The sequence below is a fragment of the Aminobacter aminovorans genome (genome assembly GCF_900445235.1).
Lineage (GTDB): Bacteria > Pseudomonadota > Alphaproteobacteria > Rhizobiales > Rhizobiaceae > Aminobacter > Aminobacter aminovorans.
The window spans coordinates 173015-230493 of record NZ_UFSM01000003.1 but is presented as its reverse complement, the minus strand read 5'-3'; the positions used below and the strand labels follow the sequence as shown (position 1 = coordinate 230493).

The window sequence follows — 57479 nt, the reverse complement described above, 5'->3', positions numbered from 1 at the left end:
CGAATGCTCGCATGTGGCCGAATGCAGTACCAGTTGTCGAGGCCGTGGACGCAGTTTTGCAGTGCTTGATAGTCGTCTGCCGCCATTATAAAGATTTGCCGGTAAAGGGGGGCTCATGCCAGTCATTACAGTTGCGGCGGTAATCCCACTATTTAACGGTGCGGCATTCATCCGTGAAGCACTGGAAAGCGTTTTCGCTCAGTCTGAGCCGCCAGACGAGATCATTGTCGTGGATGACGGCTCCACAGACAATGGTGCCGCTGTCGTTGAGGAACTAGCCAAAACTCGTCCAGTGGTCCTGCTTCGCAAAGCAAATGGAGGGCAATCGTCCGCTCGTAACCTTGCAATTCAGAACTGCCAGAGCAGCCACATCGCACTTCTGGACCAGGACGATGCGTGGTATCCCGAGCACCTTGCTATCCTCAAGCGGCCGCTTGAGAGGGCATCCCCTACGGATCGGCTTGCGCTGGTGTATGGGAATCTTGACCACGTCGATGTGACTGGGCAAATGGTTGCCCACGGTTGCCTGGATATCTTTTCAACCAAACATCCCAGAACGACACTGGAACAGTGCATTGGGCAGGACATGTTTATCCTACCCGGTGCTTCACTTATCGATCGAAAGGTTATCCTTGAAGCGGGCTGTTTTGACGAGCAATTGTCGGGATATGAGGACGACGACCTCTTTCTTAGGATTTTCCGTGGAGGCTACCGAAGCACTTACATTGATCAACCAGTGACAAGGTGGCGTATTCACAGCTCCTCTACGTCGTACAGCATGAAAATGGCCGTCTCTCGAATGATTTATTATCGCAAGCTAAAAGGGATGTTTCCAAACGAACCTCGCCTGCATACGCACTGGCTCAGGGATCTTATTGCGCCTAGATTCTTTCGCTCAACCATACAAGACTTCATTGGCGGCTCCCGCCTAGGGGATGTGCCGCGCATGGAGCGCACTTGGGCTGACATCCAAGAGATCGCATCGGAGCTTCCTCGTCGCCCTCGAAAGCGAATTCGCCGAGTCGCTCCGCTCATCAACCTGACTTATCGTGGACGCTTCACAAATATCGCTCGGCACTTGCTGAGATATGCAGCATCCTGTCGCAAGTGAGGAGGTAGGACCTTTTCCTCCGGTTACCGCGCGGTTACGCTTTATGCAATTCGCTGCGGTTTTTCAAAGTTAGCCGCAGTTCACTAGGCTGCTGATTGAAGTCTTTGTTGCCGTCCGGACTGCATTCTTTCGCGTATTTGCACGCACCAGGACAGACTCTCGCGAATTGCTTAGACGGTGAAATTTTTTGCTCGCCAACCAGCAATCGCCACGCCGGCCAAGGCGTCGAGATTGTCGGCGTTGGGGCAGAAATCCTGATAGGATGCCTCGAAATCTTGTGCTTCCAGCCGGTCGCTGCAGATGCGTCGTGCCGGGCACATCATGCAGGTCCGGCGCATGTCGCGGTTCCATTCCGGGTAGCGGTTCTCGAAAATCTCTGCGTCGATGCCCTTGGACTTGATGGCCTCGGGCAGCAGGATCTTTGAGGCGAAGGCAAGACGCATGGCCCGCCTGAAATCCGACCGCGATAGCCCGCACTCTGCCAGCATGCGTTCGCCGTCATTGCCGAGTTGGCTGATCTCCAACACCGCGGCACGCCGCTGGCGCCAATCTTTAAAGCGGAGCACGACTGATCGCCAGAGCTCGTAAGACTGCGGTATCGTGTTCATTGCTGCTATCTCTCACATGTCACGAGACACCCTCACGCTTTGCAACTGTTGCAGGCGGGGCGGCAGTGTTCCTTGCGCTGGATCAAGCTGGCGGCAAAAAAAGAAGGCGGGTTGCCCTGCGTGCAACCCGCCCCAACAGAGGCCTGTTTGAAGCTGCCGGTCAGGCGGCAGATTGGGAGATCACGCCGCGGCGGATCTGGTCTTCCTCGATGGATTCGAACAGGGCGCGGAAGTTGCCTTCGCCGAAGCCCTCGTCGCCCTTGCGCTGGATGAACTCGAAGAAGATCGGCCCGATCACGGTCTTGGAGAAGATCTGCAGCAGGATCTTGGTCATGCCGCCGTCGATCACGCCTTCGCCGTCGATCAGGATGCCGTGCTTCTTCATCTTGTCGAGCGGCTCGTCATGGCCATGCACGCGGCTGCGCGACATTTCGTAATAGGTGTCGGGCGGGCCGGGCATGAACTTCAGGCCCTTGTCGGCGATCCTGTCGGTGGAGGCATAGATGTCGTCGCTGCCGACGGCGATGTGCTGGATGCCTTCGCCCTTGTACTTCCTGAGATATTCCTCGATCTGGCTGGTGTCGTCCTTGGACTCGTTCAGCGGGATGCGGATCTTGCCGCAGGGCGAGGTGATGGCGCGGCTGACCAGGCCGGTGATGCGGCCGTCGATGTTGAAGAAGTGGATCTGCTTGAAGCCGAAAAGCTCGCGGTAGAAGTCCCACCACTTGTCCATGTTGCCGCGATAGACATTGTGGGTCAGGTGGTCGAGGAAATAGAAGCCGACACCTGCGGGTTTCGGATCGGCCTCGCCGAGCCAGTCGAATTCCGCCGCGTAGGCTGAGCCCTTGGCGCCGTATTTGTCGACAAAATAGAGCAGCGAGCCGCCGATGCCGACGATGGCAGGCACGTCGAGCGCCTTGTCAGTGCCGGTGTAGGGCGTGGCACCCTTCGACACGGCGTGGTCGAAAGCTTGCTTGGCATCGACAACGCGCCACGCCATCGAAGCCGCGCACGGGCCGTGCTCGTCGACGAAGCGCATGGCGTGGCTGCCGGGCTCGGCGTTGATGATGTAATTGATGTCGCCCTGGCGCCAGACGGTGATCTTCTTCGTCTTGTGGCGCGCGACCGGCTCATAACCCATGCGGGTGAAAAGCTCTTCCAGCTTCTCGGGTTCGGGATGGGCGAATTCGACGAATTCGAAACCGTCGGTACCTGCGGGGTTGTCGGCGCTGATCTTGGCCGGCGGCGCATCGTGCGGGAACGGACCCATCGAAATTCCTCCTCAAAACTCGGTAGTGCATATTGTGCTCCCCATTCGATGCAATGTGCTTGCATTCTGGCCTCGTATGGGTCGTTTTATGCGTAAGGCGTGCATGGATGAGGAGTTTGATGCAATGAATGAGACGCTTGACCAGTTCGACCTCAAGATCCTGCGTGCGCTGCAGATCGACGGCAGGCTGACCAACAACGAGCTGTCGGAAAAGATCGCGCTTTCGGCTTCGCAGTGCTCGCGAAGACGCGCCCGGCTGGAGGCGGAGGGTTTCATCCGGGGTTACCAGGCGATGCTCGACCGCGAGCTGCTGGGTCTCGAGCTCTTAGTGGTGATCTCGGTGACACTGGCCACCCACAACCGCGACAACGCCCAGCGTTTTGCCCGACTGGTCAACGATTTGCCTGAGGTGCTCGAGGCTTATTCGCTGACAGGCGAGATGGACTACCACATCAAGGTTGTTGTGCGCGGCCTGTCGGACCTGTCACGTTTCGTCAACGAGGTGCTGTTGCCGCATGATTCCGTGCAGCATGTGAAGACCGCGATCGTTCTGACGACGCTGAAGCAGTTCGGACCGCTGCCGATCGGGTAGTCAGCCGCGCTTGCGTGGTCGGTTCAGCAGTGCCTGCTCGACATCCGCCAATCCGGCCTCGATGCGCCCGATGGCACCGGGACCGGAGCGCCCTGTCGAGTGTTTGCTGGTAGGTACGGGCGAGGTCGGCAATCTCGCGATAGGCCTTCTGTCCGGCTGCGGTCAGTTCGAGGTGCTCGACGCGGCGGTCGGCCTCGTTTTCGCGGCGTTTCAGCCAGCGTCGTTCCTCGAGGGCTGCCACGGCACGGCTGACCTTGGTCTTGTGCATGTTGGAATGCGTGCCAATTTCGGTCGCGGTCATGCGACCGACGCTGCCCAAGGCGGCGAGCGCGCGCCACTCCGGCCGCGTCATCTGGAAACGCTGCTTGTACTCCCTGGAAAAGCTCAGGCTGATCAGCTCCGCGGCCCGGTTCAGCCGGTAGGGCAGGAAGCTCTCCAGGTCGAATGCTTCGGGCATATCAGGCCTTTGATAGTTACAAAATCAATGGTTACACTTGCAACCATCTCGACGTTCTCACGTCCGCCAGGGAGGTTCAAGACATGCTGGACAAGGCCATCGCACAGACGACGACCGCCACGGCTGCCGGCTACATGCCGGGCTTCGGCAATGACTTCGAGACCGAGGCGTTGCCAGGTGCGCTGCCGCAGGGCCAGAACAGCCCGCAGAAGTGCAATTACGGGCTCTATGCAGAGCAGCTGTCAGGCTCGCCGTTCACCGCCCCCCGCGGGACCAACGAACGGTCCTGGCTCTATCGTATCCGACCCAGTGTCCGGCACACCAAGCGCTTTTCGGCAGCGAGCTATCCGCATTGGAAGACAGCGCCTTGCCTTAACGATCATTCGCTGGCGCTCGGCCAATTGCGCTGGGGGCCGCTGCCGCAGCCCAAGGAGAAGCTCACCTTCATCCAGGGCATCCGCACCATGACGACGGCGGGCGATGCGATGACCCAGGTCGGCATGGCGGCGCATGTCTATGCCTTCAACGACGACATGGTCGACGACTATTTCTTCAACGCCGATGGCGAGCTCCTGATCGTGCCGGAAGTCGGATCGATCCGCATCTTCACCGAAATGGGCATCATCGACGTCGAGCCTTCGGAGATCTGCCTGGTCCCGCGCGGCATGATGTTCAAGGTGTCGCGCATCGGCGACGGCGAGCTGCGGCGCGGCTACATTTGCGAAAACTACGGCGCCAAGTTCACGCTGCCAGATCGTGGCCCGATCGGTGCCAATTGCCTTGCCAATCCGCGCGACTTCAAGACGCCAATGGCAGCCTATGAAGACAAGGAAACGCCATGCCGCGTGCTGATCAAGTGGTGCGGCAAGTTCCACGTCACCGAGATCGGCCATTCGCCGCTCGACGTCGTCGCCTGGCATGGCAACTACGCCCCGTTCAAATACGACCTCAGGACCTTCTCGCCGGTCGGCGCGATCCTGTTCGACCATCCCGACCCGTCGATCTTCACCGTGCTGACCGCGCCGACCGAAGAAGCGGGCACGGCCAATGTCGACTTCGTCATCTTCCCGCCGCGCTGGCTGGTGGCCGAGCACAGCTTCCGTCCGCCCTGGTACCACCGCAACATCATGAGCGAGTTCATGGGCCTGATCTACGGCCAGTATGACGCCAAGGAAGAGGGGTTCGTACCGGGCGGCATGAGCCTGCACAACATGATGCTGCCGCACGGGCCCGACGCCATGGGCTTCGAGAAGGCGTCGAACGGCGAGCTCAAGCCGGTCAAGCTCGACCACACGATGGCCTTCATGTTCGAGACGCGGTACCCCCAGCAGCTGACGAAATTCGCTGCCGAGCTGGAAACGCTGCAGGACAACTACATCGATTGCTGGGACGGGCTCGAGCGCAAGTTTGACGGTACGCCCGGTATCAAGTGAAGCATCAAGTGAGGACGTCATGAAACTTGCCACGCTGAAGGACTCCACCCGCGACGGTCGCCTGGTCGTGGTCTCCAGGGATTTGACCCGCTGCTCGGAGGTCGGTCACATCGCCCGCACGCTGCAGGCCGCGCTTGACGACTGGGCCCATGTCGGCCCGCGCCTCGCCACTGTTGCCGAGGGCATCGAAACGGGTTCACAGCCGACCATGCGCTTTCACGAGCACGATGCGACGTCGCCTTTGCCGCGCGCCTATCAATGGGCCGACGGTTCGGCCTATGTGAACCACGTCGAGCTGGTCAGGAAGGCGCGTGGCGCCGAGATGCCCGACAGCTTCTGGACCGACCCCTTGATGTATCAGGGCGGCTCGGACACCTTCCTAGGGCCGCGCGATCCGATCGTCATGGCCGACGAAGCCTGGGGCATCGACCTCGAGGGCGAGGTGGCGGTCATCGTCGACGACGTGCCGATGGGCGCTTCGGCTGAAGAGGCGCGCGATGCCATCCGGCTTGTCATGCTGGTCAACGACGTGTCGCTGCGCGGCCTGATCCCGGCCGAACTCGCCAAGGGCTTTGGCTTCTTCCAGTCCAAGCCGTCGACGGCGTTCTCGCCGGTCGCTGTTTCGCCCGATGAACTCGGCGACGCCTGGCGCGACGGCAAACTGCACCTGCCGCTGCTCGCCAGCATCAACGGCAAGCCGTTCGGCCGCGCCGATGCCGGGACAGACATGACCTTCGATTTCGGCCAGCTGGTGGCGCATGCCGCCAAGACCCGGCCTCTGGTTGCGGGAACCATCATCGGTTCGGGCACGGTGTCGAACAAGCTCGACGGCGGACCGGGCAAGCCGATCGGCGACGGTGGCGCGGGCTATTCCTGCATCGCGGAAATCCGCACTATCGAGACCATAGAGCAGGGCGTCGCCCAGACCCCGTTCCTGAAGTTCGGCGACCAGGTCCGCATCGAGATGCATGACAAGACAGGCCACTCGATCTTCGGCGCTATCGAGCAGACCGTGACGAAATACGAAAAGGCCTGAGCCCGATGAGCGAGACCGTCCTGTTCGACTACTGGCGCTCGTCTGCGAGCTACCGTGTTCGCATCGCGCTCAGCATGCTCGGCGAAGCCTATCGGCCGGTATCGGTCGACTTGCTGGGCAAAGCGCAGAAGGCGCCGGAGCATCTGGCGCGCAATCCGCAAGGGCTGGTGCCGGTGCTCGACATCGATGGCCACGTCTTCACCCAGTCGCTGGCGATCATCGAGTATCTCGACGAAACCCGCCACGCGGGGTTTCTGCCGTCCGATCCGCTAGGTCGCCAGCGGGTACGCCAGCTGTCCTATGCCATCGCCATGGAGATCCATGCCGTCTGCAACACCGGCGTGATCGCGGAGCTGATGCGGCTGATCCCTGACGGCGAGGCGGCGCGCGACGCCTGGATGCAGAAGTTCATCGGCGACGGCATGGCCGCTTTCGAACGGCTGCTCGACCACCCGGCTACGGGCGCCTTCTGCCATGGCGACAGCCCAACCATGGCCGACATCTGCCTGGTGCCGCAGGTCTACAATGCCCGGCGCTGGAACGTCGATATTTCGGGCCTGAAGCGGCTGCTGGAGATTTCCGCCCGCTGCGAAGGCCTCGGGGCCTTCGCCAAAGCGCATCCGGATCGCGCCAAAGGCTGAACGTCAGCGCATCCGCCAAGCCTGGGTGCGTTTGATCAGCACGCGTGACAGGAGCAGGTGGATCAGACGCGCTATGGCGTTGGTGTAGAAGATCATCATCGCCATCGCAGCCGCTGGCGCCACGTCGCCGGCGTCGTCCATGTTCAGCACCGCCACTGATGCCAGCGTCGTGTCCTTGGAATAGAGGAACACCACCGCCGATACCGTCGTCATGGCGTTGACGAAAATGTAGATCGAGATGTCGAGGATGGCCGGCAGGCAGACCGGCACGGTGACGCGGGCAAACAGCTTGTAGAATGGCTGCTTGAGCGAGGCCGCCACCGGCTCGAACTCCTGGTCGATCTGCTTCAGCGCCGTCAGCGCCGTCAGGTGCCCCACCGTGTAGAAGTGGGTGATGGTGCAGACAACCAGGATGGTCATAGTGCCGTAGATGGCGTGCAGCGGGTTTGCCGGGTCGTTGAAGAAGAAGATGTAGGCAAGGCCCAGAACCATGCCCGGCACTGCCATGGGTAGCATGGCGAGGAACTGGAATGCCGTGCGGCCGGTGCGGAAGCCGTCGGTCTTCTCGACCATATAGGCGCCGACGAAGATGATGACCGTGCCGATGACAGCCGTCAGTGCCGCCAGCCGGATCGAATTGTAGTAGGAACCCCAGCCGCCGCCGTCCATGCGGTCGAAGGCGAAATGCTTGAGGCCAAGGCTGAGATCGTAGGGCCAGAGCTTGACCAGTGCTGCGAACTGGCTGGTCGCCATGATGCCGAGGATGAAGACGGCGATCAGCGAACACCAGGCGAGGCAAAGCGTGTCGAAGCCGCGGTTTGGCTTGGGCTGGTAGGGCACCGAGCGTGCCGACAGCAGCGCCACCTGCTTCTTCGTCACCATGCGGTCGACGATGAATGCGGCGATGGCCGGCACGAGCAGGATCACCGAGACGACCGCGCCCATTTCGAAGTTCTGCTGGCCGATGACCTGCTTGTAGATGTCGACGGCAAGTACGTTGTACTGGCCGCCGATCACCTTGGGCAGGCCGAAATCGGTGATGACGAGCGTGAAGACGACGAAGGCCGCCGAGATCAGGCCGTAGCGCGCGCCGGGAATGGTGACGGTCCAGAAGGTCCGCCAGCGGCTCGCCCGGAGCGACTCGGCCGCTTCGTAGTGGCGCTGGTCGGAGATGGCGAGTGCGGTCGAAATGATGATCATCGCATGGGGGAAGGCGAAGAAGATCGAGCCGACGACGATGCCGAGCGGACCGTAGATCGAGGCCCCCATCAGCAGGTCCTTGAGCAGGCCCTGGTTGCCGAACAGGTAGATCAGGGCGATGCCGGGCAGCAGCGACGGCACCAGGATCGGCACCATGGCAACGAGCTTGAACACATCCTTGAAACGCATGCAGCTGCGGTTCAGCGCATAGGCGAAACCGAAAGCGAGCCCGACGGTAATGATCGTGCTGACGAGCGCGATGAAGACTGAGTTCTCGATCGAGCGGAACAGCGTCGGCGTCGAGAAGTAGGCGGTGTAGTTTTCGAGGCCGAGCGCCCGTGACGGCCGCAACATCACGCGGCGGAAGTCATTGGAGGTGAACTCTTGCCACTCGGTGCCGGACTGTGGGTTGAGGCCGACGAGATAGGTGGCGTCTGATGTTGTGCCGCGGATCTTGTATTTGACTGGGCTGCGAAAGCTGAAGTCGGGGAAGAAGCTCGTCGCCTGCAGTCGCCCGTCCGAGTTGGTAGCGAGTTTTGCTGGCGGCACCGCATCGAGCCTCTCGTTTAGCGCAGCTGCGGTGACGGGTTCGCCCCAGTTGCCGTCCTTGTCGCTGAGCTGGAACTCGAAGTTGGCGAGGTTGAAGCTGTAGGTCGAGAACGACTTGGACAGCATGATCGCCAAGGGTGCGGCCAGCGCAACCAGCAGGTAGAGCGCGATCACCAACATCAGGCCGCGCTTGATCAGCTCGTCGCGGTCGAGCCTGAGGCGGAGGCTGCGGCCGACGGGAAGGGCAGAGTCGATTGCCATTGCCATGTCAGGCGCCCCTGGGATAGATCAGCAGCCGCTCGGCTGGCAGTTCGACGGTCAGCGCCACGCCTTGCACCAGCGACAGGCGGCGCGCGGCATTGGTCGAAAAATCGGCAATCAATGTTTCGTTGCCGAGCGCGTGGCCGTGCAGCCGGGTGCGCCAGAAAGAACCCAGAAATTCCATCTCGCTGATGGTGACGTCGATGGCGTTGGCGGCCCCGTTGGCGAGCGAGCCGCTGGCGTGGGGGATGACGTCTTCCGGCCGGATCGCGGCGATGACCGGCGTACCGTCGTCGAAATCATGGGCAGCGCAGCTGAAGCTCGCCGCGCCGATGCCGACGGCGTTGTTCGACGCCCTGGCCTCGAACTTGTTGGCCTCGCCGATGAAGTCGGCGACGAAGAGAGTCGCCGGGTGGCGGTAAATCTCGGTCGGCGTGCCGATCTGTTCGATGACGCCGTGGTTCATCACCACGATGCGGTCGGCCATCGACAGCGCCTCCTCCTGGTCGTGGGTGACCATGATGGTGGTGACGCCGAGCTTGCGTTGAAGCTCCTTGATCTCGTGGCGCAGATGGGTGCGCACCTTGGCGTCGAGTGCCGACAGCGGCTCGTCAAGCAGCAGCAGGCCGGGCGAAATGGCAATGGCGCGGGCAAGAGCAATGCGTTGCTGCTGGCCGCCGGAAAGCTGGGCCGGGTACTTGTTGCCCTGCTCGGGCAGGCCTACGAGCTTGAGCAGTTCGGTGACGCGGGCTTCGATCTCGGCGCGCGGGCGCTTGGTGTTTTCGAGGCCGAAGGCGATGTTCCTGGCGATCGTCAGGTTGGGGAACAGCGCGTAGGACTGGAAGACGATGCCGTAGTCGCGCTGCGACGGTGGCAGGGTCGAGACGTCGCGCCCGCCCTGCCGGATCGAGCCGCGGGTCTGCAGGTCGAGGCCGGCAATCGCCCGTAGGAGTGTGGTCTTGCCGCAGCCCGAGGGGCCTAGGAAGCAGACGAACTCACCCTCGCTGATGTCGAGCGATATGTCCTTCAACGCATGGAAATCGCCGAAGGCTTTCCAGACGTTTGCGATCTTGAGATAGGCTGGCTTCACGTTCTGGCTGACGGCGGTCATGGCGCTCACTTCAGTCGGAATTCGCGGCTGCCCGGCGAGGGTTTCGTGTCTCATCGTAACCATCCGGCTTGGGGGCAAGGGTGCGGGCGCAGCACGAGGCGACGCCCGCATGTCGAGGCTGGCTGAAGGTCAGCTCTTCGGCTCGGACTTCGAGTCGTAGCGCTTGGTCCATTCCTCGAGGATGGTGTTGCGGTTGTTGGCCGCCCATTCGAAGTCGTTCTTGATCATCCTGGCTTCGATGTCGGCAGGCAGGTGCTGCACCGGCTTGGCGACGCCGGGCATGGCGACGACCGCATAGCCGACATTGTACATCTCGTTGGCCTTCTTCGAGACCGACCAGTCGAGCAGGGTCTTGGCAGCTTCTTCCTTGGACGTGCCGGCAACGATTGCCGAGGCTTCCATGTCCCAGCCGATACCTTCCTCGGGGATGATGATGTCGATGGGCGCACCTTCAGCCTTCGACTTGGCGGCGCGGAACTCGAAGGAGATGCCGATCACGGTTTCACCTGCAGCCGCCATCTTGCACGGCTTTGAGCCGGAATGTGTGTAGGCGGCAACGTTCTGGTGCAGGCCGTCCATATAGGTCCAGCCGTCCTTCTCGCCGAACAGCTGCAGCCAGCTCGATACATCGAGATAGCCGGTGCCTGATGACGCGGGGTTCGGCATCACCACATGGCCCTTGTATTCGGCCTTGGTGAGGTCCTTCCAGCTCTTCGGCGCGGTCAGGCCAAGCTTCTGGCCTTCGACGGTGTTGAAGCAGATCGAAGCCGCCCAAGCATCCATGCCGACCCAGCTTGGTGGGCTGTCGCTGTCGACGAAATTGGGCTTCAGCTGGTCGGCGCCCTTGGGCGCATAGGCTTCCAGCATGCCCTCGGACTTGAGTACCAGAAGCGAAGTGGCGGCGAGGCCCCAGACAACGTCGGCCTGCGGGTTGTCCTTCTCGGCGAGCAGCTTGGCGGTGATGACGCCGGTCGAGTCGCGGATGAAGTTCAGCTTGATGTCGGGATGGTCCTGGTTGAACGTCTCGGCATAACGCTTGAGGTCTTCCGCCTCGATGGCGGTGTAGACCGTAAGCTCGGTCTCCGCCCAGGCCGCCGATGACATCAGCATCGCCGCAAAGGCGGCAAGCGCGAAGGTTTTCTTCTGGTTCATTGAATTGGCTCCCATTTGAATCGCTTAGGCACGTTCTGATTGGGAGAGGTCTTGTCGGGTCGCGTTTTCAGCTGTGCCCGTTTTGCGCCTCGTCCATGGTCGATAGTGGGAACGGGCGTTCAATAAGTAAAATCTATTCTTTTTATGATCTGGTAGGCTGAGCTTATGCGATGCACAGGGTTGCGACAGGCATGTGACAAGGCTGCCGCGTGCGTGTGCATCGCTGCCATTTTTTGTGCCGAGAAGCGAAATTTGCCGAACTGTCAGCCCGAGAAGGCGAGCGCAACAACGCCGCCGGCAACGATGGCGGCCGAAACGATGCGGGCCTGCCAGGGTCGCTCGCCGAAAATGAACAGGCCGATCAGGGCCGCGATGATGACGCTCGATTCACGCACGGCCGAAACCGCGCCCAAGGGCGCGATGGTCTTGGCGTAGATGACGAGGCCATAGGCGGAGACCGCGCCCAGGCCGCCGACGAGACCTAGCATGATGGTCTTGCGGTCGATGGTGTGGGTCGTTCCGCGTCGCCGGAACAGCACGAATAGCGTGACCGGAAATTCCAGCAGGAACAGCCAGCCCATATAGCCGAACGGGCTGTCGGACAGGCGCACGCCGATACCGTCGATGACCGAATAGGACGCGATCAGCACGCCGTTGATGGCGGCGGCACCGACCGCCCGCGGATCGGCATGGGCCGCACCCCGCTGGAAGGCAAGGAAGGCGATGCCGAAGGTGATCGCGCCAAGCCCGACCCAGCCGAGCGGCGGCAGTGTTTCGCCGATCATCACATAAGCGCCGAAGGCGACAAGCGCCGGCGCCAGGCCCCGGGCAATAGGGTAGACCTGGCTCAAGTCGCCCAGGCGATAGGACTGGAACAGGAAGACGTAGTAGCCGTAGTGGATGACCGTCGACAGGAAGATGTAGATCCAGCTCGCTTGCGACGGCGGCGTGGCGAAGCACACCAGCACGAGCCCGAGCGCGGCATGCGTGGCGGACACCGCTGCCAGGACGACGGCGCGGTCCGTCGCCGCCTTGACGACCGCGTTCCAGCTCGCATGCAGCAAGGCTGCCACCAGCACGATGGTAAGGGCGAAACCGGACATCGGTCAGGCTTTCGAGGTGGGCAGGCGAAAAAGGGGAGAGGGCAGCGATCCAGTCAATCTCGCCCCGGCAGTTGGCAATGGCATTTCCCCTCCAAGCAAATGAGGGGGCACCAGGCCCCCTCATCGACACTCATCTGATTTGCCGGCTCAAGACAAGGCTCAGGCCCAGGGCAAAGAGAAGGTCTTGACGTTGGTGAAGCTTTTCATCGCTTCGATGACGCCTTCCTTGTAGCCGTTGCCCGAGTCCTTGATCCCGCCAAATGGCGACATCTCGATGCGGTATCCCGGGACTTCCCAGATATTCACCGTGCCGACCTGCAGGCCGGCGATGTATTTCTGCATGCGCCGGAAGTCGTTGGTGCAGACGCCTGGGCAGAGGCCGAAGGTGGTGCAGCGATCGGCTCGTCCCCCGAGTTCTTGGTCGCGCCGGCGACAGCCGAATCGGCCGCCCTGGCGACATCGTCAGCGGACAGTTCGTTGAGGCAGATCGGTGGGTAGTTGCCGCCGAGTTCCTGCACCTGGCACTTGTAGCCGGCAGTGCGGGTCGGCTGGCGGCATCGATCGGTTCATCAACAGTCCCCCCAAAGCGGCGGGCCAACCGTGCCCTACCGCAATTTGCGATCCTTGGCTTGCGCTGCCAGCAGCACGAACGACACCGCCAATATCGAAGCCAGGAAGATCGAGCCCGACAGGGCATAGATCGTCGGCGAGGCGCCTGAGTTCATCTTGCCAAACATTGCCAATGGCAGCGTGTTCTGCCGCCCCACCAGATAGAAGGCCCGGCCGAATTCATTCAGGGACAGCAGGAACGAGAAGATGAAGGCAGCCACCAGGCCTGGCTTGATCAGTGGCAATGTCACGTCGACCAGTTGGCGCCACCAAGAAGCGCCGAGATCGGATGCGGCAAGCAGGTAAGAACGCCTGACGGCTGCCATGCTGGTGAGGATGACGGTGAAGGCGAATGGCAGCGCCCACAACAGATGGCTCGCAGCCACCGTACCCCAGAACGGCTTCAGTCCGATGCGCCCGAAGATCACCGAAAGCGACAGGCCCTGGATGATCCCTGGAACGAACATCGGCAACAGCACGAACATGAACCAGCGCGAGCGCCATTTGCCGAGGTCCATATAGGCCAGAGCCGACAACAGCGCGAGACCGGTTGCCACCAGCGCGGTGATGGTCGCGACCAGGAGGGATTCCTGCAATGCGCTGATGAGGGTGCGTTCCTTGGCGAGCGCGAAATACCAGGTCAGGCTGATGTCGGACAGCGGCGGCAGAGCGGGCTGCAGCGCCGGATTGAACGACACCGCCACCAGGTAGAGCGGCGGCAGATAGATGATCACCAGCCCTACGGCTGTTATTAGCCAGATGGCGGCCTTAAGCGGGCGGCTTTCGAAACCGGCTACCATGTGAATCCCTCGAACAGGCTGGTCAGCTTGAACAGTCGGTTGCCGATGAAAATCAGTCCGAACAGGATGATCAGCACCAGGGTCGAGATTGCGAAGGCCAGCGGGAAGTTCACAACCCGCATGACGTCGTTGATCATCACCGAGATCATCGATGCGGCTGCGCCGCCGAGCATCTGCACTTCTGTGACCGAGCCTGCCGCCATGACGAAGACGAAGAGGAACCCGGCAAATATGCCGGCTTGGGTGAGCGGCAGCAGGACCGAGCGGAAGGTCCGCCAGAAGCCGGCGCCAAGATCCTGGCTGGCGGCCAACAGCGATGGCTCGACGCGTTGCATCGACAGGATCAGTGGAAAGATGACGAATGGCAGATACGAGGCGACGAGGCCGACATTGACGGCAAAATTGGAGAACAGGAGCCAGTCGAGCGGCTGGTCGACGATCCCGAGATCCATCAGCCAGCCATTGATAAGGCCGTTGCGGCCGAGTACGAGCCGCCAGGAAAAGGCGCGGATCATGTATGAGGTGAAGAACGGGATGGTGAACAGCGCCATGAGCAGCAGTGCCGTTCGCCTGCTTGCCAGAAAATGCACCGCCATCGCTGCGGGATAGCCAATGACGACGCTTATCGCGGCGGTCAGGAACGCCTTGCCCAGCGATCCAACGATGACGCTCCAGCGCCCGGCCTCGAGGATCGCTGCATAGCCGGCCAGGCTGAACTCCGGCCTGATCCAGTAGGTCGCGGGATCCCAGGTCCAGAAACTCCAGACGAGGATGACGATCAGAGGCACGAAGCCCAGCAGCAGCACGATGAGTGCGGTGGGGAGTGCGAGCAGAGGGCCGGGCGATTTCATCTGGTTTCCAGAAAAAATGCGGGGGAGCGCGAACCGCTCCCGCCGCTGTTGGTCGCAATCAGGCGTTACGCAGCTTCTGCCACCATTCTTCGTAGAGCTGGAAATTGTCCGGGCGCGTGTTCTGCCAGGCGACCTTGCCGCTGAACTTGGCCTTGACGTGCTCGGCCAGCGCTTTGACCTTTGCCGGGTCGAACTGGCTTGCATTTGCCTCGGCGTAGGCAACATTGCGATCGCTCGGCACGACGTAGCCGCGCTGTTCGCCAAGCGTGCAGCCATAGAAGCCGTCGAGCAGCCAATTGGCGAACTTGTGGGCGTCGTCGCCAAGGCCGCGGTCGACCGCGCCCTTGAGCAGAACAAGGTTGTTGCCCCAGCCTTCGTAGCCTTCGACTGGCGCGGCGTACTCGACCTGTAGACCGCGCTTGCGGCCCTCGTAGACGATGGGCTCCCACCCGGTCATGGCCAGCACCTCGCCATCGCCGACAAGCTGCACGCCTTGCTCCCATCCACTCCAGAAGGTGCGGAACTGGCCATCCTTCTTGTGCTTGATGAGGAACTCCATCACCAGGCCAAGCTCGTCCACGGTCAGGTTGCCCGGATTGCCGATCTTCTGGTTTTCCGTCTCTTTCAGGTACATGGCTGCAAAGACCGCGCTGTTGATCCAGGCGTCTTCCATTGCCACTTGGCCTTTCAGCTTCGGATCGAAGATGACGCCGTAGCTGTCGACCTTGCCCAGCTTGTCGGGGCGATAGATGATCGAGTCGGCGTTGATGACGGCCGGCAGGCCGTACTGCTTTCCGTCATGGTGCAGGTAGGGGATGTCTTTAGCCCACTGCCAGACGTTTTCGTAGTTGGGGATTTTCGACAGATCCCAGGGAACGATTGCGCCCTGCACAGCAAGTTCCTTCTCAGCGCCGCCCTGCAGGCCACCGATGTCGAAGAGGTCATTTGCGTTGCCGGCGACAAGTCGCGCAACGGCAGGGCCGGGGTCGTTGCCATTGTCGGTGAAGGCAACGTTCAGGCCCGCATCGTCGGCTGCCCGCGACCAGGCGTCGCCGACGTCAAGCGTGCCGGTCGCCCAGAATGCCAGATCGCCCGCGGCCAGTGCCGACATTGGCTGAAACATGGATCCGGCCGCCAATGCCGCACCTCCGGCCCCGAGCGTCTTGAGCAATTGACGTCGGCTGATGTTACTGGCCATCGCGCCGTTCAAGGAATTTATGTTGTTTGTCATCGCGTTACCCCTTCTTTTTATGAAAATCTTCTCAGGATGATCAGGTGTCACGATTCGCCGAGGATGCGGGCACGGGGACCAAGGCGTCTCCGGCGAATTCGAGCCGCACCGGATTGCCCGGTTCGGGCCAGGCCTCGGCGAACTCGACCGGGATCTCGGCGTCGAGCTTCTGGCCATCGCCAAGCTCCAGATAGAAGTCGAAGAACCGGCCGCGAAACTGGCGTCCGGCCACAGTCGCTGCAAGTGAGCTTCCGGGCGCTGCATGCACGTTCGCGAGCGAAATGCGGTCGGGACGAACCGCCAGGAGCCCCATTTCCCCGACGTCGCGAGCGCCTGGCAAAACCAGCCGCTCACCGGCTATGACGGCGACAGTGTCGTCGCCGCTCCGTTCGAGCCTTTCGGGCTTGAGGACGCGTTCCATGCCCACGAAGCGTGCGACGAAGTCATTGGCGGGAGTGGCAAAGAAGTCGGCCGGCCGTCCCACCTGCTCGAGCCTGCCCTTATGCATGATGGCCATGCGGTCGCTGAGGCTCAGCGCTTCGTCCTGATTGTGGGTGACCAGCACGAAGGTCGAACCGGTCCGCCGGTGCAGCCTGCCGAATTCGTCGCGCATCTGCTGGCGCAGTCTTTCGTCGAGTCCGGTCAAGGGCTCGTCGAGAAGCAGGATGCCCGGCTCCATGACGAGCGCGCGTGCCAGAGCGACCCGCTGCCGTTGCCCGCCAGAGAGCAGATTGACGTTGCGCTCGGCAAATCCTGCCAGATCGACCAGGGCAAGCGTGCTGTCCACGCGCTTCTTGCGTTCAGAGGCAGCGACACCTTTCACCTTCAGACCGTAGGCGACGTTGTCGCCAACGGTCATGTGGGGAAACAAAGCGAGGTCTTGGAAGACGGTGTTTGAGGGACGGTGGTTGGCCGGCAGGTTGGTGACGTCCTCCCCATCAAACAGGACACGGCCCGTGGTGGGGCGATCAAAGCCCCCGATCAGCTTGAGCAGCGTGCTTTTTCCCGAACCTGACGAGCCGAGCAATGTGAAGAATTCGCCGGCCTCGATCTTGAGACCGACGCGCTCCAGGGCTTTGACCGTGCCAAAGGTCCTGGTTACGTTGTCAATTCCAATCGAGATGGCCATGGGCTAGCGGACCTCTTCGGTGATTACCATGATGCCCCGGTCGGTGACCTCCAGGACTTGCCCTGCATGCACGAGCGTTGTCGTGGTGGGCTCCTCGACAAGCAGCGGGCCACTCAGGCGCTCACCGCAGGGCAGGCCGTTACGATCATAGACTGCGCAGAATTTCCAGCCGCCATCTTTGCCGAAATAGACTTTGCGTTCGCCCTTTCGTGCCTTGGCGACAGTGCGGCCGTCATTGTCGATCAGGGGGCAATCGATGACGTTGCCGGCGATCTCGGCCTGAAGATGCAGGTTCGTCACCTCGATGCGTGCATCGGGCAGGCGGAACGAATAGGCGGTCTCGTGAGCACTGTGGAAAGCCTCGGCGAAATCGACGAGTTGCATCGACGGTGTGAACCGGGTCGATACGCTGTGCTCCTGTCCGTGATAGCGCATTTCGACCGTGTAGCTGAAGGTGACGCCGTCCGTGTTGTCGCGGTCGAAATAGGACAGCGCCTCGCCTTCCATGTCGGTGAAGAGCTTGGCCAGTTCGCCGAGCGACGAGGCGACGAGCGGCGAAAACCATGTCTTGCGAATGTCCGCGCGTGGATGCGCGGCCAGCATGCCCCAGGCCGAGAAGATGCCCGAATGCGGTGGGATGATGATCGACTTGGCGTTGAGTTCGCGACCAAGGCGAGCGCCCAACATCGGCCCGGCGCCGCCGCTGACGACCAGAGCAAGATCGCGTGGGTCGTGACCGCGCTGGACGGTAACCAGCTTCAGCGCGTTGATCATGTTGGACTCGGCAACGTCAATGATGGCCTGGGCGACGTCGTCCACCGATAGGCCGAGTGGTCCGGCCAGCCCGGCGATTGCCTGCTGTGCGAGTTCGACGTCGAGGGTCATGGCGCCTTCGGCGAATGCGGCAGGGTCGAGTAGCCCGATGGCCACCTTGGCATCAGTGACAGTCGGCTCGGTTCCGCCTAATCCGTAGCAGGCAGGTCCGGGCGCAGAGCCGGCACTTTTCGGGCCAACCCGCAGGCCGCCGGCAGCGTCGATCCAGGCGATCGAGCCTCCGCCCGAGCCTATCTCGACGATGTCGACCACCGGCACCTGGACCGGGTAGCCGGGGAAGGTGCGGGCCCATTCGAGCTTGTATTCAGCATCGAGATTGGGCTTGCCGTCACGGATGAGCGTGCATTTTGCCGTGGTGCCGCCAACGTCGAGATAGAGCACATCCCTTTCGCCGAGGATCGCACCAATCCTTGCTGCGCCGGCTGCGCCGCCCGAAGGGCCTGATTCGACGAGGGACAGCGGACTGGCGACGGCTTGCGAAAACGTTGCGACCCCGCCATTCGACAGCATGGCATAATAGGCCGAATACACGCCCTTGGCGGCAAGTGCCTTTTCGAGGCTGGCGAAGTAGCGCTGGATGATCGGCTGCACATAAGCGTTCAGGGCAACCGTGTTGGTGCGTTCATACTCGCGCCATTGCCGCGAGATCTCGTAGCTGGCGCAGACGGTGACATCAGGCAGCAGGTCGCGCAAAAGCTCGGCGCAGCGCTTCTCATGATCAGGATGGGCGTAGCTGTGCAGGAAGATGACCGCTACGGCCTCAACTCCCTCGTCAAGGAACAGGCGCGCAGCCTCGCGCACGTCGTCTTCATTGAGCGGTTCGATGACCCGTCCGTCCGCGCCAACCCGTTCGCGGACCTCGGTCCGCAGCTTCCTGGGGATGAACGGTTCGGGGCTGTGGAACTGCAGATTGTAGAGGTCCGGGCGGTTGCCTCGGCCGATCTCGAGCACGTCGCGGAACCCGGCTGTGGTGACGAGGGCGGTCCTGACTCCCTTGCGTTCGGTGATCGCGTTGATCACCGTCGTTCCGCCATGGGCGAAGAACCGGACCTTGTCTGTGTCCAGGCCGCTGGCACGCTCTGCGCGGTCGATCACGTCGAGCACGCCGATCGACTGGTCCTGCGGAGTGGTCAGGCTCTTTGAGGTGAAGACCTTGCCCGTCTTCTCGTCATATCCGACGAGATCGGTGAAGGTGCCGCCGACATCGGTTGCAAGTCTGATCATTTCGTCGCCGTGCCCCGGTGATTGTATTCCGATGCCGCACGCTCTGCGCTGATGTAGCCTGAGCGGATGTCCTCGGCGATCGCGTCCCTGCTTCTCATGGCTGGATCGCCCCAGCCGCCGCCACCGCCGGTAGCGATGCGCAGCAGGTCGCCCTTGACGACGCGGCGGTGGGACAGGCGGCCATAGGTGACGGTGTTCGCTGTCTCCTGGTCGACGACATCGAGCCGGTTGAGACTGCCGGACCCGCCGCCGTCCATGCCCCAGGGCGGCGTCCGCGAGCGGCCGAAGCCGCTGTGGATGTCTGCCTCTCCGGACAGAATCTCGTATTCACGCACGACCCCGAAGCCACCGCGCCACTGGCCTGCGCCGGCCCCGCCTTCGACATTGAGCGCGTAGCGCCGGACGTGGAGCGGAAACTTGGCTTCGATCAACTCCACCGAGTAGTTGTAGGTATCGCCGTCGGTCAGGGCGATAACCGCGCTTGCGCCGTCGCGACCGGGCGAGCCGCCCCAACCGCCATGCTGTGGCTCGATGTGGATGAACTCCTCCCCGTCGGCGGTCCGGCCATTGATGTAGGTGACGCAGAGGCTGGAGTAGGAGCCGGCGGAAAAACGTTCAGGCATCAACGGTGCGAGCGCCTTCCAAACGAGTTCGGAGGCATGGACGGACCCTTCGTAGTACCAGCCTGTCGGCGAGGGTTTCTGCGCCGTGAACACCGTTCCATCGGGAGCGATCACCGAGAGTGGCCGGAACCATCCTTCGTTGGACGGCTCCTGCGGTGCCACCAGCGCCTTGAAGATGGTCTTCACGGCCGAGCTGAGTGCCCCACGCGCGCAGTTGATCGGCCCTGCCGCTGCAGGCGGGCAACCGGTGAAGTCCACTTCCATGCGGCCGCCCGCGATCCGGATGGCGACTTTCACTTCGATGGGATCGGTGGAAATGCCATCGCCGTCGATGATGTCAGTCGCCTCGTAGGTGCCATCCGGCAGTGCCGCAATGACGTCTTGGCTGCGCCTCTCGCTGACGTCGAGGAGGTGGTCGAATGCGTCCTGAACGGTAGCCGCACCATATTTCTCGACCATCTCCAGGATCCGGCGCTCGGCAATGCGCACCGTGGCAAGTTGCGCATTGAGGTCGCCCAGCGCGACATCCGGCAGACGGACATTCTCGCTGATGATGCGGACCATGTCGGGCAACAGCTTGTCGTCGCGCGCAATACGCACGCAAGGTAGGCGAAGGCCTTCCTGGAACACCGAACTGGCGTCCGGAGGCAGGCTGCCAGGCACCGCCCCGCCGACGTCCAGCCAGTGAGCGACATTGATGGCAAATGCGATGATGCGGCCTTCGGCAAAGATAGGGCGCATGATGGCCAGATCGCAGGAATGCGTGCCTCCGGCATAGGGATCGTTTGTGACCAGCACGTCGCCCGGCGCCATGTCGTCGGCGAACCTCTCGACCAGGCTGCGGACCTGAGTGGCGAATGTGCCAGTGAACAGTGTGATGCCATTGGTCTGGGCAATCAGGTCGCAGTCGCGGGTGCAGATGCCGCAGGCAAAATCCAGAACCTCGTAGATGACGGGGCTCATGCTGGTCCGCGCCATCACGATGCCCATCTCGTCGACCATCGACAATAGCTTGCCCTGGATGATCTCCTGCGTAACGGGATCGACGGCTCGCACTTGCTGCTCCATTCCGCACCTTTATGACTGCAGCGCCTATCTGCTGCCCATGCGGAAAGGTTGCATCATGGAAGAAGCTTGCCTACCCGACCAATCGGGTGGGCTGCCTGGTTAAGGCCCTACCCAAAATGACGGTTAGGCTAATAGTCCTAGCTCTCGCGCGACAGAGATGGCCGAGGTGCGCGAATGGACGTTAAGCTTCGAGAAGACATTTCGGACGTGAAACTTCACAGTGTTTTCGCTGACGTCCATGTGCCGGGCTATCTCCTTGTTGGAGAAGCCGCCGCATATCAATGACACGATCTTCAGTTCTTGCTGGGTCAGACTATGCGGTGCGCTTGCGGAATCGGGCGCTGTTTCTGAAGTGCCTTGTCCCGGAGCGGACGCATCTGCCGGTGCAAATATCTGGCCGACGCGCCGGGCGATCAGGCTGTCAGGGCCGGCCTCCTGCGCGCGGCGGCGCAGCAAGGCGAGCATTTCGGGACCCTCTTCAAAAAAGGCCGCGCGGTACGTTGCGCTGGGCAGCGTCAGCAGGATTTCGTCAAGCACGGAAGCTGTTCGCTCTGCCTTGCCGGCCTTCATGCCGGCAAGCACCGCCAGCAGGCGCATCCGGAGCATGCGAGGCACGCTGAAAGGACGCTCCTGCGCCACCTCCAGGCGTTGCAGCATGTCGAGCGCGCGTTCTGGCTGTCCTTCCTCTATCCAGACGCGAACCCACAGCGTTGCCGGTACCTCGCCGCGCAGCCGGAATGAAAGCCGGTTGCGCTCGACGTCGAACGCCGATTCAGGGCCGAGATCGAAACGGTCGGCAAAACGCTTGGCGCCCTGAATGTCGCCAAAATGGATGATCGCACGCATTTGCTCGCGAGCGATCAGCCTTTGCAGGCGAGGAAAACCACGGCGTTGTGCGGTACGTCTTGCCTGTTCGAGCACGGCGTCGACGCCGTCGAAATCGTTGCGGACCGTCCGTGCACGAATGCGGGACAGATAGGCTGCCGCCAGGAGGTCGAACCAGCAGTCGTTCTTTTCCAGATGCGGCAGCGACCATTCCAGGATGCGTTCGGCGCCTTCATGCAGGCCACGCTCCGACAGGGTCTCGGCCAGCAGGACCTGGGCGATCGCGTCGAGGTCGCAACCCTTGCCGATGGCGCTTTGCGCGTCACTGGCCAGGCGCTCGTAGGCCGCACTCGCCCCTTCCATGTCGCCGCGAAAGAACTGTGCCTGCCCCACATGGGCGTGGAGGTGCATCGCTCCGAAAAGCGCTCCCGCCTGGGTAAAGGACTGGATCGCCAGGTTGCCGTGGCGCTCGGCGCGCTCGAATTCGCTGCGTTCCAGGTATTGGAAGCACAGCAGGTTGTAGGTCAGCGCGCGTTGTACCGGTTCCGCCAGTTCAAGCAGCGTCAGGTCGCGCTCGAGTAGCGACAGGTCGAGGGCTTCGATGCGGTCGTCCCGGTACAGCGCCATGAGTGCGCCGATCAGGCGAACTTCGTTGACCAGAACATTGTCGGAGCGGTCGATTTTCCGATTGACGAGCTCGAAATAATGAGTTGCCAGCGTCAGGTTGCCACCTTTGGCAGCCGCGACGGCCAATCCGAGAAAGCTTCGTGGGAACTTGGCGGCTTCCGGTTCCGGCAAAACCGCTGCCAGTGCATGAAACTGCTGGAGCAGCCCGCGGGCGCCGGCATAGACCTGCCGCCACCCCCCGGCATTTTCGGAAAGTTCCCCAGCAAGGCGGAAGTCTTCCGCATGCAAGGCGTGGCGAATGGCATTGGCCCAGTCACGGCGAGCCGCATACCAGTGCGCGGCGGTCCGCCTGATCTGATTGATGTCGAGCCCGCGCAAGTGTGCTTCATGCATCAGGTATTCCTGGAATACCTGATGCAGCTTGAACTGCTTGTGTCCATCGTCCAACGCCTCGATTGGCAGGCCGCCGCCGGCAATGTCGGACGTCAGCTCGGCGGCGGCCGTTGGACTGACAATCGCACTCGCCAATTCGGCACTGAAATAGGGCAGGGCCGCAACGCCGATCAGCGCCGATTGCATGGGGACCGAGAGCGACGAAAACACCTGTTCGGACAGATAGCGCGCCATGTCGAGCTGGGTACCGCTGAATTCCAGCAGGTCTCTGTCGGTCACAGCCCCGTCGCGCAGCAGAACGCGAGCCAGCTGCAGTGCCACGGCCCAGCCCTCTGTCTTGCGGACCAGTGCCTCGATCTGCGCTTTGTCGAGCTTAACCCCGGCCATGGCCAGCAAGTTCTGGGCTTCTCCGGCCGAGAAGCGCAGATCGGCGGCCTTCAGATAGGTGAGTTGGCCATTCAGCTGCATAGCCGAAATCGCCAACCTCGGCTCCGATCTCGAGATGATCAGCAGCCTGAGGTTTCGCGCCTGCGGCGAAAACAGGAGCCGCGCCAGCGTGGCGTCGTTTTCCTCGCTCTGGGCGAAATGATAGTCGTCGAGGAACAGGTAGAGCGGACGGCGCAGCCGTTGCAGCTGGGTCAGGATGACCCCCAGAACATGCTGCTGCGACAGGCTGGAGTAATCCTGAGCGGCCGCTGGGAGAATGTGGGCCGAAGTGAGAACTCCGAGCAGTCCGAGCAGGAAATGGGTGCCGTCGCGATCGTCGCCATCGAGCGCTGCCCAGGCCGCCTGATGGCCTCGTTTGCGCAGATCCTTGTAACGCTGGTTCATCAAGGAGGACTTGCCGAAACCGGCCGGCGCAACGACCAGTGTAAGGCGCCGGTCGCCGGCGTCATCGAGAAGCCGCAGCGCGCGGACGCGCCTGACCTGCGCCATGCGCGCATCGGCACCACCTTCAGAGATGTGTTCGGGCGACAACGCCACCATTCCTGCCAGGATCCAGCATCAATCAACGTTGCCGTTATGATGCGTGGCGGCAAAATTGTACACCTTATGGCGTCAAGGCCTTGAATGCTGATTGGCGTTGGCGCGTCAACAGTCAAAGCTCATTGAGGCGCTGACATCGCCGCAAGAAGCCTTCGTCAGCCCGCGCTCGCGACAGATTGGAACTGGCGAAGACGTTCCAACCCAGCGAAAAGACGATCAACAACCTGATGACGATATCGATGCAGCCGCTGAAATCTGCAGTCGCGCCGGACGGTGTCGGCTGCCGGGCGGCAATCAGTCGGGGCATCTTGTCAGATCTTCGTAGACCGAAGAAGCGGCGAACATCCATCCTTGTATGCGGCCGCCGGTGGCTGTATCGGCGGCCGCATTCCAAACTACCACGGCAAAGAGAAGGTCTTGACGTTGGTGAAGCTTTTCATCGCTTCGATGACGCCTTCCTTGTAGCCGTTGCCGGAGTCCTTGATCCCGCCAAAAGGCGACATCTCGATGCGGTATCCCGGGACTTCCCAGATATTCACCGTGCCGACCTGCAGGCCGGCGATGTATTTCTGCATGCGCCGGAAGTCGTTGGTGCAGACGCCTGACGACAGGCCGAAGGCGGTCGAGTTGGACAGCGCGATCAGCTCGTCGTCATTGTCGGGCGCGCGCACGATCGGGATGATTGGACCGAAGGTCTCTTCCATCACCAGCTCAGAGGTATGCGGCACGCGGTCGACGACGATCGGCGGCAACAGCGCGCCCTTTCGGCCCGGATCGTAGAGCACTTCCGCACCCTGTTCGGCGGCCATGTAGACGCGCTTTTCAAAGAGCGCGGCAGCCTTCTCATGCACCACGGTGCCGAGATCGGTCGACCGGTCCATCGGGTCGCCGAACCTGATCTTCTTGGCCCGCTCCAGCACCATCGGCACGAAACGGTCGGCGACACTTTCCTGGCAGAGGATGCGCTTGACCGCGGTGCAGCGCTGGCCCGAGTTCTTGGTAGCACCGGCCACCGCGAGATCGGCTGCCTTGGCAAGATCGTCGTCGGAGAGGTCGTTGAGGATGATCAGCGGATCGTTGCCGCCGAGCTCCAGCACCTGCCGCTTGTAGCCGGCAGTGCGGGCAATCAGCTTGCCCACAGGCACGCCGCCGGTGAAGGTGATCAGCTCGATATTCTCGTTGGTGATCATCTCGGCGCCGATGTCGGTCGGCATGCCCGTCACGACAGACAGCATCTCCGGCGGCAGGCCGGCTTCATAGAGAATGTCGGCGAGGATCAGCGCCGTCATCGGCGTCAATTCCGTCGGCTTGACCACGACGCAGTTGTTGGTGGCGATCGCCGGCGCAACCTTGTGCGACACCATGTTGAGCGGGTGATTGAACGGCGTGATCGCCGAGATCGCCTTCAGCGGCTCACGCGTGGTGAAGATTTTCCGCGCTTTTCCATGAGGAGTGAGATCGCAGGAGAAGATCTGGCCGTCGTCCTGGATGCACATCTGCGCCGACAGCGTGAACACGTCGTAGGCGCGGCCGACCTCGTACAAGGAGTCGGCCTTGGAGATGCCGAGTTCCAGCGTGATGATGTCGGAGATCTCTTCCTTGCGCGCGGCAAGGGCTTCTGCCGTGCGGAACAGGATCTGCTGACGCTCGTAGCGCGTCAGCTTCGGCTTGTAGTTGGCCGCGATCTCGAAGGCCTGGCGGGCGTGCTCGGCACGCCCGGCCGGCACCGTGCCGATCACCGCATCGGTGTAGGGGTAGTGGACGTTGACGACGCCATCGGCATCGACCTTGCGTCCGGCGATGCGCATAGGTTCGTGGCGCACCTTGAACGTCGTTTCAGCCTTGACCATGGCAGGTCCTCCCTTCAGGCCAGCGCTGCCGCCATGGCGGCATAATAGAACGCATCGAAGTTGCGCAGAACCGGCTCATTGGGCAGCGTCGGCAGCTTGCGGTTGACGATGAACGGAACCGCCTGCTCAGTCAGGCCACCATGCGAGCGCAGCGGCTCGTTGAGCGCTGCCAGATCATGGCGATGCTCGCTGGTGCCGATGGTCTTGTTCTCAGTGGACACCAGAACGATGTCGCCGATGCGGTCGGAGGGCAATTCGAAGCGCTCGCAGGCGGTGGCATTGTCGATGACGACGTCGATGCCTTCGATGGACGCAAGGCGCTTCATGATGCCGGCCTGGTCAGCACCCTCGGGCAGGTAGGCGGTGGCAAACGAACCGAGCGCGCCGTGATGGACGACATAAGGATCGGTGATCGGCAGGATGACGCGCGCTGCGTCCTTGCCGAGCCACTCGTCGAGCAGGTCCTGGACATAGACCACGTCAGGGGTGCCGTCGGCCTTGTGCTTGGGCTTCATGCCATGGTCGGCGGTGATGACGATGGCAGCACCGAGCGCGTCGAGTTCGCCGAGATACTTGTCGAACATCTCGTAGAAGGCGTTGGCCTGCGGCACGCCGGGCGCATATTTGTGCTGCACGTAGTCGGTGGTGGTCAGGTACATCACGTCAGGCTTGAATTCCTTCAGCAGCTTGACGCCAGCGGCAAAGACGAACTCCGACAGTTCCGCCGAATAGACTTCCGGCACTGGCTTGCCGAGCCAGGCCGACGCATTGTCGATGCCGTGCTCGGCCTTGGTCGAGACATCGGACTTTTCCGACGAAAAGCAGATGGCGCGGCCTTCGTCGAACTTCAGGCCGCTGCCGAGCAGGGCGCGCAGCTTGTCCTTGGCGGTGACCACGGCAACGCGTGCGCCGGCATCGTAGAACGCCTGGAAGACGGTCGGCGCGCGCAGGAAGCGCGGGTCGTTCATCATCACTTCCTTGCCGGTCTCGCGCTCATAGAGATAGTTGCCGCAGATGCCATGCACGGCCGGCGGACGGCCGGTGGCGATCGACAGATTGTTGGGGTTGGTGAAGCTCGGGATGACGCTGTGGGCGGTGCGCTCGGTGCCCTTGGCGCGGATCTTCACCAGGTTCGGCATAAGGTCCGCCTTGATCGCTTCGTCGAGATAGGCAGGCTCGCAGCCGTCGAGGCAGATGGCAATCGCCGGCACGCGCGGCCATTCATAGTTGCGGCCGTTGGCGCTGACGTTGATCGTGGTCATCTTGTTCATTGGGGGGTCCTTTGTGATCTTCTTGTTGTCAGGCGGCGAGCTTGGCGCGCTCGGCGATGGCAGCTGCGGGGGGAGCAGCGGTATCGACGCCCATTTCGCGCAACGACTGGCCGGCAGCCTCGACCACCTTACGCATGACATGCTCATCCATCCGTCCGATGCACCCGACGCGGAAGCTGTCCACTACGGTCAGCTTGCCCGGATAGATGATGAAGCCCTTTTCCTTCATCAGCTCGTAGAAGCGGTCGAAGGAAAAATCCGGATGCGCCGGGTTGAAGAAGGTGACGATGATCGGCGACAGCCAGCGGTCCTTGAGCAGCGTTTCAAAGCCCAGTTCGCGCATGCCAGAAACCATGACGTCACGGTTTCTGGCGTAGCGGGCGCCGCGGCCGGCAACGCCGCCCTCGACCTCGTGCTGGCGCAGCGCTTCAAGGAAAGCCGCCACCACATGCGTCGGTGGGGTGTAGCGCCACTGGCCGGTCTTGTTCATGTGCGCCCACTGGGCATGCACGTCGAGGCTGAGCGAATGGCTGCGGCCCTTTGCGGCTTCGAGCTCACTCTTGCGGGCGATGATGAAGCCGAAGCCGGGTACGCCCTCGATGCATTTGTTGGCGGAAGACACCATGGCCTCGTAGCGCACGTCGCCGACTTCGAGCGGGATGGCACCAAAGGCGCTCATCGAGTCGACCAGGAACTTGCGGCCCTTGGCGTAGACGGTTTCGGAGATCTCGGCGACCGGGTTGAGGATGCCGGAGCTGGTCTCGCAGTGGACCAGGATGACATGGGTGATGGCAGGGTCGGCGTCGAGGGCTGCAGCCACCTCATCACCGCGCGGCGGCATGTAGTCGCCCTTGTCGATGGCGACGTGGTCGCGACCGAGATAGCCGAGCGTCTGGACGATACGCTGGCCGTAGGCGCCATTGACCAGCACCAGCGCCTTGCCGTCACGCGGCACGAACGAGCCGAGCATCGCCTCGACGGCGAAGCTGCCGCTGCCTTGCATCGGTACGCAATCGAACTCGCCGTTGCCGTCGCCGAGCATGGCGAGCAGACGCTGGCGCATCTCTGATGTCATCGCACGGAAGTCGCCGTCCCAGGAGCCCCAGTCGCGCAGCATCGCCTGCTTGACCGCATAGGAGGTGGTCAGCGGCCCGGGGGTGAGCAAATAGGGCTCGCCCAATGCCGGAGCAGGGAGGGGGGCCGGAGCGGGGAAGGTGGCCTGAGCCGCAAGCTTGTGTTCGGACAGCATTTTCGTCTCCTCGCCGTCATCCTGATATTGCCTATGGCTCACCTTGGAATCCCCTGATCCATATGTACAATCGTTATTTCGTATCCAATGATAAGCCTGAGTGATGATGCGCGCATGACAGCCGATCAGGCCGTCTTCGCCAGCCGGCTTTCGAGCAGGTCGCCGCTTTGAGTCAGGATCGGGTAAGCGACCGAGACCAGAAGCGAGTTGAACTCCTTCAGCGCCCGCACCGCTTCGAGGTGGATATCGCTGGTCTCGATGCTTTGCGGCGTACCCGACTGCAGGCGCTTGAGGTGGCGTTCGTGGCTGTCGCGCTCCAGCCTGCGCATGCGTTCCTTCTCGACCACCAGCTGGCGCGCCGCCTCGAGGTCGCCCGACACCAGAACGTTCATGGCGATCTGCATGTTGGCCAGCACCCGGTCATGCAGGGCCGTCAGTTCCGACCAGCCTTCCCTGGAGAAGCTCAGCCTCTTGTCGCTCTTCTCTTCGGCCAGAACCAGCAGGTTCTTGGCGATGATATCGCCGGCATGTTCGAGATTGATGGCGAGGTCGGTGAGTTCGATGCCGCGGCGCGCCTCGTCCTGGCTCATCGTGCCTCGATTGACCTCGGCGATGTAGAGTTTGATGTCGGTGTGGGCACGGTTGACCTCCTCGTCGAGCCGACGCAGCTGCGCCACGCGCGCCTTGTCGCCGCTCTCGAACAGCTCCATGACAGGCCGCAGCATGATCTCCACCGTCTCGGCCATGCGCAGCACCTCGCGCGTGGCACTGGCAAGCGCCACACTCGGCATCTTGATGACGGTGCGGTCGAGCGCGCTCTTGCGCCGCGACATCAGGTCGAACGCTTCCTCGCCCGCCGGTGCATCGGGTAGGATCAGCCGTGCCAGCTTTTCCATCGCCGCGGTGAAGGGCAGGCAAGCAACCAGCAGGGCAAGATTGAAGGCGAGGTGCATATTGACCACCTGCCGGGCCGCCGTTTCGCCGAACCAGGCCATCGGCAAGGTCTCTGCCTGCAGGCCAAGCAGGATGACGACCGCCGCCGTTGCCCGGAAGATCAGGTTGCCAAGCGGAATCCGCCTGGCTTCGATCGCCTGGCCACGCGTGAGCCCGACAGCGACGAGCCCGGCGCCGAGGTTGACGCCAAGGATCATCGGCAGCGCGACTTCGGCCGGCAACACGCCTTGCGCCGCCATCGACATGAACAGGAGTACGGACGCGACGCTGGAGTGGACCAGCCAGGTGAACAGGGCCGCTGCGCCAAAGGCTGTGACGGGATCGCTGCGTAAATAGTCGACGGCCATCGGCAGCAATGCGCTGTGGCGCATCGGGGCGGTTGCTTCGCCGACCATGCGCAGCGAGATCAGGATGAAGGCGATGCCGAGCAAAGTGCGCCCGGTCTGCTTGACGATGCGCGCCTCGACCTTGAGAAACATCGTGGCGCCCGCAAACAGCAGCAGCGGCACCAGCCAGGAGAGGTCGAAGGACAGCGCCTGCACCACCAATGCCGAGCCGACATCGGCGCCCAGCATCACGGCGAGCCCACCCGAGACTGATATCACGCCGGTGGCGGCGAAGCCGGCGGCCAGCACCGCGACCGCGGTGGCACTCTGCAGCATGACGGCGAGCACCGTGCCGGCCGCCGCCGCGCGAACGCGGCCCTTGGTTGCGCCGCGCAGCGCCTCGCGCAACAATGCGCCATGCGCGCGCTCGACGCCTGTGCGCACCATGTGCACGGCCCAGAGCAGAAGCATGATGGCGCCCGCCAGCTGCAGCAGGATGTACATAAAATGCATGGTGCCGTGCCTCCCGACGCGTGGCGCGCAAGGGTGGCGCCTGCCCTATCCTCGACATGGCTAGCCATAAATCAAATCGTTAGTTTCGATATTTCTATCGGCTCAGTTTATTGCTAGTGTACCCTGACGTCAGGGAGAAGGCATGCGCTACGTCCAGCTTCGAGCATTTCATTATGTCGCGGTCTGCGGCGGCTTTTCGCGCGCTGCCGAAACGTTGTTCCTCACTCAGCCGGCCATTTCCGATCAGGTGCGCAAGCTCGAGGAGGAATACGACGTCCTGCTGTTCAACCGTCACAAGAAGCAGGTGACACCGACGGTGGCCGGCCAGCAACTGCTCGAAATCACCCGCCGAATGTTCGACACCGAGCAACAGGCATTGGAGCTTTTGTCGGAATCCCGCGCGCTACGCTCCGGCACGCTGCGCATCGTGGCGGACGCCGCCCACCACCTGCTGCATATACTCGGTCAGTTCCGCCAGAAATATCCCGGCATCCAGGTCTCGGTCCGTGCCGGCAACACCGAGACGGTCATTTCCAGCCTCTACAGCTACGAGGCCGATATCGGCGTGCTTGGCGAAATCCCGACGAGCCGCGATTTCGAAGTGGTGAACCTCAACTCGACACCGATCGTGGCCTTCGTTTCCACCGATCATCCGCTCGCTCAGGCCAAGTCACTGTCGCTGCACGAACTGTCCCTGCTTCCGCTTGTCATGCGCGAGCGCGGCTCCAAGACCCGCGCCAAGCTGGAGGACCTCGCTTCGAAGGAAGGCTACGAGTTCAAGCCGGCGATAGAGGCGGAAGGCCGCGAGGCGGTGCGCGAAATCGTGGCCTCGGGCGCTGGCGTCGGCTTCGTGTCGGCCGCGGAGTTCGGCCAGGATGCGCGGCTGGTGCGGATACCCATCGCTGCACCAGAGATGCTGATGGACGAAGCGCTGATCTGCCTCAAGGAGCGCAGCGGCGGCAAGCTGGTGCGGGTCTTCCTCGACATCGCCCGGACGATGGCGACGGGGTGAAGCCATCGCTCGCGCTTGGCGCATTGGCATCGAAATTTTTTCTGGTGTGAAACAAGATTTCATGGTAGGAATCTTGTGACTTCGGATCAGATCGGCAATCGGCCGCCATCCGAACATTCGCAGACCTAAAGCAACCGAACCATGTGCTGAAACCTCCGGGCTTCAGACAGGCCGCTATTGGGCGATGGCTATGAAAACGGCATCAACCTTGCTTCAGCTTCTGGCCCTGTGCGCTTGCCTCGTCGCCCGTGTGCTTGGCGCGGGAGACCTGCAAATGCCGGGTGTGCGCCGTGCCCTGCAGACCATGGCGGGAGCCGGACGTCAGACGATCACCGAATGCCTGACAGCGCAGGCATGAGGCGGAGCCGGAGGAGAATGCCTGCTAACCGTCGTCGGCGGCGATCGCAGCGCCGGGAACATAGAGCATGATCGGCCGTATTTCATAGACTGCGGTCGGATTGGCGGAACGCAGCTCGCGTGCCGCGGCCACCGCGCCGTCCATGCTGGGATAGTCGACCACATATAGGCCGAGCAACTGCTCCTTGGTCTCGGCGAACGGACCGTCGGTGACCAGTCCCAGTCCCTTTCCCCTCAGAGTGACCGCGCTGTCGGCCGGCCCGAGGCGCGCCGCCGGCCCCAGATGCTTTTCGCTGACGAGACGATCATTGATCTCGAGCAGGTCCTCCATCAGCGCTGCGTCTTCTTCCTCGGTCCAGGATTCGACCACTCCCTCGGCGTGATACGCCAGGATGGCATAAAGCATGGCTGCTCCTCCCTTCGTTCCGCATCTCGCGTTCTGGCAAGCGAGCCATTGTTTGGTTCTGACTGCAAGTGCCAAAAGCAGCCAGGCCGCTGACCTACTAGCATGGCCATTGATCACAAGTGCCGCCTGCCTTCGAAAAGCTCCCGCTCGCGGACAAGTCCCTCGCCAACGACATCGAAAAACGCGCGAACACGGGCGGTGCCCTTGAGATCGGAATGGGTGACGATCCAGAGTTCGCCGGCGAGTTCCTCGATCGGCTCGGCCAACGCGCGAACGAGTCCCGGCTCGCCGTCACCGAGGTAGCAGGGTAGGAGCGCAAGCCCTATGCCGGCCCGTGCCGCCACCGACTGGTTGACTAGGCTGTTGGTGCGGTAGACGACATTGTCAGCCGGGACGTTCCGGTCCAGCCAGTCGGCAGCCATGATGCCGCCCACCGTCTCTTCCCAGCCGACCATTGCGCGACCGTCCAGTTTGTCGGGACATTCGATCATACCGCCATGGACATCGAGATAGTCCTGCGAAGCAAACAGGGTCCAGGCGACGCTTGAGAGTTTCCGGCCCCAGAGGTCGCCTTCTTTCGGCCTGATGGGCCGTAGCGCCACGTCGGCCTCGCGGCGCGACAGGCTGAGAATGCGGTTTTCGATGGCCAGCTCGACGACGATGCCGGGATGGACGGCGCGGAACGCGGCCAGATGCGTCGTCAACCTGCTATAGGCAAGCGTTTCCGACGAAGTGACGCGCAGCCGTCCGGATAGCCGGCCGTCGGCCCCGGCGATGTCGCGCGCCAGTGCCAGCGCTTCGTCCTCCATGCGCTCGGCCGCCGCCGCCATGCGCTCACCCGCCAGCGTCAGTTGGTAGATGCCGCCGGGCAGACGCTCGAACACCCGTACGGCCAAGCGCTGCTCGAGCGCGTTGAGCCGGCGAAAGACAGTCGAGTGGTCGATGCCGAGCAGCGGCGCTGCCAAGGTGAGGCTGCCGGCGCGGGCCACTGCCAGCACCAGCCTGAGTTCGTTCCAATCTTCCATTGGCGCTTTCTAGCATGGCGCAAGCTTGCAGTCATGCAAGCGCGATTGGCAAAGAACCAATGAGCGTTGCGAATGCGCAATCCCTAGATTTGTCCCTGGAAGCAACGACCACATGGTCAGAACCGAAGAGGACAGATGATGAAACTCTATTACGCCACCGGCACCTGCTCGCTCTCGCCCCACATCGTGGCGCTAGAAGCCGGCATCCCGCTCGACATCGAGCGCGTCGACATCATGCGGAAGCCGCATGTCACCGGCGCGGGACAAGACTTCACCAAGGTCAACCCGAACGCCTATGTGCCGGTGCTCCAACTCGACGACGGTTCGCTGCTGAGCGAGGGGGCAGCGATCGTGCAATATCTCGCCGACCTCAAGCCGGAAGCCAGGCTGGCACCGGCTGCCGGCACACGTGAGCGTTACCATCTGCAATCCTGGCTCAACTTCATCGCCACCGAACTGCACAAGATGTACAGCCCTTGGCTCTTCCATCCTGAATATGGCGCCCAGGCGCAGGAGGTGGCGCGCGGCAAGATCGCCGAACGGCTCGCTTATGTAGAAAGCCGTCTGGAGCGCAGCGGCTCTTACTTGATGGGCGAGACCTTCACCGCCGCCGACGCCTATCTCTTCACCATCGTCGGCTGGTCCGCCTACGCCAAAGTCGATCTCTCCACCTTCCCGAAGCTGCGCGCCTACGTGGACCGTGTCGGCGCGCGGCCCAAGGTGCGCGAGGCGATGTTGGCGGAAGGCATGAAGCTCGCGGCCTGACCATGGGCCAGGGACTTGCCTGGACGCTACTGGTGGTAGCGGGCGTGCTCGACGTCGCCTGGGCGGTGTCGATGAAATATGCCGAAGGCTACACCCGCCTCGGTTGGTCGATCATCTCGGTGCTGTTGCTGGCAGCCTTCGTCTACCTGCTTGGCAAGGTGCTGGAGGTTCTGCCCGTCGGCACCGCCTATGCGGTGTGGACCGGTCTTGGCGCAGCCGGCACCGTCATCATGGGCGTTGTGCTGTTTGGCGAGACGCTTGGGCCGTTGAAGCTTGGTGGCGTCATTGTCGTGCTTGCCGGCATCGCCATGCTGAAGCTGGCGGAAGCCTGACGCCAAAGAAAGGCCCCTCCCGCAAAGGGAGGGGTCCAGTGCTTGATCAGGCGGCTTCGCGCAGTTCCGCACTGTCGGCTTTGACGCGCTCGGATTTGGGATCGTAGGGGGCCTTGAGATGAGCCGTTGCCGTGTAGCGTTCGCCGGCAAGATCGATCTCGAAGCGGCCGGTTTCGATGAAGTCCTTGTCGACTCCGGCCTCGTTGTGCAGCAGGCCGAGCGCCACCGAGCGGCCGAGCGTGTGGCCGTAAGCAGCCGAGCGCACCTCGCCGACCGGCTTGCCGTCGCGCAGGATCAGCTCGCCGCCCCACAGCATCGGCGCTGCGTCGTCGAGCGTGAATTGCACGATGCGGCGGGTAAGCTTGCCCTTGGCCTTTGCCGCGACCAGCGCCTCCTTGCCGATGAAGCCGCCAGGCTTGTCCATCGACACGGCAAAGGCGAGGCCGGCCTCGTGGGGGTTGATGTCGGGGGTCAGCTCCCGGCTCCAGGCGCGGAAGCCCTTCTCGATACGCAGCGCTTCCAGCGCATAGTAGCCGCAATCGGCAAGGCCATGTTCGCGTCCCGCTTCGTGCAGCGCCTCGTAGACGCCGACGGCGAATTCAGTCGGCACGATCAGCTCCCAGCCAAGCTCACCGACATAGGTCATGCGGTTGGCGTAGGCGGTGGCGTAGCCGATGTCGATCTCGCGGATGGTGGCAAACGGGAAGCCGGCGTTGGAGAGATCCGCCGAGGTGAGCTTGGCGAGGATATCGCGCGAGCGTGGCCCCATCAGCGCCAGCACCGCATAGGACGAGGTTACGTCGGTCAACGTGACATGGGCGTCCTCGGGGATGTTCTTGGAAATCCAGTCGGCGTCGTGCACGGCTTGAGCCGAGCCGGTGACGATCAGGAATTTCTCGCGGCCGATGCGCATGACCGTCAGGTCACTCTCATAGCCGCCGCGCTCATTCAGCAGGCCGGTGTAGATGGAGCGGCCGATCTCGACGTCGATGTCGGCAGCACAGATGCGGTTGAGCACTGACGCTGCATCGCGGCCCTGCACCAAAATCTTGGCGAAGGAGGTCTGGTCGAAGATGCCTGATGCCTCGCGGGTGGCCTTCATCTCGCGCTTCACCGCCTCATGCCAGTTCTGCTTGCCGAAGGCGTATTGTGTCTCGGGCTTCTCACCTTGGGCGGCGAACCAGTTGGCGCGCTCCCAGCCCATCTTGGAGCCGAAGCAGGCGCCCTTCGCGGCAAGCCGGTCGTAGAGTGCTGAGCGGCGGAAGGGACGGGCGGTGTCGAGCTCGCGGTTCGGCCAGGGCATGGCGTAATGCAGGCCGAGCGTTTCCTTGACACGGTCGTGCAGCCAGCGCGGATTGTTGTTGAAGCCGGCAAAGCGCCTGATATCGACCGGCCACAGGTCCATGGTCGCTGCACCATTGACGATCCACTCGGCCAGCGCCCGGCCGGCGCCGCCGGCACTGGCGATGCCCATCGAATTGAAACCGGCGCCAACGTAGAAATTCTTCAGTTCCGGTGCCTCGCCGAGGATGAAGTTGTTGTCGGCGGTGAAGCTCTCGGGCCCGTTGTAGAATTTCTTGACCTCGGAGGTTTCCAGTTGCGGCACGCGCACCAATGCGTTCTGCATCAGGATCTCGAACTGGTCCCAGTCGTCGGGCAGAAGCGCGAACTCGAAATCGTCGGGAATGCCGTTCATGCCCCACGGCTTGGCCTCGGGTTCGAAACCGCCCATGACCAGGCCACCGACCTCTTCCTTGAAGTAGATATAACCGTCGGGGTCGCGCAGCACCGGCAGGTCGGGATGCACGCCCTCGATCTTGCCGGTGACGATGTACATGTGCTCGGCCGAGTGCAGCGGCACGGTCACCCCGCACATCGCGCCGACCTTGCGCGCCCACTGTCCGGCGCAGTTGACGACGATCTCGGCCGCGATGTTGCCCTTGTCGGTCTCGACGCCGCAGGCCTTGCCGTCCTTGACGGTGATGCCGATTACGCGGACACGTTCGATGACACGCGCGCCGCGGTTGCGCGCGCCCTTGGCCAGCGACTGGGTCAGGTCGGTCGGGTTGGCCTTGCCGTCGCCCGGCAGCCAGACGGCGCCGGCGAGGTCGTCAATGGCCATGACCGGCCACAGGTCCTGCGCCTCCTTGGCCGAAATCACTTCAATGTCGACACCTTGCGCGCGGGCCGACGCCGCGGTGCGCTTCAATACCGTCATGCGGTCAGCACTGCGCGCCACCGACAGAGAGCCGCAGTTCTTCCAGCCCGTGGCGAGACCCGTCTCGGCCTCGAGCTCGCTGTAAAGCTGGGTCGAGTATTTGATCAGGCTGGTCATGTTGGCATGGCTGCGCAACTGCCCGACGAGGCCCGCCGCATGCCAGGTGGTGCCGCCGCTGAGCTGGCCCTGCTCGAGCAACACGACGTCGGTCCAGCCGAGTTTTGTCAGATGATAAGCGACCGAGCAGCCGATGATGCCGCCGCCGACGATGACGACGCGTGCCTGCGTCGGGAATTCCTGCGCCATGATGATGAGACCTCCCAAAGGTGATAACGTCACCATATCGCTGTTGCAACAAAATGCAACATTAAATGCAACAAACAGCCACATTGCGTTTGGTGGCTCGGGAAAGGCGGACGCTGTGGCCATCAATTTTTCCGCAGTGGTGTCGGAACGTGACACGTTCGAACGTCTTCAAGACGTAGAGCCGGCTGGGGCGATGAAGGAGAGCGACATGAGAAAGATCATTGTGGGTGCGTTCATGAGCCTGGACGGCATCATGCAGGCGCCGGGCGGGCCCGATGAGGATCCGATCGGCGGCTTCAAATTTGGTGGCTGGGCCGCGCCCTATTTCGACGAAACGATGACCGAGGGGGTGGGCGAGATGTTCGCCAAGCCGTTCGATCTGCTGCTCGGGCGCAAGACTTGGGACATCTTTGCCGCGCACTGGCCCTATGTCGATGCCGACGACCCCATCGGCCCGCTGTTCGACCGCATCAACAAGTATGTGGCGACCCGCAATCCGGACCTGAAACTCGGCTGGCAGAACAGCCATTCGCTCGGTCCCGACGCGGTCGCTGCCTTGCGCAAGCTGAAATCAGAGGACGGGCCGGACCTGTTGACCCAGGGTTCGACGGATTTCCTGAAGACCCTGCTCGCCGCCGACCTCGTCGACGAACTCAACATCTCGATTTTCCCGCTGTTGCTGGGCAAGGGCAAGCGCCTGTTCGGCGATGCCGTCATGCCTTCGAAACTGAAGCTGGTGTCTTCGAAGGCTTCCGGCACCGGCGTGACGATCAACAAGTACGTCCGTGACGGCGACATTGTTACCGGCTCGTTCGAGTTCGAGACCCCGACCGACGCGGAACTGGAGCGGCGGCGGAAGCTGACCTGATCGTCAGGCAGGGCCAGCGGAGCGGCAGTCTTGCTGCTCCGCCATGTCAGCTATTCGCCGACTATCACCTTCGGTCCCTTCCGCTCCAGCGCCTCTACCATCGCTGCAGGGGGAGGGGCGTCGACGATGATACCGGCAGCGAGTTCGAAACGCTGGATGCGCAGCGGCGTCAGCCGGCCGAACTTGGAGCTGTCGAGCACGAAGTAGGCGCGGGCGGCGGTGGCCGCCATGCGCGAGCGCTGTTCGGCACCGTTCCGGGTGAAGTCTGTGATCTCGCCGTCTGGCGACAGCGCACCGCCACCCAGGAAGGCGACATCGATGCGGAAGCGGCCGGCAGCGTCGAGCGCGTCGATGCCGACCGCGGCTTCCTCTGACGGGTCGATCTCGCCGCCCAGCATGTGCACGCGCACATGCGGCTGGCGGCACATATGCAGCGCGATCGTAAGGCTGGTGGTGCAGATGGTCAGATTCTGCTTGCCTGCGAGTGCATGGGCCACGGCAAGCGTGGTGGTGCCGGAATCGAGGAACACGACCATGCCGTCCTCGACCAGTGCGGCTGCGGCCCGGCCGATGGCTGCCTTGCCGCCGGCATTCTCCTGGCTGCGCAAGGTGAGCGCTGGTTCGGTCGCTTCGAACAAGGTCGCGCCGCCATGGACGAGGTCAAGCTGGCCGCGCTCGGCGAGGTGTTTCATGTCGCGGCGGATGGTCTCGCGCGAGACGTCGAAAAAGGCGGCAAGCTCAGTGATGCCGACCGAGCCGTCGGCGGCGAGCCGCCTCAGGATCTCGTCGTGGCGCCGCGGCGCGAGCGCCTTGTGGTTCTGCGAGTCGGACATGACGCCAATGTGGCGGCATAGCAGTCACATTGGCAAGCAGATGTTGCAATATGTGGCATACGGAGCCTGTCGCCACATCAGATCCGGACGCGTTCCCCCCCGGGATCGTAAACACAGCGCTCGACGACCGTTGCTCGGCTGCGGCATTCGAAGGCTTCGACCTCGATCTCCTTCAGCGCCATGTCGTCGCCCTTGAGATAGCCGAAGACCAGCGATGCGCCTGTCGTGTGGTCGTTGGATTTTGGACCTGCGTTGACAGTCTGCTGAACGGTGTAAGACCGCGGACGGCGGCCCTATTGGTGGGCTTTCTGCGGTGCTTGAGACCGCTCTCAGAGAGGAAGCGACATCTCTCCCCGTGACGCGGGCGATCGCGCGTCGAGCGGCGGGCGTTCCGGAAGCGGAAGGGTTCGTCGCCCGTCAAGTCAGCGTGCGATGATAAATGACATCGGCCTACTGGCCGCAGCGCCCTTCCTTCCCTGTCCCGACAGCCGGGTCCTTTAGCGGGCTCGATGGGGCATGTCTGACCGGAGAGCGGCTTCGCCTCGATCGTTGTCCCGCAACGGCAGGCGCAACTTCTTCCCCAGCGAACTGCGTTCGTTCCTCGCGCCCCAAGAAAGCCGCCTCCTGCCGCCCTCCATTCCGGCCGAGCTCGGCCCCGCTCACAAGGCGGGGCCACAGCTCTGGTCCTTGAGGCGTCAGCCTCCGGCAGGCCGCATGGCGCCCGGTAGCCCCGCCGCTTCTTCACCGTCTCTAGACGCTGTAGAGCGTAGGTTTCGTCGAAGGTTTCGATCATGGCTTGTCCGTTGGTGCCGATGCGACCTCAGTTGCGAATGACCGATACGCCGCCAAACAAGGTCGGCCGGAGGGTGAGGCCGTAAAACGGGCACAAGTTCAAAGTCCGGTAGACGCGGTGGGGGGAAGAAGCTGAAGTGCGGAGGCGAGAAAGGCGTCGGCCTAGGCAGATGTCTGTATCGGTGGGTCGGTCCTCACCCAAGGCGCTACAGTAACAGTTTCCTCCTCCTTCGTGCCGCCCAAATGACCGATCCAGTCGAGGGCGTTGGGGTCGGTAGCGGGTCAATGGTGGTCGAGCACGGCCGGCTTTGCCGCGATGCGCGATCATCATCGGTGCGAACTTGGAGGACGGATCAAGCACGACTAGGCCGCCGCCCCGTTTGAGCGCGGTCGGGATCTTCACCTACGTGGTCTTGAAGCCACCCGAGACGGCAAAGACGACACCATTGGACGAACCTAAGGAGCGGTCGAAACAGGAGGAATAGTGAGCTGCCAGCAACTCGGTATCTTCGATCTCGATCTCACCGAGCCCGGCCCTGAGTGCTAACCGGCCAATGCGCTCTGCCTCCCGCGTTTCAGCTTGCCTTAGTTGCTCCTGCAGGCGGGCGATCTCTTCTCTGATCTTCGATGATGGCCTTTTCATTCCGGTAGCCTCTTCCCTTGTCTGGATTGAGCGAAGCGCCAGGTCAGGATCAACGGGGAGGGTGCGCAGCGCATCCCCGTTTATTGCGCAGTCGGCGAAACCGACGCGATGCAAGATGATCCCGCCGTTCGAAAGAAGCGGCCAAGGGCGCAATTATACGTCGCTGACGCGACGCCTTGCTCAACGGCCTGTCCAGCCAGTCGCTCCTGACCGAACGCACGAGTGTCCGTTCGCTGTCCAGGAGCAATCTCTGCCGTGGCTGTCCCCCACTTCTCCGTCAGCATCGTCAGCCGCGGTGACGGCCGCAGCGCAGTGCTGTCGGCTGCCTATCGGCATTGCGCCAAGATGGAGTACGAACGCGAAGCGCGCTCGGTCGACTACACACGCAAAAAGGGCCTGCTCCATGAGGCGTTTTCGGTGCCGCCCGATGCACCGCAATGGCTGCGCAGCCTGATTGCCGACTGCTCGGTGGCAGGTGCCTCGGAAGCCTTCTGGAACAAGGTCGAAGCTTTCGAGAAACGCTCGGATGCCCAGCTTGCCAAAGACATCACCATCGCCTTGCCGTTGGAGCTGTCAGCCGAGCAGAACATCGCCCTCGTCCGTGATTTCGTCGAACGGCACATCCTCGCCAAAGGCATAGTCGCGGACTGGGTCTATCATGATGCGCCTGACAACCCGCATGTCCATCTGATGATGACCCTGCGGCCGCTGACCGAGGACGGTTTTGGTCCCAAGAAGGTTGCCGTCATTGGTCAGAACGGCGAGGTCTTGCGTAACGCCGCCGGCAAGATCGTCTATGAGCTATGGGCCGGCGGCATGGACGACTTCACGGCCCTTCGCGATGCCTGGTTCGAGATCCAGAACCAGCATCTGGCGCTTGGCGGGATCGATCTCCGTGTCGATGGCCGCTCTTATGCCGAGCGTGGCATCGACCTCGTGCCAACCACCCATATCGGTGTTGGCGCCAAGGCGATCCAGCGCAAGTCAGCGCGTGAAGGCCATGAGATGTCGCTCGAGCGGATCGAGCTGCTCGAGGCGAGGCGCAAGGAGAATGCGAGCCGGATCCTGAAGCGACCCGAGATCGTGCTCGATATCGTCTCCTCGGAGAAAAGCGTCTTCGATGAGCGCGACATCGCAAAGATCCTGCATCGTTACGTCGACAATGCCGTCACGTTCCAGCAGCTGATGGTGCGCATTCTGCAGAGCCCGGAGGCGCTGCGTATAGAGTGCGAAGGCATCGACCTTGCGACGGGAGCAAGGATCCGTTCCCGCTACACGACGCGTGAACTGATCCGCATCGAAGCCAAGATGGCGAAGCAATCGCTGTGGCTGTCACAGCGCACAACGCATGGCGTCCGGCAGAAGGTGCTGGACAGTGTGCTGGCGCGTCATTCGCAGCTGTCGCAGGAGCAGCGTGTCGCCATCGAACATGTGGTGGACGAGGCACGCATTGCGGCCGTCGTCGGTCGCGCCGGTGCAGGCAAGACCACGATGATGAAGGCAGCACGTGAGGCCTGGGAACTGGCGGGTTATCGTGTTGTCGGTGCTGCCCTTGCCGGCAAAGCGGCGGAAGGCCTCGAGAAGGAAGCAGGCATTGTCAGCCGCACGCTTTCGGCTTGGGAGCTGCGCTGGAAGCAGGGCAGGGACATGCTCGACGAACGGACAGTGTTTGTTGTCGACGAGGCGGGCATGGTCGCCTCAAAGCAGATGGCACTGATCGTTGAAGCAGCAACCCTGGCAGGTGCAAAGCTGGTGCTGGTCGGCGATCCCGAGCAACTCCAGCCGATTGAAGCAGGGGCTGCGTTTCGTGCAATCGTTGACCGCATCGGCTACGCTGAACTCGAGACCATCTACCGCCAGCACGAAGAGTGGATGAGAGCCGCTTCTCTCGATCTGGCGCGCGGCCGGGTCGCACAGGCGATTGGGGCTTATGGTGAGCACGGCAGAGTGCGTGGGTCAGAGCTCAAGGCGCAGGCGATCGCCAGTCTCATCGCCGATTGGAACAGTGACTACGATCCGACCAAGACTACACTCATCCTGGCCCATCTTAGGCGCGACGTGCGCGAGCTCAACAGCCTGGCGCGTGAGAAGCTCGTCGAGCGCGGATTCGTCGGCGTGGGACATGACTTCCGCACCGATGACGGCCTTCGTCGGTTCGACGCTGGCGACCAGATCGTCTTCCTCAAAAACGAGACGTCGCTCGGGGTGAAGAACGGCATGATTGGGCGTGTCGTCGAGGCGGCACCAAACCGGATCGTTGCGGCCATCGGCGAGGGTGAGCATCGCCGGCTGGTCAAAGTCGAGCAGCGCTTCTACCCCAACATCGATCATGGCTATGCGACCACGATCCACAAGTCTCAGGGTGCTACCGTCGACCGGGTCAAGGTGCTGGCTTCGCTGTCACTGGATCGGCACCTGACCTATGTCGCAATGACCCGGCACCGGGAGGACATGGCGCTCTATTACGGGCGTCGTTCTTTCGCAAAGGCGGGCGGGCTCGATGAGGTTCTGTCGCGAACGAACGCCAAGGAAACCACGCTCGATTATGAGCGTGGCACACTCTACCGGCAGGCACTGCGCTTTGCCGAGAACCGTGGGCTGCACATATCGCGTGTTGCCCGTACGCTCGTTCGCGACCGGCTCGACTGGGTGCTGCGCCAGAAGGAGCGGCTTGCCGATCTGGCGCAACGGTTCCGTGTCCACACCGAGCGCCTTGGCCTGTTGCAAAGCCCGACAACGCAAATCCGATACGAGGCCGAACCCATGGTCGCCGGTGTCACGCTGTTTGCCAGGTCGCTGGCTGATGTCGTCGAGGAAAGGCTTCTCGCCGATCCGGCCCTTACCAAGCAGTGGGAGGAGATGTCGATGCGCTTGCGCTATGTCTTCGCCGATGCGGAGGCCGCCTTCCGGGCGATGGACTTCAACACACTTCTAACCGAGCCGACGGCCGCGCGCCAGACGCTCGATCGGCTGGTTAGCGAGCCAGCATCGCTCGGAGCATTGAAAGGGCGGACGGGTCTTCTCGCGTCAAAAACTGACAAGGAGGCGCGCCGTGTTGCCGAGGTCAATGTGCCGGCACTGAAGCGCGACATCGAGCGTTATCTCAAGCTGCGCCAGCTTGCTGCCGAGAGGATCGGGGCGGAGGAGCAGGCGCTGCGACATCGAGCTTCGATCGACATCCCGGCGCTGTCGCTGACTGCGAGGTCCGTACTCGAAAGGATCCGCGTGGCGATCGACCGCAACGATCTGCCAGCTGCTCTCGCCCACATCGTCGACAATCGTGAGGTGAGGCTGGAGATCGACGGCTTCAACCGTGCCATAGCTGAACGCTTCGGCGAGCGGACATTGCTTACCAACGCAGCCCGCGAGCCCTCGGGCACTCTCTTCGACAAGGCCGCGGAGGGTCTTCGACCTCTCGAGCGCGAGAAGCTCCGTCAGGCCTGGCCTGTGATGCGCGCGGCCCAGCAGATCGCTGCCCGTGAGCGCACAGTGCTGACATTGAAGGAGAACGAGCAGCTGCGAATGGCACAGCGCGAGGGCTTGGCATGGAAGCTATGAGACACGGGCGCACCAAGAGTGTGGTTGCTAGCGGGGCAGATGCGGAGGCCTGCGACGATGATCATCGAGTTGAAATCGTCGCCAACCCGCGTGGCGCCTCGGGTCACGCACGCCCTTGCCGGGTAGTCCCTTTGATAACGTTCGAGCCGAGGTCGCGTACGTCTGTGTGACGAAAGCCGGTGATATGGTCCTGCGCGTCGAAGGGGTACGCAATGTTGGTAGTCCATGAGGGATTAGGCTACGTCCACCACAAGCTTGAACAGGCAATCTCCAGGCTCGGTTAGTGCGGGAGCCCGTTGGCAGGCAACGAGACCGGACTGTGCGAACTGTACCGATCTGGCAGGCTCGGACGGCCCAGCAATCGGGTGGATTGTGCCGGCAATATCTCCAGCTTGAACCTCGTCTCCCACGGTCACGGCCGGCTCGAATATCCCCCTGACCGGCGCATAGGTGAAGGCCTGCCTGCCATCGACCCGCATGGATCGTGTCGGCCCTGCCGGCTCGACGATGGCGTCGGGCAGGATGCCCAGATGTTTCAGCACACGCAGCACCCCGTCTCGGGCGAGGGTTTCGCCCGCTTGTGACAGTGACGCCCCGCCACCCAGTTCGGTGGTCAAGGCCGGAATGCCGAGCGACTGGGCTGTCGCCGACAGTGTGGTGGCGCCACCGCCGCCCGAACCGTCGCTGATCGAGCCGATGGGAGCGCCGAAGACATGCATCAGTTCGACGAGCCGTGCCGTCTCGGCTGTGGTCTTGCCCACGCGGATCAGGCAGCAGGGGAGATAGAGCAACGAGGTGCCACCGGAATGCAGGTCGATGACGATATCGGCGAGCGGCAGCAGCACCTCTGAGACATAATGGGCGATCATGTCAGTCGGTGAGCCATTGGCGTCGCCGGGAAACATCCGGTTGAGATTGCCCTGATCGAGCGGCGAAACGCGCCTGCCTGCGTCGACCGCGGGATAGTTCAATGCCGGCAGGATGATGATGCGGCCGCGGAGCTCGTTTGCATCGAACTGCCGGGCGAGCTTGCTGAGCGCCACCTGGCCCTCATACTCATCGCCATGATTGCCGGCGACCAGCAGTGCGGTTGGCCCGGCACCATTCCTGATGCAGACGATCGGGATGGGGATAGTGCCATAGGCCGAACGATCGCTTGAGAACGGCAAACGCAGGCAGGAGATTTGCTTGCCGTCCTTGTCAAAATCGATGTCCGTCCAGATGCGTGTGTCGTTCGCCACCGATCCGTCCTCTCAATGCAGCAGCGTGTTGAGGAAGGACTGGGCGCGGGGATGACTGGGCGTCGAAAAGAACGTCATCGGCGAGGCCTGTTCGACAATGCTGCCCTGATCCATGAATACGACCTGGTCGGCAACCTCGCGGGCAAAGCCCATCTCATGGGTGACGCAGATCATCGTCATGCCTTCCTGGGCCAGCCCGGTCATGACATCGAGCACCTCCTTGACCATTTCGGGATCGAGCGCGGACGTTGGCTCGTCGAACAGCATCAGGCGCGGGTTCATGCACAGCGCGCGCGCAATCGCCACCCGCTGCTGCTGTCCACCTGACAATTGTGCGGGGTATTTGTCGGCCTGTTCGGGAATGCGGACCTTTTCCAGAAAATGCCGTGCCAGGCTCTCAGCCTCCTTGCGCGGCATGGAAAGAACTCGGCGCAGCGCAAGCGTGCAGTTCGACAACACAGTCAGATGCGGAAACAGGTTGAAGCTCTGGAACACCATGCCGGTCTGGCGACGGGCGAGGGCCGTCTCCCTGGCATTGTCGCCCAGCCGGACCGTGCCCAGTGTCACGGTTCCCTGCTGGTAGGCTTCAAGCCCGTTGAGGCAGCGGATCAAGGTCGACTTGCCCGAACCGGAGGGTCCGCAGATCACGACGCGGGAACCGCTTGGGATGGTGAGGTTGACCTCCTTCAACACATGGAAGGCGCCATACCACTTGTTGAGCGAGGTGATCTGGACGGCTGGTTTGTCGTCTGTGAGGGTCATGAAGCATCTCTATAACAGCTCGAAGATAGCGAGCTAAGTGTCTGGATTTGTGAGGGTGGGATCAGCCGTTGAGGTAAGCGGCCGGCCGCCTACCTCGCTGTCGGCCGAAGCAGCCTGTGTTCCAGCCGTTTGATGGCTTGCGAGATGACGAGCGCGAGACCGAGGAAGATGAGGCCGGCGACCGTCAGCGGCTCGGCATAGCGGTAGGTCTCGGAAGCAACGTCGAAGGCACGGCCGAGCATCTCCGGCACCGCAAGCACGGCCAGATAGGGCGTCGCCTTGAGGATGGAGACGAAGTAATTGCCCATGGGTGCTGCAATGTTGCGCAGCATCTGCGGCGCGATGACAAAGATGGTCATATCCATCCTGCCGATCCCAAGCGCCCTTGCGGCTTCCGCCTGGCCGTTGGGGATGGCATCGATGCCGGCCTTGAACACCTCGGCGAGATAACCGCTGTAATAGAGGCTGAGCCCGATCATGCCTGTGGCAAGCGCACCAAGGCGAATGCCGTAAAAGGGCAGAATGAAATACAGGCAGTAGAGCCAGACCAGCACTGGTGTCGCCCTGATGAAGTCGATCAGGAAGCGGACGAACAGCCCTCCCAGCCCGCCCGAGCGGCGGATGAGTTCAAGGCCAAAGCCGATTGCCGAGGCGCCAACGCAGCTGACTGCTGCCACCAGCAGCGTCATGCCGATGGCGCCAAGGATGGTCGGCACAGTCGACAGCGCAAAGGCCACATCAAACGCCACAACGCGCCTCCCTTGCCGGGTTGATGCGTCGTTCCACCCAGCGGCCGAACAGTGCGACCGGATAGCAGACGATGAAATAGGCGAGCAGCAGCGAGCTGTAGATCGGCACCGGGTCATACTCGATCTGCGAGATCTCCTTGGCGCGGAAGGTCATGTCGGTCAGCGTCACCAGCGAGACAAGCGATGTCGCCTTCACCAGCTGGATGAGCTGGTTGATGAAGGTCGGGCTCATCGCCACCAGCGCCTGCGGCAGTTCGATGCGCAACAGGATGGTGGACCGCGATAGCCCCAGTGCCTGGCCAGCTTCTTTCTGGCCACGGTCCAATGCCTGCAGGCCGGCTCTCACCGCCTGGCTGGCATAACCGCCAATGTTGAGCCCCAGCACCATGGCACTGACCGTCATTGCCGACAGCGCCAGTCCGGCCAGGGGCAAGGCGTAATAGAACACGAAGAGCAGGATGATGACGGCGGAGCTGCGCCAGAACTCGATGACCGACGTCACCACGAACCGTGCCGGGCCCGTGGTCATGTATTGGGCAACTCCAAAGATGAGGCCGAAGGGGATGGCAAAGACCAGGCCATAGAGCGTCACCAAAGCGGTGACGCGAAAGCCCTGCAGGATGCCGAGCCAGATCTCGAGCATGGTCATTTGCCGGCACCAGCCGTGCCGCAGAGCTTCTCGACGGTGACGGTATCAGGCACGACCTCGGTCTCGCCAAAGCCATATCTGGCCATGACCTTGCCAACCGTGCCGTCCTTTGTCAGTGCCAGAAGCCTTTCATCCCACAGTGCCCGCAAATCCCCGTCTTCGCTGCGGAAGGCGACAGCGGCATAGGTGGCCTGCTCGTCTGTCGTGACGAAGGGGCTGGCACTCTCCAGGCCCTTCAGCTTGCCGCTGGCCAGCAGCCCGATCACGGTTGGCGATGACAGCACCGTCACATCGATGCGGCCGGCGCGCAGGGCCGAGATGTTGGCCTCGATGTCGGGGAACAGCAGCATGTTGCTTTCCGGCACGCCGGCTACGGTCGCATTCCTGACCGACACGCTGCCGCGGCCGGCACCCATGATGATCTTCTGGCTGACGATATCGTCAAAGCCATGGATCTGTTTTGGATTACCAGTGAGCACGATGGCTGCGTCGTGGACCTTGAGATCGGGTGCGCCGAAGGCAACCTGCCGGCAGCGCTCCGGCGTGATGGACAGACCCGACGCCACCGCATCGAAGCGGCCCGCCAGCAGCCCCGGGATCAGGGCGCCGAACTCGGTGACCCTGATGTCGAGCTCCTTGACGCCAAGTTCAGAGAAGGCTGCCCGCAACAGGTCCGGGTGCCATCCCTTGGCCTCGCCGGTGGCTTCATCGCGAAAGCCCCATGGTGTCCGGTTGTGAATGCCGATGACGATCTTGCCCTCGCGCAGCACACGCTCCTTAGTCGTCTCGGCTAAGGCCGGACCACCCGGCAAGGCAACGATCAGCGCAAGCAAACCGCCCCACATGAATGCAAGCCGCAGGCTCACAGAACTTCTGAAGGTCATTCTCTCTCTCCCATTGTTGTAAAAGGTGCCTGCCCAGCCGCGGCTCCAGGGCACGCCTGATGCGTGGCCGCGCGTGGCATCGCAATCCCGCCTCCCGCAACCCTGCAGTGTTCAGCTTCGCCGTGGCTGGCTTTCGCGGGCTATGGTGCCGTCCGGCATGGATGCGCGAAGGCGGTTAGTCTCGCCGTCCCGGCCGCGATCCCCGGCGGGCTGGCGCCGGCTATCCGCCGGCAGCGCGTCTGCGCCGCTTTCGCCCAATGCCTGGAGATCCGCCAGGACCGACTGAATTTGCGGCCAGGGAAATGCCGATGTGTCGCCCATGTTCTCGCCACCGCCGACGATGATCTTCAGTTTGGCGATCACCCCGGCCAGTGATTGGGCGGCAGTGGCGGCAACAGCGTCGAGGATCTCTTCTTCAGCCTCAACGGCCTGTGCCTCGGCAGCACGGGCTCGTGAGTATCCGACCTCGTGGTCGAGCTCGTTCCAACGTGTCTGGTTATCCGCTGGCTGCGGTGCGTTCTGCTGGTCGTTCTCAGCTCCACCGCTTGGTTCAGAAGCCCTCAGGGCGTTCCTGATCCTTATCTCCAGACGCTGCTGCAGCCGGCACAAAACCACGGCCATGTGATGTGCCTGTTCCCATTCTTGGAGAAGGACCACGCATGGGTCGATGGGCACAAGCAAACGCGCGGCGATCTTCTCGGCCGGTCTTACGCCAACCGCGCTGTCACCTTCCGCCTCGTCATCCACAGCACAGCTCTTCCTTCGTCCCCCTTGGATGACGAAAGGCAAAGCTGTGGTATTGTCGGAATCAGCCATGATCCGAGCTCCAACCAGCTTGGGTTTGGTCAGGCCGAACGAGGTGCAGCAACATCTCGTCGGCCGTCTAGCTAGTTCTACCAGCTGCGATCATTAACCCGAGTTTTTGACCAATGTCAATTAAAAATAACGACTTTGAGCGATGAACTCGATTTCAGTAGCGCAGTGCAGAGGGGCGAGGGCTATGCTTGGCTGGAGCCAGGCCGAACTGGCTGCGGCGGCAGCAGTATCCAAGACAACTGTTGTTGATTTCGAACGGGGCACGCGCACCCCTCATCGTAACAATCTTGCTGCAATTCATCGCGCGCTTGAGCTCGCGGGTATTGAGTTCATTCCGGAAAACGGCGGGGGAGCGGGCGTGCGGTTTGCACGACCGACTACCAACACTTGAGGTTGGCTGCTTCAAGTGGGGGAGGAGCGCGCCAACTACGGCTGGGCGGGGTGGGGGTGACCCGCAGCTGGCGCTAAGCTCTTGGGTATGCCTTGGAGGGGCGGCAGGAGTCTGCCCGCAAATTAGACGCGGCTAACGCAACGTCAAGCAACGCCAGCGTGTCTGGTGGAGAGCTGCCGCAACTAGCGAATGCCTGAGATGTCAGCCCCGCTAGGACCCAGACTCGCCGGCATCGTAGCTGTTGGAGTGAAGACCTCATTGCGCCGCGTGCTCGACGTCGGCGGCGACGCGGTCGCCCTCATCGTCGCCGAGACCATCTTCATCGGCCTCTTCATCCTCGCTGGCATCTATTAGCTGGGGCACGCCTGATGAAACCGCTGGAACGCATCATCGAGACCGCGAAACAGGCACCCAGGCGCATCGTGCTTTCAGATAGTGAAGATCAGCGCGTCCATTGAATCTCCAGGCTTGCGCCATTTCGCGATATTCAAGGCGCTTTATAAAAAGCCCCCTCCGCCAAACGGCTGGAGTCGACCTATAGCTGATTTCAATGCGCCGACGTTGAGCGAGTGCCCAGTTTTGGGTGGTAAGCGTTCGCTGTCCGCTGCGGCCAGATCAGAACCCAAAAACCTCCATAATTGAGTTGTCAGAACCCCGACGTTGATTTCTCGATCTGCTTGAGCTTGCCATTGTCGATGCGAAAAAAGGGCATGGCGCGTTCTCCGGCACCATCATCGCGGAAACGGAAGATGCCAGTCGAGCCGCGGAAGCCGGTCGGGTTTTCGATCACCTTCTTCGTGAAGCCCTTTGGACCCATGGCACTGGCAATGCCGGCGGCCAGTGCCACCGTGTCATAACCATATGCGACATTGATGTCGGGTTCGTAATTGTAGGTCTTGCGGAAGCGGTCGGCGATCGGCCCGATCTCGGCCGCGTCGAGCGTGGCGATGTAGGCGCCCTGTAAGGCCGGGTCGCCGATGCCGTGCTCGAGCCAGCGGGTGGAGCCGATCAGCGAGACGCCCTTGCCGAGCATGCCCTTGGCCTTCAGTGCCGAGACCAGAGGCGCAGGATTGGCGCTGCCACTGGCGATGACGATGGCCTGCGGATCGTCGACGAGCGCCATCATGTCTGCGACGGCCTTTTCCGAACCGCCGCTCGACGGGCCGAAAGGCAGCGCCACGGCCAGCGAGGCACCGTAGATGCTGAGGCTGTTGGCAACGCGTTTTTCGATCGCCTTGCCTGTCTCGCCTTCGGCCATGAACAGCACGAACTTGCGCGCCCCCTTGGCGGCGATGGCTGCAGCACCGGCTGCGGCGCTGTCCGCCTCGTTAAGCCGGACCGAATAGACACCGGGCGCGCCGGCGTAGTTTTCGGCGAGTGCCAGGACGAGCGGCCTGTTGGCGCCCGATATTGCAGCCAGTTGGCGCACCGCCCCTTGCTCGGAAGGGCCGATGACCAGCTTGGCACCTGAGGCAAGCGCGCCCGTCGTCAAGCTGCGCGCCCGATTTTCGTCGCCACCGGTGTCTTCGATGTTCAAGGTCAGCAGGTCATTGCCGAGGTCGGCCATGGCGAGTGCGGCTGCGTCGCGCATCTTGCGGCCACGGTCGCCGGCGGTGCCGCCCGCCGACAGCGGCAGGAGCATCGACACCTTGACCGGCCCCTTACCTAGGCTTTCGCCCGATTTCGTCGGCCCGGTCTTCGCAGCAGATGTGTTCTGGGATGCAATCTGGCCGTCGGCCACCGAGCCCAGGACGTCTTCGCTGCCGGTGTCGGACTGGCACGCAGCAACGGCGAGCGGCAACGCCACGGCGAAAGCCAGCAGTGCGGCATGCCGCAGCCGTGTAGTTCCCCTCATCATCCCTCCCAGGAGCGCAAGCCCGCGCCCCGATTACCACCTGCCCATCGTAAGGGGCAAAAGTCCACGTCATTCCCAGGGGCCTCTGACCAGCCCGTCCATTGTCTCGTTAACTGTTGCAAAAATATTGAACAGGCGTGGTGCCGGATTGGCGGCTGCCGTTGCCCGAGGTTTCGAACCGCGCGGGGACAGGTCGTTGTCTTGCCTTGGCTCTCGAGCGATGTTAGCCACCGAACAGCTTGGCCCGCAGGCTGCGGATATGGCGCGCCTGTGCAGCCGGCCGGTAGTCGACGCAGCGCATGTAGCGTGGGCCTGGCACAAAGGATCTCCTGACGCAGACGCCCTTGGGTGCTGCCGACCCCTTGGCACTGACCTCACCCAGCCCGGCCACGGCGGCGAAGCCGAACGTCGCCTCCGGCACCGTGCCGGTGACCTTGAAACCGTCCCGTTCGAGAATCGCCCGGACACGAAGGCAATAGTGCACCGAGAGGGCTGAAAACCGCGTTTCGGCGTGGCCGGCACGGTACTTCATTACTGTCGTGCAGAGATCGCCTTGCGCCAGCCGAAACGCACCGGCGAGATAGCGCACCCCAAGGGATATGTTGGTCCGGGGCTCGGCGAGCTCGTCGAGCGTGCCGCGAAAACCCATCAGCCGGGCGGTCGCCGGCATCACCTGCATGAGGCCGACCTCGCCATCGCCGCCGCGTGCCTCGGGATCGTAGAAGCTCTCGATCTCCATCACGGCAAGAGCGAACTCTGTCGGCAATTCCTTTGCGTGGGCTTCGCAGGCGGCAAGCGCACGGAATGCATTCCTGTCGGCCTCTTCGCCGAGGCCGGCACAGGCCTCCGCACGGGCGCCAATCGGCCTTTCAGCCTGTGGCCGCATTTGCTCGGGAACCGCAGCCGAGGCTGCCGCCGAAAGCGTCAGGCTGGCCAGGAGTGCAGGAGCGAAATGCCTCATCATCATCATGCTGAGCCGAGGCCCATTGGAGGACCGCCGCAAGGTGAGGGCGGTCGCCGCTCGGCTAGTTCATGTACTCCACCATGCGGCTATGGAAGCATTCGCATTTGTTGAGATAGTCCTCATCGCGATAGTTGGTCTTGAGGTAGCCATAGGCCTTGCCGCAGGCGACCTTGGCTTCCGATGCCCAGACGAAGACCGGCCGCGAAGAATCGAGCCACTGAGAGCTGTTTGCCGCAGCCACGGCCTCGTCCATCATGCGCACGACCTCGGTCTTGACCTCGCCGATGTTCTCGTTAAGCGCGAGCTCCGACGTCGTCGCCAGGCGGCAATAGCTTGCCGTCGGCACGTCGATTAGATCCGCCGCAGCCACCTGCCCGGCAAAGGCAAGTATACACAGGCCGCCGATGGCCGACCGCTTCAATCCCTTAAACAGCATCGATCGTTCCTCTCCTCGCCGGAAGCAGTTGTTGCCGGCCTGCTGATATCATGGCGATCCGGTTGCCCGCACCGCGTCCCCTGTTCACAAAGCAATATGCCCCTTGTCGCTGTCGTCCAGCAATGACGCCAAGGTTACGGTTGGCATGAAAAACGCATCTGGAAGATCGATCAGGTCGCCTGGGATACCGGATGGCGTTGCCGTATCTTCCAGCATGGGCACCAGCACGACATCGGACGCCGGCTCCAGAACGTCTGGCAGCAGGTCCGAAATGTCGACCGGTTCGACAATCAGCGAATCCGCAAGAATTTCGCCGAGGCTCTTGGGATCGACGACATGAACAGGGCTGGGCGCAAGCATTGGCATGTCGAACTCCGCCTCGGCATGCCACGTTCCGAGATCGACCGCCGAAGCCAGCGAGATGCTGACGCCGACGTCGCCTGTTGCGCCCGGCCCCTTGTCCGTCATTTCGTCACGCCAACCCCAAGCCCTTGTCCACGCATCATATGTTATCCTGATGCTTGGTGCCCGCATTATCTTCGAACAGCACCTTCACGGCCTCGTTGACGGCGGTGTAGTTCTCAAGCACGGCCACTGTCTGGTAATTGTTGCCGCCGCCATCCACGTCGACCTGAAGCTCGGCATTCGCGCCATTCTGGACGATGCTGACATAGCCTGAGGTCTCAAGGTTGGTACCGGCCGAGATTCCGGACAGCAGTTCGCTCAGGTCGATCTGATCACCTTGGCCTGGATTGAAATCGGTGATGACGTCGTTGATGGCGCCGATTGCGTCGGCACTGATGACAAATGTATCGCCACCGCTACCGCCCGTCATGCGATCGGCACCCAAACCGCCGTCGAGGATATCGGCCCCGCCTGCGCCGCTAAGGATGTCGTCGCCGTCAAGGCCATAGAGAATGTTGGCGCTACCGTCGCCTGTCAGCGTATCGGCGAAGTTGGAACCCATCAAATTCTCTATGCCTGACAAGGTGTCGCCTTGGGCGTCCCCCCCGGTGCCCGAGCCATTCACGGTCACAGTCACGCCTGCGGCCGAATCCCTGTAAACAGCAGTGTCGGTGCCACCTTCGCCATTGAGGGTATCGGCACCCGAGCCACCTATCAGCCAATCGTCGCCGGAACCCGCATTGATCGTGTCGGTACCACTACCAGCGACGATTGTTTCTCCGCTGCTCGTGCCTGCAACAGTGCCCGACAATGGAGCCGTGGTGAGACCAATCGTGCCGGCTGCCGTATCCCCATCTGCATCGGTCGCTGTAATATTGAAGTTCATGGCGAGCGGATTGCCAACATTGAACTCCGTAAATCCGACGTTCGCTACCGTGAAATTTGCGCCGCTGCTATAGCCGAGTTCAATCCGGTCGTAGCCATTGGCGCCGACGATGGCAAAGATGTCTCCGTTCACACCCGAGACAAGGATGCCTCCGCCGGAGACGGTGTATGAGGTCAAGACGCCATTCTTGTAAACTTCAAATACCGGTACTGTTGTCGTGTCGTCGGTAAAGGTAACGTCGTTGTCCGCGTCGATAGCAGTTATCAGAAGTGTTGAAGTGCCGGAATTTTGAAGCGTAAAGGTAAATCCATTTACCAGGTAATGATTCAGCGATGCGGGGCTGATGCTGTTGTTGCCTCCACCGCTTACGCCAGCACCGGTTGCAAAATCGAAACGTAGTTTCTCACCGGATGTAATTGTCGTCCCGCTTCCGACGCCGAAGTCCGTGTACAGACCACCATTGTTGCTGCCATTTACGCGCGCAGCACTGCCTCCGCTATCGGCCGAAATGATCACGTCGCGATCGTTCGCACCGTTGAAGACCTTGTAGTTTTGTGACGAGTTGTCCGTGTAGTTGCTTGGATTGATGGTCTGGCCTGAGCCATCGTCGAGTGGCTTGAAGAATTTGACCGTATACGCGTCCTGGGCCTCGACACTCGCATTGGGCGAAAGCTTGACCGTAAAGACCGTCGTGCCGCCATTGCCAGCCGCATCGGCTCCCGTCTTGGCAACGAGCATGTCGGTGCCAAAGCCATAGAGCTTAACCTGCACACCGCCTGACGTGATGTTTGTGCTGCCAGTCGTCTGCAGGTTGGAGTTGTTAGTGCCAGTGAAGACGACCGATCCGCCGTCCGCTCCGATGCTCTCGAAGAAGTTGAGGGCGCCACTGCCTGTGGCATTGGTAATGTTTTCAATTCGCATCGACTGGGCAGAAAACCCCTCCGGGGTGTCGTCATTGAACGTTATGGCAAGCTGGCCCGTTCCCGTATCCGTCGCCGAGACATCGGCATCGGAATCCGCAACTTTGTAGTCCAGATTGACAACGATGCTCTGTTCGTTGCCACCGGTCGCATGCATAACCGGCTTGATGAGAACCAGGTCGTAGGCGCCGGTTGCTGGGTTCAATGCGACCGTGAATAGAGTTTGGCCCGCTCGCGTGCCTCCGGCAATGGTTGCCGTCAGCATGTTGGTCGTAGCGTTCCAGCCATATTGCACCGTCTCGGTTCCGACCGTCTGCGTGGTCGTGTTCAGGTTGGAGAAGCTGTAGGTCAATGCGCCATCGCCGCCCGTTCCTGTCAGGGTGCCGCTGAACGTGGCCTCGTTGTTGTCGCTTTGAGCCGGGACAACGATGTCGCCCGTGCCACCGGCGTTGCCTCCGGACAGTCCTTCGTCATCGAGCTGAGCAGCGACGCTGCCGCCAGTCGGAACCTTGTTCACGTTCAGAACAGTGATGTCCAACGTGGCTGAATTGCCGTCGCCGTCGCCATCCACAAGCGTGTAGGTAAACACCTCATGCTGATTGCTGCTGACGCCGCTTGGCGCGGTGTAGCCCCAGGAACCAGCCTGATTTGAGCCATTGTTGGCGAAATTGAAGACGAACACTCCGCCCAGGTCGGTTTGGATCTTGATCTGTGTGCCGGTGTTCGAAATCAGGCCAGGGTCGGAAGCGGAGGCGGTAATCGTGCCGTTGGCTGGATTGTAGGTGTAGGTCACGCCGTCGACGACAATTGTCTTGATGTAGCCGCCATCGGCGCCAAACGCGCTTGCCGGAACGCCATCATTCGCGAGCACGTTCCCTGTCACCGCACTTGGCAGCGTATTCGTCAACGTCTGGCTGAGCTGGGTCGCTTCCGTAATGATGATCGGCGGGAAGTTCGCATTGCCGTTTGACCACGAGATGGGCTCGAGCGGGCCTGTCGTTATGCCATTGCCGATGCCGACCGCGTAGACGTTGTCGATGGCGTCATTTGTCGCCGCATTGTTGTCCGGATTGACCAGGAAGCTCTCCCAGACTCCCTGCTCCGTGGCGTCAAGTCCGGCGGAGTTCGGATCGGGATTGCCGTCCGACAGGAAATAGACATTGGTGAAATCGGCCTCCGAAGGCCCTGTTCCCCAATTTGCGCGGACAGCCGCCGTGGCGGCATCGTAACTTGTGCCGCCGCCAGCAACGCGGCTGTTGATGAACGACTCGATGTCGGCTTTGTCGGCTGCGTTGCTCCAAGTGCCCCATATTGGGGTGTTGACGGTCGTTCCGTTGTAGAACTCAACAACCATCACCTGGTTGATGTTGACGCCCGCTGAGTTCAGAAGATTGAGGGCTGCCGCCTTGGCGAGGTCCAAACGGGTCAAAACGCCCGGGCCTGGATCGAGATCGTCATCATCCATGCTGCCGGACGTGTCGATGACCAGCACGACATTGACACTTGGAATCGTGCCCTCGTCGACAACGGCCGTGTCGTTGACAGCGTCAGGCGTGTCGTCATCGACGGTGATGGTCAAGGTCGAGCTGCTCGTATCACCGTCTCGGTCAGTTGCCGTGTAGTTGAACGTGAGATTGAGGTTGTCCTCATAGGCCGTCTGCACGGCACCGCCGGGCTCGTCGGTGAGGGGGTGCGACAGAGGTGCGTTGAGCGTAAAGGTGTAGTCGCCGTCTGCCTCGACCTTGAGGGTGAACGCCGGCGATCCGGCCGGATAGTGCGCGCTGGTGCCCGTAAGGGTCCCGCCACCCGCGCCATCGGCAGTCCAACTGGTGCTGATCGTCTCGAGGGTAGGCAGCTTGGTAACCGGATCCACATAAATCGCCTGCAGCGGCGAAACCGCGCCGGCTTCGCCAGCAGCAGATACGCTCGCCGAAAAGGCAACCGACGCCAATCCGTCCGCGCCGGGCGTTATGTTGAGAGTGCCGGTGGCAATCTTCACTGCTTCCGGCGCATCGACATCTCCGGGCGCCTCGTTGGCCGTGATGCCGCCAGGCTGTGCCTCGTCATCAAGGACGGTCGCTGCGGTAGTCGCATTGGCCTGGGGCACGTCGTCGACGACGGTGACGCTGAAGGTGCCCTGGACAGGGTCGCCATCCTTGTCGGTCGCCTGGAAGGTGACACCAGACAGCACCGCGCTGTTCTCGATGGCGCCGGCAGTGTGCTTGATTGGCTGGCTCAGCGTCGTCGAGTATGTGTAGGTCACATCGCCCGCACCAGGCCCCGACACTGCGCCGGTGACCGCGATGCGGATCACCTCGACATTGGTGACACTGTCACGTCCGACCAGGGCGCCGCTCTCGAGGCCGAAATTCACGGCATTGCCGGCCAGCGTCTGCAACTGTCCGTCCAGGCCGACCGTGTCGACCAGGGTGATCGAGGCGGCGAGGTTGGCAGGAACGTCGTTGCCGAAGTTGACCACCGCAGTGCCCGACTGCGTCAGGCTCTCGGTCGAGTCCGTCTCGTCGGCGCGTGTCGTCGAGGTGTCGACCGCAGCATTGGCAAAGCCGTCTTCGTCAACGACAAGGTTCGTCTTCGACGACACCGTCGGGGTCGAATCTGCTGCCAGGGTCAGCGACACGGTTGCGGTCGAGACGTCGCCGTCGCCGTCCTTGATGGTGTAGGTGAAGCTGTCGGCGGTCGAGCTGCTGCCGGCGCCGGCATTCGGCGTGTAGGTGAACAGGCCGGTGGCCGCATTATAGGTGACGACGCCCTGCGTCGGCTGGGTGAAGGTCACCGCCACCGCCGGGTTGTTGTCGATGTCGACGCCGTCGGCGCCGAACACGTCGTTGGCAAACGCATTGATCGTGAACGCCTGGTTCTCAGCACCCTGCGTGGCAACGTCGTTGTTGGCCGTCGGGCCATCGTCATTGACGGTGATGGTCAGCGTGTCGGGTGCGGAGACGTCGCCGTCGCTGTCTTCGACGCGAACCTGGAAGTTGTCGCCGGGCTTCTGGTCGGCTGCACCGCGGTCGCTGTCGCCATCGACGCCGGTGAGGGCGTTGTCGTCATGGCTGAGCAGGTTGTTGGCAAGGGTGTAGCTCCAGCTGTAGGTGCCTGCATTGTTGGTCACCGTCAGCACGCCATTGGCGCCCTGGACGGTGCCGCCGCCGGTCACGTTCTGCCAGACGCCGTCCTTGTCCTGGATCTCGAGCTTGGCCAGGCCATCGCTGCCGGTGGCAACGGTGAAGGTGCCGGTCGTGGTCTCGGAGTTGTCGGTATTGGGAGCCGGGTTGGCAACCTCGCCGGAACCGTTGGCAAGGCCCTTCTCGTCGACGATGCCGTCGGTCACGGTGACCGTCGGGGTCGAATCTGCTGCCAGGGTCAGCGACACGGTTGCGGTCGAGACGTCACCGTCGCCATCCTTGATGGTGTAGGTGAAGCTGTCAGCGGTCGAGCTGCTGCCGGCGCCGGCATTCGGCGTGTAGGTGAACAGGCCGGTGGCCGCATTATAGGTGACG

Annotated in this window: 47 protein-coding genes and 3 pseudogenes (1 of these 50 cut by a window edge); 14 read left to right on the top strand and 36 right to left on the bottom strand. The window is 62.2% G+C overall.

Annotated features, from left to right (window positions below; genetic code table 11):
* Nucleotides 1–115 precede the first annotated feature (115 nt).
* The gene (locus DY201_RS27525; protein ID WP_115734503.1) at nucleotides 116–1111 is read left to right on the top strand and encodes a glycosyltransferase family 2 protein; all 996 of its coding nucleotides are present in this window, start codon (nucleotides 116–118) and stop codon (nucleotides 1109–1111) included.
* 170 nt (nucleotides 1112–1281) lie between these two features.
* On the opposite strand, the gene DY201_RS27520 is transcribed toward DY201_RS27525, so the two are convergent.
* Both DY201_RS27520 and hppD read right to left on the bottom strand, forming a co-directional pair.
* A complete protein-coding gene (locus DY201_RS27520) occupies nucleotides 1282–1719 on the bottom strand; it encodes a DUF1127 domain-containing protein (protein WP_115734502.1) in 438 nt (145 codons plus the stop codon).
* A gap of 160 nt (nucleotides 1720–1879) precedes the next feature.
* Nucleotides 1880–2989 carry a 4-hydroxyphenylpyruvate dioxygenase gene (gene hppD, locus DY201_RS27515; RefSeq protein WP_115734501.1) on the bottom strand — a complete coding sequence of 370 codons (1110 nt, stop codon included), beginning with the start codon at nucleotides 2987–2989 and terminating at the stop codon, nucleotides 1880–1882.
* A gap of 124 nt (nucleotides 2990–3113) precedes the next feature.
* Here hppD and DY201_RS27510 point away from each other — a divergent pair, with 124 nt between their 5' ends.
* On the top strand, nucleotides 3114–3581 hold the full coding sequence (locus DY201_RS27510) for an Lrp/AsnC family transcriptional regulator (RefSeq protein ID WP_115734535.1): 468 nt from the start codon (nucleotides 3114–3116) through the stop codon (nucleotides 3579–3581).
* Here DY201_RS27510 and DY201_RS27505 read toward each other — a convergent pair.
* A pseudogene (locus DY201_RS27505) lies at nucleotides 3582–4038 on the bottom strand (MarR family winged helix-turn-helix transcriptional regulator).
* An 83-nt stretch (nucleotides 4039–4121) separates the two neighbouring features.
* Here DY201_RS27505 and hmgA point away from each other — a divergent pair.
* The 3 genes from hmgA to maiA are packed head-to-tail and all read left to right on the top strand — an operon-like array spanning nucleotide 4122 to nucleotide 7148.
* The gene (gene hmgA, locus DY201_RS27500; RefSeq protein WP_115734500.1) at nucleotides 4122–5471 is read left to right on the top strand and encodes a homogentisate 1,2-dioxygenase; all 1350 of its coding nucleotides are present in this window, start codon (nucleotides 4122–4124) and stop codon (nucleotides 5469–5471) included.
* A 19-nt stretch (nucleotides 5472–5490) separates the two neighbouring features.
* The gene (locus DY201_RS27495) at nucleotides 5491–6507 is read left to right on the top strand and encodes a fumarylacetoacetate hydrolase family protein (protein ID WP_115734499.1); all 1017 of its coding nucleotides are present in this window, start codon (nucleotides 5491–5493) and stop codon (nucleotides 6505–6507) included.
* Nucleotides 6508–6512: 5 nt separating this feature from the next.
* Nucleotides 6513–7148: a maleylacetoacetate isomerase gene (maiA, locus tag DY201_RS27490; RefSeq protein WP_115734498.1), complete on the top strand. Its 636-nt coding sequence runs from the start codon at nucleotides 6513–6515 to the stop codon at nucleotides 7146–7148.
* 3 nt (nucleotides 7149–7151) lie between these two features.
* On the opposite strand, the gene DY201_RS27485 is transcribed toward maiA, so the two are convergent.
* The 12 genes and pseudogenes from DY201_RS27485 to DY201_RS27430 all read right to left on the bottom strand — a co-directional run bounded on the left by DY201_RS27485 (nucleotide 7152) and on the right by DY201_RS27430 (nucleotide 23221).
* Nucleotides 7152–9164 carry a putative 2-aminoethylphosphonate ABC transporter permease subunit gene (locus DY201_RS27485; protein WP_115734497.1) on the bottom strand — a complete coding sequence of 671 codons (2013 nt, stop codon included), beginning with the start codon at nucleotides 9162–9164 and terminating at the stop codon, nucleotides 7152–7154.
* A 1-nt stretch (nucleotide 9165) separates the two neighbouring features.
* A complete protein-coding gene (locus DY201_RS27480; RefSeq protein WP_165916029.1) occupies nucleotides 9166–10323 on the bottom strand; it encodes a putative 2-aminoethylphosphonate ABC transporter ATP-binding protein in 1158 nt (385 codons plus the stop codon).
* Nucleotides 10324–10398: 75 nt separating this feature from the next.
* A complete protein-coding gene (locus DY201_RS27475) occupies nucleotides 10399–11421 on the bottom strand; it encodes a putative 2-aminoethylphosphonate ABC transporter substrate-binding protein (protein WP_115734495.1) in 1023 nt (340 codons plus the stop codon).
* 263 nt (nucleotides 11422–11684) lie between these two features.
* A complete protein-coding gene (locus tag DY201_RS27470) occupies nucleotides 11685–12524 on the bottom strand; it encodes a DMT family transporter (protein WP_115734494.1) in 840 nt (279 codons plus the stop codon).
* Nucleotides 12525–12683: 159 nt separating this feature from the next.
* Nucleotides 12684–13060: pseudogene (locus DY201_RS27465) on the bottom strand (aldehyde dehydrogenase family protein); the annotation flags it as partial.
* A 69-nt stretch (nucleotides 13061–13129) separates the two neighbouring features.
* On the bottom strand, nucleotides 13130–13933 hold the full coding sequence (locus tag DY201_RS27460; protein ID WP_115734493.1) for an ABC transporter permease: 804 nt from the start codon (nucleotides 13931–13933) through the stop codon (nucleotides 13130–13132).
* Complete coding sequence (locus tag DY201_RS27455) at nucleotides 13927–14784, bottom strand: ABC transporter permease (protein WP_115734492.1); 858 nt, start codon at nucleotides 14782–14784, stop codon at nucleotides 13927–13929. The genes DY201_RS27460 and DY201_RS27455 overlap by 7 nt, the downstream gene beginning before the upstream one ends.
* A 58-nt stretch (nucleotides 14785–14842) precedes the next feature.
* Complete coding sequence (locus DY201_RS27450; RefSeq protein ID WP_425358772.1) at nucleotides 14843–15982, bottom strand: ABC transporter substrate-binding protein; 1140 nt, start codon at nucleotides 15980–15982, stop codon at nucleotides 14843–14845.
* Nucleotides 15983–16055: 73 nt separating this feature from the next.
* Complete coding sequence (locus DY201_RS27445; protein ID WP_115734490.1) at nucleotides 16056–17144, bottom strand: ABC transporter ATP-binding protein; 1089 nt, start codon at nucleotides 17142–17144, stop codon at nucleotides 16056–16058.
* Nucleotides 17145–17147: 3 nt separating this feature from the next.
* Entirely contained in the window at nucleotides 17148–19202 is a 2055-nt protein-coding gene (locus tag DY201_RS27440) for a hydantoinase/oxoprolinase family protein (RefSeq protein WP_115734489.1), read from the bottom strand.
* Nucleotides 19199–20881, bottom strand: coding sequence for a hydantoinase B/oxoprolinase family protein (locus DY201_RS27435; protein ID WP_342635231.1), 1683 nt, complete (start codon nucleotides 20879–20881; stop codon nucleotides 19199–19201). Before DY201_RS27435 ends, DY201_RS27440 begins: the two co-directional genes overlap by 4 nt.
* Nucleotides 20882–21016: 135 nt before the next feature.
* Nucleotides 21017–23221 (bottom strand): LuxR C-terminal-related transcriptional regulator, encoded by a 2205-nt coding sequence (locus tag DY201_RS27430; protein WP_165916030.1) that lies wholly within the window; start codon nucleotides 23219–23221, stop codon nucleotides 21017–21019.
* On the opposite strand from DY201_RS27430, the gene DY201_RS29310 reads away from it, so the two are divergent.
* Nucleotides 23189–23809: a hypothetical protein gene (locus DY201_RS29310; protein ID WP_165916031.1), complete on the top strand. Its 621-nt coding sequence runs from the start codon at nucleotides 23189–23191 to the stop codon at nucleotides 23807–23809. The two genes, DY201_RS27430 and DY201_RS29310, sit on opposite strands and share 33 nt — an antisense overlap.
* A 28-nt stretch (nucleotides 23810–23837) precedes the next feature.
* Here the strand turns inward: DY201_RS29310 and DY201_RS27425 are convergent, their stop codons facing one another.
* The 5 genes from DY201_RS27425 to DY201_RS27405 form a co-directional block, all read right to left on the bottom strand.
* Entirely contained in the window at nucleotides 23838–24074 is a 237-nt protein-coding gene (locus tag DY201_RS27425; RefSeq protein ID WP_131922426.1) for a hypothetical protein, read from the bottom strand.
* Nucleotides 24075–24120: 46 nt separating this feature from the next.
* On the bottom strand, nucleotides 24121–25575 hold the full coding sequence (gene phnY, locus DY201_RS27420; RefSeq protein ID WP_115734485.1) for a phosphonoacetaldehyde dehydrogenase: 1455 nt from the start codon (nucleotides 25573–25575) through the stop codon (nucleotides 24121–24123).
* A gap of 14 nt (nucleotides 25576–25589) precedes the next feature.
* Complete coding sequence (gene phnA / locus DY201_RS27415) at nucleotides 25590–26846, bottom strand: phosphonoacetate hydrolase (protein ID WP_115734484.1); 1257 nt, start codon at nucleotides 26844–26846, stop codon at nucleotides 25590–25592.
* 28 nt (nucleotides 26847–26874) lie between these two features.
* Nucleotides 26875–28095, bottom strand: a complete 1221-nt coding sequence (locus DY201_RS27410; RefSeq protein ID WP_115734483.1) for a 2-aminoethylphosphonate--pyruvate transaminase — start codon at nucleotides 28093–28095, stop codon at nucleotides 26875–26877.
* A gap of 125 nt (nucleotides 28096–28220) precedes the next feature.
* Nucleotides 28221–29888 (bottom strand): Na/Pi cotransporter family protein, encoded by a 1668-nt coding sequence (locus DY201_RS27405; RefSeq protein ID WP_115734482.1) that lies wholly within the window; start codon nucleotides 29886–29888, stop codon nucleotides 28221–28223.
* Nucleotides 29889–30030: 142 nt separating this feature from the next.
* Between DY201_RS27405 and DY201_RS27400 the strand changes: the two genes are divergently transcribed.
* Both DY201_RS27400 and DY201_RS29220 read left to right on the top strand, forming a co-directional pair.
* Nucleotides 30031–30900 carry a LysR substrate-binding domain-containing protein gene (locus DY201_RS27400; protein WP_115734481.1) on the top strand — a complete coding sequence of 290 codons (870 nt, stop codon included), beginning with the start codon at nucleotides 30031–30033 and terminating at the stop codon, nucleotides 30898–30900.
* Between the two features lie 190 nt (nucleotides 30901–31090).
* Nucleotides 31091–31258, top strand: a complete 168-nt coding sequence (locus tag DY201_RS29220; protein ID WP_165916032.1) for a hypothetical protein — start codon at nucleotides 31091–31093, stop codon at nucleotides 31256–31258.
* 24 nt (nucleotides 31259–31282) lie between these two features.
* On the opposite strand, the gene DY201_RS27395 is transcribed toward DY201_RS29220, so the two are convergent.
* Both DY201_RS27395 and DY201_RS27390 read right to left on the bottom strand, forming a co-directional pair.
* Nucleotides 31283–31663 (bottom strand): YciI family protein, encoded by a 381-nt coding sequence (locus DY201_RS27395; protein WP_115734480.1) that lies wholly within the window; start codon nucleotides 31661–31663, stop codon nucleotides 31283–31285.
* A gap of 113 nt (nucleotides 31664–31776) precedes the next feature.
* Complete coding sequence (locus DY201_RS27390; protein ID WP_115734479.1) at nucleotides 31777–32688, bottom strand: LysR family transcriptional regulator; 912 nt, start codon at nucleotides 32686–32688, stop codon at nucleotides 31777–31779.
* A gap of 135 nt (nucleotides 32689–32823) precedes the next feature.
* Here DY201_RS27390 and gstA point away from each other — a divergent pair, with 135 nt between their 5' ends.
* Together gstA and DY201_RS27380 are read left to right on the top strand one after the other, a co-directional pair.
* Nucleotides 32824–33453, top strand: coding sequence for a glutathione transferase GstA (gene gstA / locus DY201_RS27385; RefSeq protein ID WP_342635230.1), 630 nt, complete (start codon nucleotides 32824–32826; stop codon nucleotides 33451–33453).
* A 2-nt stretch (nucleotides 33454–33455) separates the two neighbouring features.
* Nucleotides 33456–33785 carry a DMT family transporter gene (locus DY201_RS27380; protein ID WP_115734478.1) on the top strand — a complete coding sequence of 110 codons (330 nt, stop codon included), beginning with the start codon at nucleotides 33456–33458 and terminating at the stop codon, nucleotides 33783–33785.
* A 46-nt stretch (nucleotides 33786–33831) separates the two neighbouring features.
* Here the strand turns inward: DY201_RS27380 and DY201_RS27375 are convergent, their stop codons facing one another.
* Entirely contained in the window at nucleotides 33832–36309 is a 2478-nt protein-coding gene (locus DY201_RS27375) for a GcvT family protein (RefSeq protein ID WP_115734477.1), read from the bottom strand.
* A 208-nt stretch (nucleotides 36310–36517) separates the two neighbouring features.
* Here DY201_RS27375 and DY201_RS27370 point away from each other — a divergent pair, with 208 nt between their 5' ends.
* On the top strand, nucleotides 36518–37177 hold the full coding sequence (locus DY201_RS27370) for a dihydrofolate reductase family protein (RefSeq protein ID WP_115734533.1): 660 nt from the start codon (nucleotides 36518–36520) through the stop codon (nucleotides 37175–37177).
* A gap of 50 nt (nucleotides 37178–37227) precedes the next feature.
* On the opposite strand, the gene DY201_RS27365 is transcribed toward DY201_RS27370, so the two are convergent.
* Together DY201_RS27365 and DY201_RS27355 are read right to left on the bottom strand one after the other, a co-directional pair.
* Nucleotides 37228–38010, bottom strand: a complete 783-nt coding sequence (locus tag DY201_RS27365) for a DeoR/GlpR family DNA-binding transcription regulator (RefSeq protein WP_115734476.1) — start codon at nucleotides 38008–38010, stop codon at nucleotides 37228–37230.
* Nucleotides 38011–39205: 1195 nt separating this feature from the next.
* Complete coding sequence (locus tag DY201_RS27355; protein WP_115734532.1) at nucleotides 39206–39445, bottom strand: TraC family protein; 240 nt, start codon at nucleotides 39443–39445, stop codon at nucleotides 39206–39208.
* A 255-nt stretch (nucleotides 39446–39700) separates the two neighbouring features.
* On the opposite strand from DY201_RS27355, the gene traA reads away from it, so the two are divergent.
* Nucleotides 39701–43003 carry a Ti-type conjugative transfer relaxase TraA gene (gene traA / locus DY201_RS27350; RefSeq protein ID WP_115734475.1) on the top strand — a complete coding sequence of 1101 codons (3303 nt, stop codon included), beginning with the start codon at nucleotides 39701–39703 and terminating at the stop codon, nucleotides 43001–43003.
* Between the two features lie 233 nt (nucleotides 43004–43236).
* Here the strand turns inward: traA and DY201_RS27345 are convergent, their stop codons facing one another.
* The 6 genes from DY201_RS27345 to DY201_RS27320 form a co-directional block, all read right to left on the bottom strand.
* Nucleotides 43237–44244: a succinylglutamate desuccinylase/aspartoacylase family protein gene (locus DY201_RS27345; RefSeq protein WP_115734474.1), complete on the bottom strand. Its 1008-nt coding sequence runs from the start codon at nucleotides 44242–44244 to the stop codon at nucleotides 43237–43239.
* A 12-nt stretch (nucleotides 44245–44256) separates the two neighbouring features.
* Complete coding sequence (locus DY201_RS27340; RefSeq protein WP_115734137.1) at nucleotides 44257–45006, bottom strand: amino acid ABC transporter ATP-binding protein; 750 nt, start codon at nucleotides 45004–45006, stop codon at nucleotides 44257–44259.
* An 89-nt stretch (nucleotides 45007–45095) separates the two neighbouring features.
* Nucleotides 45096–45755 (bottom strand): amino acid ABC transporter permease, encoded by a 660-nt coding sequence (locus DY201_RS27335; protein ID WP_115734138.1) that lies wholly within the window; start codon nucleotides 45753–45755, stop codon nucleotides 45096–45098.
* Entirely contained in the window at nucleotides 45745–46404 is a 660-nt protein-coding gene (locus tag DY201_RS27330; RefSeq protein WP_115734139.1) for an amino acid ABC transporter permease, read from the bottom strand. Before DY201_RS27330 ends, DY201_RS27335 begins: the two co-directional genes overlap by 11 nt.
* On the bottom strand, nucleotides 46401–47288 hold the full coding sequence (locus DY201_RS27325) for a transporter substrate-binding domain-containing protein (RefSeq protein ID WP_115734140.1): 888 nt from the start codon (nucleotides 47286–47288) through the stop codon (nucleotides 46401–46403). The genes DY201_RS27330 and DY201_RS27325 overlap by 4 nt, the downstream gene beginning before the upstream one ends.
* Nucleotides 47289–47399: 111 nt before the next feature.
* Nucleotides 47400–48104 carry a hypothetical protein gene (locus DY201_RS27320; protein WP_147297344.1) on the bottom strand — a complete coding sequence of 235 codons (705 nt, stop codon included), beginning with the start codon at nucleotides 48102–48104 and terminating at the stop codon, nucleotides 47400–47402.
* 142 nt (nucleotides 48105–48246) lie between these two features.
* On the opposite strand from DY201_RS27320, the gene DY201_RS27315 reads away from it, so the two are divergent.
* Both DY201_RS27315 and DY201_RS27310 read left to right on the top strand, forming a co-directional pair.
* Entirely contained in the window at nucleotides 48247–48495 is a 249-nt protein-coding gene (locus tag DY201_RS27315) for a helix-turn-helix domain-containing protein (protein WP_280959949.1), read from the top strand.
* Nucleotides 48496–48717: 222 nt separating this feature from the next.
* Nucleotides 48718–48849 (top strand): annotated as a pseudogene (locus tag DY201_RS27310) (putative sulfate exporter family transporter); the annotation flags it as partial.
* A 292-nt stretch (nucleotides 48850–49141) separates the two neighbouring features.
* On the opposite strand, the gene DY201_RS27305 reads toward DY201_RS27310, so the two are convergent.
* The 5 genes from DY201_RS27305 to DY201_RS27285 all read right to left on the bottom strand — a co-directional run.
* Nucleotides 49142–50350 (bottom strand): type 1 periplasmic-binding domain-containing protein, encoded by a 1209-nt coding sequence (locus DY201_RS27305; RefSeq protein WP_115734531.1) that lies wholly within the window; start codon nucleotides 50348–50350, stop codon nucleotides 49142–49144.
* A gap of 223 nt (nucleotides 50351–50573) precedes the next feature.
* A complete protein-coding gene (locus DY201_RS27300; protein WP_245432189.1) occupies nucleotides 50574–51311 on the bottom strand; it encodes a lytic transglycosylase domain-containing protein in 738 nt (245 codons plus the stop codon).
* A gap of 64 nt (nucleotides 51312–51375) precedes the next feature.
* The gene (locus DY201_RS27295) at nucleotides 51376–51750 is read right to left on the bottom strand and encodes a hypothetical protein (RefSeq protein WP_115734470.1); all 375 of its coding nucleotides are present in this window, start codon (nucleotides 51748–51750) and stop codon (nucleotides 51376–51378) included.
* A gap of 84 nt (nucleotides 51751–51834) precedes the next feature.
* Entirely contained in the window at nucleotides 51835–52218 is a 384-nt protein-coding gene (locus DY201_RS27290) for a hypothetical protein (RefSeq protein ID WP_115734469.1), read from the bottom strand.
* 34 nt (nucleotides 52219–52252) lie between these two features.
* Nucleotides 52253–57479, bottom strand: partial view of an Ig-like domain-containing protein gene (locus DY201_RS27285; protein ID WP_172582969.1) — the final stretch only. Its footprint extends 10958 nt past the window's final position; only the last 5227 of its 16185 coding nucleotides appear in the window; the start codon falls outside the window, past its right edge — the gene reads right to left on this strand; the stop codon is at nucleotides 52253–52255.

Bases quoted from the DNA above. Each gene is read 5' to 3' on its own strand.
- gstA (WP_342635230.1), top strand. From the start codon at position 32,824: ATGATGAAACTCTATTACGCCACCGGCACCTGCTCGCTCTCGCCCCAC.
- DY201_RS27440 (WP_115734489.1), bottom strand. From the start codon at position 19,202: ATGATCAGACTTGCAACCGATGTCGGCGGCACCTTCACCGATCTCGTC.
- DY201_RS27380 (WP_115734478.1), top strand. From the start codon at position 33,456: ATGGGCCAGGGACTTGCCTGGACGCTACTGGTGGTAGCGGGCGTGCTC.
- DY201_RS27525 (WP_115734503.1), top strand. From the start codon at position 116: ATGCCAGTCATTACAGTTGCGGCGGTAATCCCACTATTTAACGGTGCG.
- DY201_RS27495 (WP_115734499.1), top strand. From the start codon at position 5,491: ATGAAACTTGCCACGCTGAAGGACTCCACCCGCGACGGTCGCCTGGTC.
- DY201_RS27400 (WP_115734481.1), top strand. From the start codon at position 30,031: ATGCGCTACGTCCAGCTTCGAGCATTTCATTATGTCGCGGTCTGCGGC.
- DY201_RS27410 (WP_115734483.1), bottom strand. From the start codon at position 28,095: ATGCTGTCCGAACACAAGCTTGCGGCTCAGGCCACCTTCCCCGCTCCG.
- DY201_RS27295 (WP_115734470.1), bottom strand. From the start codon at position 51,750: ATGCTGTTTAAGGGATTGAAGCGGTCGGCCATCGGCGGCCTGTGTATA.
- DY201_RS27330 (WP_115734139.1), bottom strand. From the start codon at position 46,404: ATGACCATGCTCGAGATCTGGCTCGGCATCCTGCAGGGCTTTCGCGTC.
- DY201_RS27480 (WP_165916029.1), bottom strand. From the start codon at position 10,323: ATGAGACACGAAACCCTCGCCGGGCAGCCGCGAATTCCGACTGAAGTG.
- DY201_RS27320 (WP_147297344.1), bottom strand. From the start codon at position 48,104: ATGGCTGATTCCGACAATACCACAGCTTTGCCTTTCGTCATCCAAGGG.
- DY201_RS29220 (WP_165916032.1), top strand. From the start codon at position 31,091: ATGAAAACGGCATCAACCTTGCTTCAGCTTCTGGCCCTGTGCGCTTGC.
- DY201_RS27405 (WP_115734482.1), bottom strand. From the start codon at position 29,888: ATGCATTTTATGTACATCCTGCTGCAGCTGGCGGGCGCCATCATGCTT.
- DY201_RS27520 (WP_115734502.1), bottom strand. From the start codon at position 1,719: ATGAACACGATACCGCAGTCTTACGAGCTCTGGCGATCAGTCGTGCTC.
- DY201_RS27305 (WP_115734531.1), bottom strand. From the start codon at position 50,350: ATGAGGGGAACTACACGGCTGCGGCATGCCGCACTGCTGGCTTTCGCC.
- DY201_RS27450 (WP_425358772.1), bottom strand. From the start codon at position 15,982: ATGGCCAGTAACATCAGCCGACGTCAATTGCTCAAGACGCTCGGGGCC.
- DY201_RS27355 (WP_115734532.1), bottom strand. From the start codon at position 39,445: ATGAAAAGGCCATCATCGAAGATCAGAGAAGAGATCGCCCGCCTGCAG.
- DY201_RS27475 (WP_115734495.1), bottom strand. From the start codon at position 11,421: ATGAACCAGAAGAAAACCTTCGCGCTTGCCGCCTTTGCGGCGATGCTG.
- DY201_RS27375 (WP_115734477.1), bottom strand. From the start codon at position 36,309: ATGGCGCAGGAATTCCCGACGCAGGCACGCGTCGTCATCGTCGGCGGC.
- DY201_RS27290 (WP_115734469.1), bottom strand. From the start codon at position 52,218: ATGACGGACAAGGGGCCGGGCGCAACAGGCGACGTCGGCGTCAGCATC.
- DY201_RS27325 (WP_115734140.1), bottom strand. From the start codon at position 47,288: ATGACCTTCAGAAGTTCTGTGAGCCTGCGGCTTGCATTCATGTGGGGC.
- DY201_RS27300 (WP_245432189.1), bottom strand. From the start codon at position 51,311: ATGAGGCATTTCGCTCCTGCACTCCTGGCCAGCCTGACGCTTTCGGCG.
- maiA (WP_115734498.1), top strand. From the start codon at position 6,513: ATGAGCGAGACCGTCCTGTTCGACTACTGGCGCTCGTCTGCGAGCTAC.
- DY201_RS27365 (WP_115734476.1), bottom strand. From the start codon at position 38,010: ATGTCCGACTCGCAGAACCACAAGGCGCTCGCGCCGCGGCGCCACGAC.
- DY201_RS27370 (WP_115734533.1), top strand. From the start codon at position 36,518: ATGAGAAAGATCATTGTGGGTGCGTTCATGAGCCTGGACGGCATCATG.
- DY201_RS27510 (WP_115734535.1), top strand. From the start codon at position 3,114: ATGAATGAGACGCTTGACCAGTTCGACCTCAAGATCCTGCGTGCGCTG.
- DY201_RS27485 (WP_115734497.1), bottom strand. From the start codon at position 9,164: ATGGCAATGGCAATCGACTCTGCCCTTCCCGTCGGCCGCAGCCTCCGC.
- phnY (WP_115734485.1), bottom strand. From the start codon at position 25,575: ATGGTCAAGGCTGAAACGACGTTCAAGGTGCGCCACGAACCTATGCGC.
- DY201_RS27455 (WP_115734492.1), bottom strand. From the start codon at position 14,784: ATGAAATCGCCCGGCCCTCTGCTCGCACTCCCCACCGCACTCATCGTG.
- DY201_RS27340 (WP_115734137.1), bottom strand. From the start codon at position 45,006: ATGACCCTCACAGACGACAAACCAGCCGTCCAGATCACCTCGCTCAAC.
- DY201_RS27470 (WP_115734494.1), bottom strand. From the start codon at position 12,524: ATGTCCGGTTTCGCCCTTACCATCGTGCTGGTGGCAGCCTTGCTGCAT.
- DY201_RS27460 (WP_115734493.1), bottom strand. From the start codon at position 13,933: ATGGTAGCCGGTTTCGAAAGCCGCCCGCTTAAGGCCGCCATCTGGCTA.
- hppD (WP_115734501.1), bottom strand. From the start codon at position 2,989: ATGGGTCCGTTCCCGCACGATGCGCCGCCGGCCAAGATCAGCGCCGAC.
- DY201_RS27445 (WP_115734490.1), bottom strand. From the start codon at position 17,144: ATGGCCATCTCGATTGGAATTGACAACGTAACCAGGACCTTTGGCACG.
- DY201_RS27315 (WP_280959949.1), top strand. From the start codon at position 48,247: ATGAACTCGATTTCAGTAGCGCAGTGCAGAGGGGCGAGGGCTATGCTT.
- DY201_RS27425 (WP_131922426.1), bottom strand. From the start codon at position 24,074: ATGGATGTTCGCCGCTTCTTCGGTCTACGAAGATCTGACAAGATGCCC.
- phnA (WP_115734484.1), bottom strand. From the start codon at position 26,846: ATGAACAAGATGACCACGATCAACGTCAGCGCCAACGGCCGCAACTAT.
- DY201_RS27390 (WP_115734479.1), bottom strand. From the start codon at position 32,688: ATGGAAGATTGGAACGAACTCAGGCTGGTGCTGGCAGTGGCCCGCGCC.
- hmgA (WP_115734500.1), top strand. From the start codon at position 4,122: ATGCTGGACAAGGCCATCGCACAGACGACGACCGCCACGGCTGCCGGC.
- DY201_RS27395 (WP_115734480.1), bottom strand. From the start codon at position 31,663: ATGCTTTATGCCATCCTGGCGTATCACGCCGAGGGAGTGGTCGAATCC.